Here is a 57340-nt window from a genome sequence, read left to right on the forward strand (position 1 = left end):
GCTGCTGCTGGCCCCCGCGGTCACCGAGATCGTCGGCCCCCGGGTGAACATCCGGCCGGTCTGCGGGCTGCCGCTCATGCACGTCGAGCGCCCCGAGCTGCGCGGTGTCCGGCGGCTGACCAAGGTGGCCGTCGACCGCACCGTGGCGCTGGTGGTGCTGCTGCTGGGCTCCCCGGCCCTGCTCGCCGTCGCCGCGGCGGTCGCGCTCACCAGCCCGGGCCCGGTGTTCTACCGGCAGCAGCGGGTCGGTCAGGACGGCCGCACCTTCTCGATGCTCAAGTTCCGCAGCATGGTCGTGGACGCCGAGGCACGCCTGGACGTGCTGCAGGCCGCCAGCGAGGGCAACGGCGTGCTGTTCAAGATGCGCGGGGACCCGCGCGTCACCCGGGTGGGCCGGGTCCTGCGGCGCTACTCGCTGGACGAGCTGCCCCAGCTGCTCAACGTGCTCGGGGGCCAGATGTCGCTGGTCGGGCCGCGCCCGCCGCTGCCCTCCGAGGTCGAGAAGTACGGCTTCGACATGCACCGACGGTTCCTGGTCAAGCCCGGCATCACCGGGCTCTGGCAGATCAGTGGACGATCGGACCTGTCGTGGGACGACTCGGTGCGCATCGACGTCCGGTACGTGGAGAACTGGTCGCTGATGTTCGACCTGATGATCCTCTGGAAGACCGTGGGCGCCGTCGTCCGCGGCTCCGGGGCCTACTGAACCCCCGCACGACAGACTCACCACACCACCCCCTGCGAGGACGAGGACACATGAAGCTCTCCGTGATCGGTTGCGGTTACCTGGGCGCGGTGCACGCGGCGTCCATGGCCGAGTTGGGCCACGACGTGGTCGGCATCGAGGTCGACGTGCCCAAGGCGCAGCTGTTGGCCGCCGGGAAGGCCCCGTTCCACGAGCCCGGGTTCGAGGAGCTGCTGGGCCGGTCGTTGGCCTCGGGCCGGCTCCGGTTCTCCTCCGACATGGCCGACGCGGCGGGGTCGGCCGTGCACTTCGTGTGCGTGGGGACCCCGCAGAAGCGCGGGGAGTACGCCGCGGACCTGCGGTACGTGGAGGCCGCGACCGAGGCGTTGCTGGCGGTGCTGGAGCCCGGGGACCTGGTGGTGGGCAAGTCCACCGTGCCGGTGGGGACGGCGGCGCGGCTGGCCGAGCTGGTCGAGGGCAAGGTGCCCGGGGCGACGCTGGTGTGGAACCCGGAGTTCCTGCGCGAGGGGTTCGCCGTCCAGGACACCCTGCACCCGGACCGGCTGGTCTACGGCGTGCCGGCCGGTGCCGACGGCGACCGGGCCCGGGCGGTGCTGGACGAGGTGTACGCCACGATCGTGGCCGCCGGGACACCGCAGGTGGTCACCGACTACGCCACCGCGGAGATGGTGAAGACCGCGGCGAACTCGTTCCTGGCCACGAAGATCTCCTTCATCAACGCGATGGCCGAGCTGTGCGAGGCGACGGGCGCGGACGTGAAGCAGCTGGCCGACGCGATCGGCTACGACGACCGGATCGGCCGCAAGTTCCTCAACGCCGGGCTGGGCTTCGGCGGTGGGTGCCTGCCCAAGGACATCCGGGCGTTCATGGCCCGGGCCGGGGAGCTGGGTGCGGACCAGGCGCTGACGTTCCTGCGCGAGGTCGACAACATCAACATGCGCCGCCGGATCCGGATGGTGGACCTGGCGCGGGAGGTGTGCGACGGGTCGCTGGTCGGCAAGCGCATCGCCGTCCTCGGGGCCGCGTTCAAGCCCGACTCCGACGACATCCGGGACTCACCCGCGCTCAACGTGGCCGCCCAGCTGCAGCTGCAGGGGGCCTCGGTGCGGGTGACCGACCCGGCCGCGGGGGACAACATCCGCCGGTCGTGGCCGCAGCTGGACGTGGTGGACACCGCCGAGGAGGCCGCCGAGCGCGCCGACGCGGTGCTGCTGCTGACCGAGTGGAAGCAGTTCCGCGAGCTCGACCCGGTCGCGTTCGGCACGGTGGTGGCGAAGAAGCGGGTGCTGGACGGCCGGCAGGCCCTGGACCGGGACGCCTGGGAGGCCGCGGGCTGGGCGTACCGCGCCCTCGGCCGCCGGGCCGGCTGACCGCCGCCGTGCCCGGGCCGCGGCCGAGCAGCCCGGGCGCCGTGGTGCTCTGGGCCGCCCGGCGGGCGGCCGGGCACGACGCGCCGCCACCGGCCTGGCGGGGGGACGACGGGGCGCTGCGCGCCGCGGTCGCCCACCACCGGGCCTGGCTGCTGCTCGCCGCGCACGGCCCCGACGTGCCCGGTGTGCCGGGGGCGCTGCTTGCCGAGGCCTGGGCCCGCCGGGACCGGGCGCGCCGGGCGCAGCTGCAGACCGACGCCGACCTCACCGTCGCCGGCGCCGCCCTGGACGCGGCCGGCGTCCGGTGGGCCTGCCTCAAGGGCCCGGTGCTGACCGCGGTGCACGCCCGGGCCGGGGCCGACCGGGCCGCCCTGGACCTGGACCTGCTCGTCGCCCCCGACCGGCTCGCCGCGGCACTCGACGCCTTCGAGGGCGCCGGCGGCGCAATGCTGACCCGCAACTTCGCGCTGCTGCGCCGCGAGCTGCCCGGCGAGGTCGCCGTCCGCGGCCGGTTCGGCACCGTGCTGGACCTGCACTGGACGCTGGTCAACCGGGCCGGCCGACGACGCCGCACCACCGTGTCCACCACGGACCTGCTCGACCGGGCCTCGCCGGTGCAGCTCGCCGGCCGTCCGGTGCCCGCGCTGCAGCCCGACGACGCCCTCGTGCACGTCTGCCTGCACGCCGCGCTGGCCGGGGCGACCCGGGTGTCCTGGCTGCTGGACGTGACGCTGTCGGTGCAGGACCGCCCGGTCGACTGGTCCCGGGTGGTCGGCACCGCCCGGGCCTGGGGGGTGCCCGCCCCGGTGGGCCTGGTGCTCGCCCGCGCCGCGACCCTGTTGGCGGCCCCGGTGCCGCGGTCGGTGCTGCGCCGGCTCGCGGCCCCGGACTGGCGGTTGGCGGAGCGGTGGGCCGGGCCGCGCGTCCTGCACAGCACCGCCGACCTGGGCAGCTGGCCGGCCCGGCTGGCCGTCGGCTCGGCCGAGCACGCGACCGTCCCGGGACTGCTCACCGCCCGGGCCGCCCGGCTCGTCGCCGGCCGCCCGGCGGCGTTCGTGCAGGGGGCGTCGGCCCCGGGATCGGCCCTGCACCCGGCCGGGGACCACGCCGACCTCACCGCCTTCCTGCAGACCGTCGCGCAGGAGGCGGCGTGACCCCCCGCTGGCTGCGCCTGCACCTGGCCGGCGAGCGCCTGCTGGAGGGCGCGGTGCACCGGGCCGAGGCGCCTGGGACGGCGTGTGGCTGGGCCTGCTGACCCCCGACCAGCTCGCCCTGCTCGACCGGCACTTCTACGACGGCGAGCCGGTCTACCGCTCCGAGGCGCACAACCGGCAGGGCCTCTTCGACTGGGAGACCCACGTGGTGGACACCCACCTGCCGGCCGGCTGCCGGGTCGTCGTCACCGGCGCCGGCGGGGGCCGCGAGGTGCTGGCGCTGCTGGCCCGCGGGCACGACGTCGCCGGCTTCGAGCCCAACCCCACGCTGGCGGCCGTGGGCGCCACGCTGACCGCGGCCGACGGGCACGGTGCCCGGGTGGCGGTCAGTGCCCGGGACGGGTTCCCGGTGGGTCCGGGCAGCACCGATGCCGTCGTCCTGGGCTGGGGCTCCTACATGCTCGTGCCCACCCGCTCGGCCCGGGTCGCCCTGCTGCGCGCCGCGGCGGCGGCGGCCGGCGGCGGTCCGGTGCTGCTGTCCTACTTCCGGCTGCCGGCCGACCGACGCCAGTTCCGCACCGCGCTGCGGGTCGCCCGCCCGCTGCGGCGCTGGCGCGGGGCCGAGCCACCGCTGCTCGGGGACGCACTGGCCCCCAACGCGGTGCACCACTTCACCGGCGCGCAGATCGCCGAGGAGGCCGCCGCGGCCGAGCTGGTCGTGGTCGAGCGGGGCGACGGGGAGTACGGCTGGGCCGTCGTGCGGGCACCGGCCCGCACCCAGGAGACAGGGGAGGGACCACCATGAGCGAGGGACCGACGATCAGGCTGCGGCCGGGGGCGGTGTCCTGGCGCGAGGCCGACGGCGAGGTGATCGCCCTGGACCTGGGCACCTCGGACTACCTGGGGGTCAACGCCACCGGTGCGGCGCTGTGGACCCGGATCGCCGAGGGCAGCACCGCGGCCGAGCTCGTGGGCGTGCTGCAGGCGCAGTTCGACGTGTCGGCGGACCGGGCCGCCGCCGACGTGGCCGCTTTCGTCGGGGACCTCCGCACCCGGGGACTGCTCGAGACGTGATCCCCCGTCCTGCGCCGTCCCGGTTGCACGACCCGGCCCGGTGGGGGGCCTACCGGCGGGAGCCGCTGACCGGGCGGCTCGCGCCGGCCACCCTGCGCGCGGCCTGGTGGGCCCGGACGGCGGTGCGCCGGGCCCGCCGGGCGCTGGCCGCGGACGGTGTCGACGCCGTGGTGGCCCCACCGCCGGCGCTGCCGGCCGGCGCCCGCCGCGGGGTCGAGGCCGTGCTGCGCCGCACCGCGCCGACCTGCCTGGAACGCAGCCTGGTGCTGCAGGCCTGGCTGGCCGCCCACGACGTGCCCTGCGAGGTCGTCGTCGGCGTCGCGGGCTCGACCGGCGGGGACGGCGGGGTGCGGGCGCACGCCTGGCTCGACGTCGAGGCGCACGACCCGGTCGCCCGTGGCTACCGGGAGATCCACCGGCTGCCGCCGCGGTGACGCCGTCGACCGCCTGGCAGCTCGACCCGCTCGAGCTCGCCGCCGGGTTCCCGCTGGGGCTGGGTCCCGGACCCGCGTTGGCCCGTGCGCTGCCGGGCACCCCGACCGCGCGCGGCGCCTTCGAGGCCGTGCTGCGCCAGGCGCTGCGCCGTCCGCCGTGCGTGGTCAGCTTCTCCGGCGGCCGGGACTCCTCCGCCGTGCTCGCGGTGGCCGCCCTCGTCGCGCGCCGGGAGGGGCTGCCGCCCCCGGTCGCGGTCACCCTGCGGTTCGCCGGGGTGCCCGCCGCGGAGGAGTCGGCGTGGCAGGAGCAGGTGGTCGCCCACCTCGGGGTGGCCGACTGGGAGGTCGTCGAGGTCACCGGCCAGCTGGACCTGGTCGGTCCCGTGGCCGCCCGCGAGACCGGTCGGCACGGGGTCCTGTGGCCGGCGAACACGCTCTTCCACGCCCCCGTGGCGGAGCGGGCGGCCGGTGGCACGCTGGTCACCGGGTTCGGCGGGGACGAGGTGATGAGCCCCGGGTGGGCGTGGGACCGGGTCGGCCGGTTGCGCGACCGCACGAGCCGGCCGGTGCCGGCCGACCTGGTCGAGCTGGCCGGGGCGGTGGCACGTGGACCGGTGCGCCGGTGGGTGCTGGACCGCCGTCCCGAGCCCAGCGCGCCCAGCCCCTGGCTGCACCCGGGCGTGGACGCCGAGGTGCGGGACCGGTGGCGGGCCCTGCGGGCGGCGGAGCCGGTGCGGCACGACCGGGCCCTGCTCGGGCACTGGTGGACCTCGCGCTACCTGCAGGTCACCCGGCAGAGCCTGCGGCTGCTGGCCGCCGGGCACGGCGCCGCCGTGGCCCACCCGTTCACCGAGCCGGCCTTCCTGGCCGCGCTGGCGCGGGAACGGGGGCACTCCGGGCCCCGGCACCGGACCCGGGAGATGGTCCGGCTGTTCGCCGACGTGCTGCCGCAGGCCACGGTGTCCCGGGTGGGCAAGGCGACGTTCAACGGCGCGTTCTGGGGCCCGCACACCCGGGCGTTCGTCGCCGACTGGGACGGGTCGGGGGTCGACCCCGCGCTGGTCGACGTGGCCGCGCTGCGCCGGGAGTGGGCCGCGGCCGACCCGGACGCCCGCACCCACCCGCTGCTGCAGGCCGCCTGGGCTGCCCGGGTCTAGCGCCGGGCGAGCTCGGCGAGCAGCTGCTCGGTGGCCGCCGCCATCAGCGACCAGTCCCGGGGCCGGGTCCACTGCAGCACCGGGACGCCGGCCAGGTCGAAGAACTGCGCCGGGTCCGGTGGGGGACGGCGCAGCGCCGCCGCCTGCACCAGCAACGGCACCCGCGCCGCCGGCGGCACCGGGCGCAGGTCGGGCGGACCCCAGGCCGGCACCAGCCACCCGGCCAGCGGGGTCGGCCCCGCCGGGGGCACCGGCACCCGCCACCGCTCACGGCGACCGACCACGCCCATCGGGGTGCCCAGCCCGAGGTGCTCGGCGGCGCCGCGGCGCAGGTCGACCAGGCCCGGACCGGGCAGCACCTGGCGGTCGACGACCACGGCGACGTCGTCGGTGACCACGGGGTGGCCCAGCACGTGCGCCTGGGCGACCAGCGAGCTCTTCCCGGCGTCCCGGGCGCCCAGCACGCCCCACGCCCGGCCGGCGACGGACACCGCGCCGGCGTGGAAGACGTCGTGGCCCAGCCAGTGGGCGGCGATCGCGGACACCAGGGAGAGGTGCGGGTGCACCAGGTGGTCGTGCGGCAGGGGGTCGACGGTGGTGAAGTGCGCCGTCCGGGTGGCCCGGTCCAGGTGCAGGTCACCCGCACCGTTGACCATCGCGAACGCGGCCCGGTCCCCGTCCAGCAGGTCCGCGGTCAGGGTCGAGGGCCCCCGGGCCTGGCCGACCCGCAGCACCGGGGCGTCGGCCGGCACGGGGCGCAGCAGGTGCCGGGCGTCGGTCAGGTCGGGCAGGGCGAGCCCGTAGCACCCGAGGTGCGGCGTCACCTAGGTGAAGCCGCCCGGTGACCGGCCCGGGGCCGCGCACCTACGTTCAGCGCTCCACCGACTCCAGGGAGCAACCGTGTTCGAGTACGAGTCACCGACCGTCACGACCATCGGGTCGCTGCACGACATGACCCTCCAGTACAAGACGTTCGGCGCCGCCGACGGCGTCATCCTGGTCATCCCCGGCACCCCCAACGGCCCCGGCGGGGACTCCGACGAGTTCGGCAACGTCCTCAGCTGACGCGCTCACCGCGGCACCAGGCCCAGGTCCAGGGCGCGCTGCACGGCCTGGGCGTGGCTGCGCACCCCGAGCTTGACGAAGATCCGCGACCGGTGGCTGTCCACGGTGCGGGCCGAGAGCCCCAGCGCCCGGGCGATGGACTTCACCGGGTCACCGGCCAGCATCGCCACCAGCACCTCCTGCTCCTTGGGCGTCAGCGCCGGCGGGCGGGGGGCGCGGGCCTCCCGCCACTGCTGCAGCACCAGCGCGGCGACGGTGGGGTGCAGGGTCGCGCGCCCGGACACCGTCTCCCGGACGGCGGTCGCCACGTCCTCGGCGGTGCACTCCTCCAGCAGCAGCACGCCCGACGCCCCGGCCAGGAGCAGCTCCGGGACGGCGCCGGCGCTCGCCCGCGGGCACACCACCAGCACCCGGGTGGCCGCCCCCAGCACCGCGGGCAGCAGCGCGGCCAGCGGGACGTCGTCCACCACCACGTCGCTGACCAGCAGCCCGGCCCCCTCCCCGCAGGCCCGGACGACGTCCTCGGCGGTCGTGGGGGTGCGCACCGGGCGCACCCAGGCGTGGGTCAGCACGTCGCGCAGCACGGACCGCACCAGGGGCGAGGACCCGGCGACCACCGCCGCCACCGCGCCGCTCACCGGTCGTCGTCCGGGGCGGTCCGGGGCACCGGGACGCGGGTGAGCGGCACCCCGGCCGAGCGGAGCTCGTGGGCCAGCCGCACCGCCTCGACCTGCGTGGACACCCCGAGCTTGGCCATCGCCCGCTGCCTCGCCGCCTGCACCGCGCGGGGGCTGATGCCCAGGTCGGCGGCGGTCCGTGCGGCCGGTACGCCGGCCGCGACGGCGCTCAGCACGGCGTCCTCGCGGGGGGACAGCGACGGACGGCCGACCCCGGCCGGCGCCGGGGGGACGCAGGCGGCCTGGCGCACCCGCGCGGCCAGCCCGGTCAGGTCGGCCACGTCGAGGTCCTCGACGGCCACGCTGCGGGTCCCGGGGTGCCCCGACGGGCTCAGCCAGACCGTCCTGTCGAGATCGGCCGGTACGACCTCCGGCCAGCCGGCGTACGAGCCCACCAGGCGCAGCCCCGACACCCGCCCCAGCGCTGCGGCGAGGGCGGCGCGGACCAGCGGGCGCGGGTCGACGACGCCCACCGATGCAGGACCGGGCGGACCCGACGAGCCGGACATGCGGGCGAGGCTAGTCGGATGAGACCACTCAGTGCAGCTGGTCGATGGCAGAGAGTGATCAGGCGCCGGCGGAGTCTGCCGGTGGCCACCGCCGTCGCCACGGTCTGGCGGGCCGACCGCCGGGGCACCCTCGTCGCCGGAGGGCTCGCCCTGGGCGGCGCGCTGTGCGGTCTCGGGCTGGTCGCGGCGAGCCACCTCGCGCTCCGCACGGTGCTGGACACCGGTGACGGGTCCGGACTCGTCCTCCCGCTGCTGCTCATCGCCGTCCTCACCGCCGCGTCCGGCTCGATCGGGGTGCTCACCGGGCTGCACCAGCGGGTGCTGGGCGAGCGGGTGGCCCAGGCGGTCTGGCGGTCGCTGCTGGCCTCGTGCGCGTCGGTCGACCTGGTCACCTACGAGTCCACCGGCTTCCTGGACCGGCTGGAACGGGTGCGCGGCAACGCGGTGAGCCGGCCCGCCGGCGTGGTGACCGCGGTGTTCGGGCTGGCCGGCGGACTGCTCGGCGTCCTGGTGCTGGGCGGTGCGCTGCTCACGGTGGCGCCGGTGCTGGTCCCGGTGCTCGCCGTGGGCGCCGTCCCCGCGGTGCTGCTGTCCCGCCGGGCCAGCCGCGCGGAGTTCGCCCTGGCCCGGCGCTCCACCGCGTCGATGCAGCGCCGCGGCTACCTCAAGTCGCTGCTCAGCCATCGGGTGACCGCCGCCGAGCTGCGCGCCTTCGACGCCGCCCCCGGGCTGCTGGCCCGGCACGACGCGGAGGACGCCGCACACCTGGGCCGGCTGCAGGCCCACGTGGGCGGCCGGCGACGCACTGCGCTGGCCGGTCTGGTCACCGCGGCGGTGGCCCTCGGCGCGGCGATGGTCGTGGTGGTCTGGCTGGCCACCAGCGGGCGGATCGGGCTGCCCGGCGCCGGGGCCGCCGCGGTCGCCGCCCGGCTGCTGGGCGGGCAGCTGGCCCGGGTCTTCCGCTCGCTGGGCTCGCTGGTCGAGGCCGGCCCGTTCCTGGCCGACCTGGACGCCTTCCTCGCCGACTTCCCGGCCCGGGACACCAGCGGGGTGCGGCAGACCCTGCACACCGGGCTGGCCGTCCGGTCGGTCTCCTTCACCTACCCCGGGCAGACCCGGCCGGCCCTGGACGACGTCAGTCTCGACGTGCTGCCGGGCCGGGTGGTGGCCCTCGTGGGGGAGAACGGGTCGGGCAAGACGACCCTGGCCAAGGTGCTGGCCGGGCTCTACGCCCCGGCCTCCGGGGCGGTCTGCTGGGACGGGCGGGCGCTGGGTCGCGACGACCTCCGGGCCAGCACCAGCGTGCTGTTCCAGGACTTCCTGCGCTACCAGATGTCGGTCACCGACAACGTCGCCGTCTCGGGCGGGCCCGGGCGGACGACCGACCCCGACCGGGTCGCCGCGGTGCTGGACCGGGTCGGTGTCGGCGACGCGGTGCGCCGGCTGCCGCACGGGCAGGACACCGTGCTGGGCGTGGAGCTCGGCGAGGGCGGCGACCTGTCCGGGGGCCAGTGGCAGCGGGTCGCCCTGGCCCGGGCGCTCTACCGGGACAGCGACCTGGTGGTGCTCGACGAGCCCAGCGCCGCCCTGGACCCCCGGGCCGAGCACGAGCTGTTCCGCGACGTCCGGGCCGTGCTGGACGGCCGGGCCGCCGTGCTCGTCTCGCACCGCTGGTCCAGCGTGCGGCTCGCCGACGTGATCCACGTGCTGCACGAGGGCCGGGTGGTCGAACACGGCAGCCACGAGGAGCTGGTCGCCGCCGGCGGCCGGTACGCCGAGCTGTACGCCCTGCAGGCCGACGCCTTCGGCGGCTGACCCGCGGGCCTCAGCCGGAGAGCCGCCCGCAGTCGGCCGGGCCCAGCGCGACCGGCTGCCCGCCGGCCAGCTCGGCGAGCACGATCGACTGCACCAGGGGGTCGCGGGGCAGCTGGCCGTGCTCGACGGTCGAGTCCGCGCAGACCGACTGCACGGTCAGGTTGAGTGCGCCGTCGAGCTCGGCGGAGTCCGGCGGGGTGACGGTCTGGTCCACCGTCGTCCAGATCGACACCCACGTCGGCCCGGCCGGCGTCTCGTCGTCGGCGTTCAGCTCGCGCAGCAGGTCGCTGTCGGTGGTCAGCTGCCGGCACCCCTCGGGGCACTGGTCGGGGGCGAGCTCGGACCCGAGGTCGGCCAGCGTGGTGCCGTGGTGCGGGGAGCCCAGGGTGAGGATGCGGCGGGCCTGCTCGGCCCCGCCGTCGGCGGCCCACAGCCGGGCGATGACGCCCCCCGCGGAGTAGCCGATCACGTCCACGCTGCTGGCCCCGGTCCGCGCCAGCGCGTCGTCCACCGCGGTGCCGAGCACGGCGGCCGAGGCGTTCATGTCCCCGGTGCCCTCGTCGGGCACGTCGACGACCGTGGCGTCCCGGCCGACGGCGTCGAGCCGGTCGGCGAGCGTCTGCAGGGAGGCCGTCGAGCCGCCGTACCCGGGCACGAGCAGCACCGGGCCCAGCTCGGACTGGGACACCTCGGTCGCGTCGTCGGCGGTGAGCCGGGGGACCAGCAGCGCCGCGGTCAGCGCCAGGGCGGCGACCACGACGGCGGCCAGCAACCCGAGCACGAGCCGGCGACGGGCGGGGGAGAGGCTGGCGAACACCCCACCACTGTCCCCGGTTTCCCCGGTCCTGGTGGACTGTCCCCGTGCCGTCCTTCCTCAGCCGCGACGAGTACTTCGACGCGTGGTCCACCTGGCACGGCGGCACCGACCCGCGCGACAGCGGGATCGTCCGCGGCTGGCTGACCATCGCGTACACCCTGGCGCGGCCGCTGTCCGGGCTCTCCCCGCTGCTGGTCACCGCGCTGGGCCTGGTCGTGGCGCTGGCCTCGATCGGCCCCGCCGCGGCCGGCGGGCTGTGGCTGGTCCCCGCCGGGCTGCTGATCGGGCTGTCCGGGCTGCTGGACTCCCTGGACGGCGCGCTGGCCATCGCGGGCGGGCGGGCCAGCCGGCGGGGGTTCGTGCTGGACTCCGTCGTCGACCGGCTGACCGAGGTCGCCTACGCCCTCGCCTTCTGGGTCGCCGGGGCTCCCGGCTGGCTCGTGGTCGCCTTCGGCGCGCTCTGCTGGCTGCCGGACTACCTGCGCGCCCGGGCCGGGCAGGCCGGGGTCGACGAGACCGGCGCGGTGTCGGTGTGGGAACGGCCGACCCGGGTCGCGATGGCCGGGATGACGCTCGGCGGGGCCGGGGTCTCCTCGCTGGTCGGACTGGCCGAGCCGGTCGTGGTGGCCGGCGCCGCGGTGGGTGTGCTGCTCGGCGTCGTCGGCACCACGCAGCTGGGCCTGCAGCTGCGCAGGGCGCTGGACGGCCCCGGTCCCGTTACGCTCGGGTGAACCCCGGGGGGGCTGCCGAGCAGCCGGCCACCGGGTCCGTGTGAGCCCGCACCCCCCTCTGGAGCCCCACCGTGTCCGTCGCCGTGACCGGTTCGATCGCCACCGACCACCTGATGACCTTCCCGGGCACCTTCACCGAGCAGTTCGTCGAGGGCCAGATGGAGAACGTCTCGCTGTCGTTCCTGGTCGACGACCTGGTGCAGCACCGCGGCGGCGCCGGGGCCAACATGGCCTACGGCATGGGCCTGCTCGGCCTGACCCCGGTGCTCGTCGGCGCGGTCGGCAACGACTTCGACGACTACGAGGCCTGGCTGAACCGGCACGGGGTGGACACCGCCTCGGTGCACTGGTCCGAGCTCAAGCACACGGCCCGGTTCACCTGCACGACCGACTCGGCGAACAACCAGATCGCGTCGTTCTACTCCGGCGCCATGGCCGAGGCCTCGATGATCGAGCTGGCCCCGGTGGAGAAGCGGGTCGGCACCCTGGACCTGGTCATCGTCGGCCCGAACGACCCCACCGCGATGGTGCAGCACACCCAGGAGTGCCGGGACCGCGGCTACGCGTTCATGGCCGACCCCTCCCAGCAGCTGGCCTGGGCCGACGGCGAGATGATCCGCACCCTGGTCGACGGCGCCGAGCTGCTGTTCACCAACGAGTACGAGGCCGCGCTGCTCAAGCAGAAGACCGGCTGGAGCCACGCCGAGGTGCTCGACCGGGTCGGCACCTGGGTGACCACCCGGGCCGCCAACGGCGTGCGGGTCGAGCGGGTGGGGGAGGAGACGATCGAGGTCATCGCCGTCCCCGAGACCCGCCCCGTGGAGCCCACCGGCGGCGGCGACGCGCTGCGCGCCGGCTTCGTCGCCGCCCGCCAGTGGGGCCTGTCGCTGGAGCGGGCCACCCAGGTCGGCTCGGCCGTGGCCACCGCCGCCGTCGAGGTCGTGGGCACCCAGGAGTACTCGCTGCCCCGGGAGTCGTTCCTGCAGCGCTTCGAGGCCGCCTTCGGTGCGGAGGCCGCCGCCGAGGTGGCCCCGCACCTGCCTCACTCCCCGCGCAACGCCTGACCGATCGAGGGGTCCTCGGACCACTGGCTGAAGGGGATCCGCTTGATCTCCTTCAGCTCCCCGATCGTCGCCCACTCGTTGCCGCCCAGGCGGGCCAGCGGGTTCAGCTCCTCGATCCGCGGGCGGCCGTCGCGGACGACGGTCTCCCACGCCGTGGCGTGCACGACCCGACCGAAGACGACGGTGCTGTCGCCCAGCCGGATCGTCGAGTGCAGCACGCACTCCAGGCTCACCGGGGACTCCGCGACCCGCTTGGCCGCCACCACCGAGCTGTCCTCCAGCGTGACACCGGTCTGCTCGGCCTCGTCGTGGTCGGGCGGGAAGTCGGTCCCGGTGGCGTTGACCTGCTCGAACAGCGCCTCCGGCGTCAGGTTGACGGTGAAGTCACCGGTCGCCTCGACGTTGTTCAGGGAGTCCTTGCGGCCCACGGACGTGAACTGCACGATCGGCGGGTCCACGCAGGCCACCGTGTAGAAGCTGTGCGGGGCCAGGTTGTGGCCCCCGTCGGCGTCGCGGCTGCAGACCCAGGCGATCGGGCGGGGGACGACGACGGAGTTCAGCACCCGGTAGAAGGCCCCGGTGCCCATCTCGGCCGGGTCGAAGTGCGTGCGGGCGTGGTCGGGAGAGGTCACGCCGTCCAGTCTCACCGCAGCGTGCGGCCCCGCCACTCCAGGGTGCCGCGCCGGCGGCCCAGCACCGAGCCGACCAGCAGCACGTCGAGCAGTGCGACCCCCAGCGGGTGGGTCAGGCTGTCGGGCCACACCCGGCCGCCGATGCGGGCGGCGGTCACCGCCCGGCCCAGCACGCCGGCGGCGTAGCCGACCAGCCCGGCCCGGGTCCCGCTCAGCGGGGGGACCACGTACACCGCCGTCAGCGCCGCCCCCGCCAGCAGGCTGCCCACCGGTGACCCGCCCAGCGCCGACCACAGCGACTTCTCGTAGCCGGCCCGCAGCGGCGCCCAGCCCTCGTACATCCGGGTCGCGGCCAGCGTCGAGCCCTCGACCACCACGCCCCGCCCGCCCGAGCGCTTCAGCGCCCGCAGCAGCGCGATGTCCTCGAGCACCTCCCCGCGCACCGCACCGTGCCCGCCGGCCCGCTCGTAGGCGTCCCGGCGGACCACCAGGAACTGCCCGTTGGCTGCAGCCAGCGAGGGCCGGGGCGAGCGCTCGGCGAGCCGCAGCGGCAGCGTGGTCGCCCACAGCCACTGCTGCAGCGGCTGCACCAGCCGCTCGGCCGGGGTGACCGCGAGCTGCCGGGGCCAGGGCGAGACCAGGTCCAGGTCGTGCGCGTCGAGCAGCGCCACCGCGGCGGCAACGGCGTGCGGGGCGAGCCGGACGTCGGCGTCGAGGAACACCAGCACGTCGACGTCGCCGGCCCCGGCCGCGCCCTGGGCGCAGGCGGCCGGCTTGCCCAGCCACCCGGCCGCGGGCGGGGTGGCCGTCCGCACCTCGACGCCGTGCGCCCGGGCGATCGCGGCCGTGCCGTCGGTGGACCCGTCGTCGACCACCACCGTGTGCAGGTGGGGCACCCCGGTCTGGGCGGCCACCGACTCCAGGCAGCCCGTCAGGGTGGCCTCCTCGTCCCGGGCCGGGACGACGACCCGCACCCGGTGGCGCACCGGCGGTGGGTCGGCCGCCGGCCGCCGGAGCAGCGCGGTGTTGACCACGGCGTGCACCGCCGTGGCCACGCTGATCCCGGCGAGCAGCGCGACCGGCCTCACCGGCGGGTGCGCTGCCGGGCGAGTGCGACGAGCACCGGTACCGCCAGCACGACGCCCCAGGCGGCCGAGCCGGGCAGGTCGAGGAACGCCGCGTGGGCCAGGGCCCCGCCCAGGGTCATCCAGCCCAGCACCAGCATCGGGGCGCCGTCCCCGAGCCGGGGCGCGGTCCGGGCGGCCAGCGCGTCCAGGGCGGCCATCGTCACCAGCCCGGCCAGCAGCCAGCCGGCCAGGTTCGTCAGCGGCACGGTGTCGATCCCGGGCAGCCCCGGGGAGGGGTGCGCCCAGGTCCAGTAGCCGGCCTGGACGAGCTGGGGGTCCAGCACGACGTCCCAGGCGGCGAAGACGGCAGCAGCGGTGGCGATCCGGCCCAGCCGGTGGGCAGGCACCAGCCGGCGGGCCAGCAGCCAGCTCGGCCAGGCCATCATCAGCCACGCCAGCGGCACCAGGAACGGCACGCCGAGCAGCGTCGGGCCCAGCGCGTCGGAGTACGTGTAGCTGCCGTACGGGAACCCGGTCGCCAGCCCGACCGCCTCGAACAGCACCGAGGCGGCCACCACCACCCCGAGCACGCCGAGCCCGGTCCGTGCGCCCCGCGAGACCCAGGCGTGCGCCACCGACAGGGCCGATCCGAGCAGGACGATCGTCCAGCTCACGACGTCCCGGCCGCCGCCCCCGGCGAGCGGGTAGGCGATCGCGGCCAGCACCAGCGCTCCGGCGAGCACCCACGGCACCCGGGCCGCCGTCGGGTGGGCGGTGCGCTGGTCCAGCGTCGTCACCGGCGGGTGAGCCGCTTCGTCAGCCGGCCCAGCCGGGACCGGTCGCCCAGCACCACCCGGGCCGCCGTCCGCCCGGAGTTGCCCGACACCCCGCCACCGGGGTGCGTGGAGGCCCCGGACAGGTACAGCCCTGGCAGCCCCGGCACCCGGTGCCCGGAGAGCTCCGGGGTGGGCCGGAAGGCGAACATCGAGGCCAGCGACATCTCCACGTGCATGACGTTGCCCCGCACCAGGCCGAGCTCCTGCTCCAGCCGCAGCGGGGTCTGCACGTACATCCGCTGTACCGAGTCGGCGAACCCGGGGGCGTACCGGTCGACGGCCTCGATCAGCCGACGGGCCTCGGTGTCGGCGATGGCGTCCCAGTCGGCGCCGTCGGCCATCGCGTACGGGTACCACTGGCCCCAGATCGTCACCACGTGCTGGCCCTCGGGCGCCAGGGTGTCGTCGCTGGCGGAGAAGCTCATGGCCAGCGGCACCGGCTCGCGCGGCACCTCCCCGGCCAGCCAGTCGCCGTGCGCCCGGGCCAGCTGGGCGCGGTCGGTGCACAGCAGTTGCAGTCCCTGTAACGAGTCCGCCGCCGACACCCCGGGGTACTGGGGCAGGGCATCGGTCTGGCAGCGGACGACCAGGCCGAAGCCGTTGCCCAACGGGGGCGCGGCGTCGGCCAGGGCGGGTGGTGCGTCGTCCCCGGCGATGGCCGCGGTGGCGCTCACGTGGCAGGCGGCGACGACGACGGGGGCCTGGATCCGTCGCCCGGACGCGGTGACGACGCCGGTGACCCGGCCGTCCTCGGTGATCAGCGACGCGGCGCCGTCGCCGAGGGTGACCCGGCCGCCGTGCGACTCGAGCTTGGCGCGCAGCGCGCGGGTCAGGCCACCGGAACCACCGACCGGGTGCCCGGGCGGGGTGGTGTGCAGCAGGGCCGCCCAGCCGACCATGGCCGCGGTGCCGGGCTCGGACATCGGGGGTCCGGACTGGGCGCCGAACCAGGCCAGCGCCGCCTTGAGGCGCTCGGAGGAGAACCACCGGTCCAGCAGGGCGTCGCCGGAGCCGAGGAAGTCCGTCGCCAGTTCACCGCCCGCCGTGCGCGGTCGGCCCTTCGCCGGCGCCCCGAGCGGCCACAGGTGGCGCACCAGCCGGGCCGGGCTGGGCCGGTCACCGAAGGCCTGGACGACCTGGGCGCTGCGGGGGCCCCAGACGCCGACGAAGCGGCGGTAGGCGGCGGCGTCCTCGGGCCCGCAGGCGGCCTCGATGGAGGCGCAGGTGGCGTCGAGGTCGACGGAGAACACGATCGGACGGCCGTCGGGCCCCTCGCTGCCCGGCGCGGTGGCCGGGGCGAAGCCCCACGGGTCGCAGTCGACGTAGCGGAGGCCGTGGGCGGCGAGGTCGAGCTCCTCGACGATCCCGGAGTGCCGGATGATCACGTGCGCACTGGAGCCCCGGTCGACGTGCACGCCGGGCCAGCGTTCCACGGTGGAGACCGCCCCACCGAGCACGGTGTCGCTCTCGACCACCTCGACGTGCAGGCCGGCCTCGGCCAGGTGGCAGGCGGCGACCATGCCGTTGTGCCCGGACCCGATGACGATCGCGTCGGCGGTGTCAGACATCGGCGGGGGTGCCCAGCGGCAGGCGGGCACCGAGGATCGCGAAGGGCCGGGCGTCGCCGGGGAAGTGGTAGCCGCGGGCCAGGTCGACGAAGCCGTCGGCCTGGTAGAGCCCGAAGGCCTTGGTCGGGGAGTCCGGGGTGCTCAGCAGCGCGGCGGGGTGCGGCAGGTCGGCGACCAGGGCGTGCAGCAGCTGGCGACCCAGGCCCTTGCTCTGGTGCTCGGGGTGCACGTGCAGCTCGCAGACCTCGAAGGCGCCGGGCAGCCAGCGCTTGGCGGTGCGCCGGTCGAGGGCGTGCCGCACCTGGTCGTGCCACCACTGGCCGGGCGCGACGAGGTAGCCGTAGCCGAAGCCGACCAGCTGCTCGCCCTGCGGGGTCTGGGTGAACGCGCCGACCGCACGGAAGCCCGAGCGCTCGGTGTGCTGCACGGCGTAGCCGTACCGGCCGGCGACGACGGAGTCCCCGTAGCCCATCGCGGCGCCGTAGATGGCCAGTGCCTCGTGCAGGTGGTCGCGCATCCAGCGGGTGGGCAGCTCGACCACCCGGGTGGCGGGGACGGTGTCGGTCACGGGGTGCGGGCCTCATCGGGTGCGGGGGCGGGTGGGTCGAACGGTGCGGCGACCTCGGCCGGGGTGCCGGCGGTGATCGCCAGCAGCTCGTCGTAGCTGGTCGGGAAGACGGTGTGCGGGTGGCCGGCGGCGGCCCAGACGACGGGGTGGCGGGCGAGCTCGACGTCGACCAGCGTGCCGATCGGGTGCGGGTGCCCGACGGGGGCGACCCCGCCGATCGCCTGGCCGGTGTGCCGCCGGACGAACTCCGGGCTCGCCCGGCGCACCTCGCGGACCCCGAGCAGGCCGGCCACCATCCCGGTGTCCACCCGGTGGGCGCCGCTGGTCATCACCATCACCGGGTTGCCGTCGACGTCGAAGACCAGGCTGTTGGCGATCGCCCCGACCCCGACGCCGAGCTGTGCCGCGGCCGCGGCGGCGGTGGGTGCGCTGTCGGGCAGCTCGCGGACCGCGTCGGCGGCACCGTCGGCGCCGGCGGCCCGCAGCTGCGCGAGGACCTCGGCCACCCGGGGGTGGTCAGCAACGGTCATGACCCGAGTCTCCCACCGGTGTCCCCGGTGCCGCCGGTCGCACCGTGCCCGTGGGGAGACCGCCGGCGCAGCAGCAGGGCCGCCTGGGGCGTGGTCTCCCGGGGGCCGGCGGGACGGTCCCAGCGGGTCACCGGCTCGAAGCCGGCCCCGTCCAGCACGGCGAGCAGCTCCTCGGGGTCCAGTCGCCAGACGTCGAGGTCCACCGCGCGGCCGTAGGCCGACATGCGGCGCAGGTGGGCGGTGCCGACCTGGAAGGCCACCAGCAGGTGCCCGCCGGGCCGGAGCACCCGGGCCAGCTCGGCGGTCACGACGGGCCGGTCGGCCGGGGCGACGTGGATCAGGCAGTACCAGGCCAGGACGGCGGAGAGCTGCCCGTCGGGTTCGTCCAGGGCGGCCAGGTCCCCCGCGGCGAACGCGATCCCGGGGTGGTCGCGGCGCGCGACGGCGACCATCCGGGGGGAGAGGTCGACCCCGCGCACGTCGACCCCGAGGGCGTGCAGGTGACCGGTGGTGCGACCGGTGCCGCAGCCGGCGTCGAGCACCGGACCGTCGACCACGGCGACCAGCGCGTCGAGCACCCGGCGCTCCCACGGCTGGCCGGTCAGGTCGCGGCCCACCAGTCGGGCGTAGGGCTCGGCGACGGTGTCGTAGGCGCGGCGCACGCGTGCTGTCGGGTCGTCCACGAGCCCACTGTGGAGGAGGGGTCCGACAGTCGCGACGGGTGTCCACAGGGCACGCGCGCCGGCTTGACGCCCGCCGGGGCGCCGTGGTCTGCTCGTCGTGTTCGAACAGGTGTTCGAACAGCCGGTGGGGAAGTCGGCTGGGGTGCAGGAGGGCGGAGTCTGTCATGAGCCGTGTGCTGCTCGGCGCGGGAGGCCGCGTCGGTGAAGAGGTGCAGGTCGAGCAGGGTCCGCTGGGGCCCGTGCAGTTCTGGCGGGCGGGCAGCCGGCACGAGGTCGGCGAGCTGCTCGACCACTGGGTCGAGACGTCCCCCTGGTGGCAGCGCGGGGCGGCCACCGGTGGCGGCGGAGGCGCCTCGGCCGACCTGGTGGCCACCCGGCAGGTGTGGCGGCTGGAGGCGGTCCGTGCCGGCCGGTCGCAGACCAGCTTCGCCGGGGTGTTCGACCTGTCGTGGGAGCCGGCCGAGAACTGCTGGCTGCTCGTCCGGGTGCACGACTGATGGGCGCGGTCCGGGTGCTCTCACCCGCCCAGCTCGAGCTCACCCCGCCGTTGCCGCCGGCTGCCTCCCAGCTGCTGGGGCAGGCCCACCGGGGGCTGGCCGAGGCCGCGGTCTGCCCGGACGCGGGGTGGCGCTACGCCACCGCGCACCTGGCCGCACTGCGCGGGGCCGCCGCGGTGCTGGCCGCCCGCACCCGTCCCGAGTCCGGCCGGCGCCGCCCCCGCAGCGCCTGGGTGCTCATCGGCCAGGTCGCCCCCGAGCTCGGTGAGTGGGCCGCGTTCTTCGCCGCCGGTGCGGCCAAGCGCGCCGCCGCCGAGGCCGGGCTCTCCCACGCGGTCACCGAGCGGGAGGCCGACGACCTGGTCCGGGACGCCGGTGCGTTCCTGGCGGTCGTGGAGACCACCCTCGGCCGCCCGGTCTCCGCCGATGCCGCCCGTCCCGCGCCGCCCGCGGGTGCCGGCGCCGTGGTCACCCGGCTGTACCCCGACCCGACCGCCCCGTGAGCGACCCCTTCGTCCACCTGCACGTCGCCTCGGGCTACTCGATGCAGCACGGCGCCAACCACCCGGCCGACCTGGTCGCCCGGGCGGTCGACCACGGCATGGGCGCCCTGGCCCTCACCGACCGGGACGGTCTCTACGGGGCGGTCAAGTTCGGGCTGGCCTGCCGGTCGGCCGGGATCCGGCCGCTGTTCGGGGTGGACCTCGCCGTCGACCCGCTGGCCGGAGGCGAGCCCGCCGACCTGCGGGCACCGTCCGGCCCGCTCCTGCCCGGGGGGCGGCTGCCCCCGGCCGCGGCCCGCCCCGCCCCGGGGCACGGTCGGGCGATCCCCTCGGCGTCGGCGCGCACCGGGCGCCGGTCCCCGGCCCGCGGTGGGGCCAGCGTCGACCCCCGGCACCCCCGGGTGGTGTTCCTGGCCCGCGACGGCGCCGGCTGGCGGTCGTTGTGCCGGTTGACCAGCGCCACCCACCTGGCCGGCACCCGCGGCGAGCCGGTCAGCTCGCTGGCCCTCGCCGCCGAGCACTCGACCGGGTTGCTGGCGGTCCTGGGGCCCGGCTCCTCGGTGGGCCGCGCGCTGCTGGAGGGCCGGGCCGACCTGGCACGGGCCCGCCTCGACGCCTGGCGCGAGGTGTTCGGGCCCGGGCAGCTGGTCCTGGAGGTCGTGCACCACCGCGGCCGCGGTGACCGCGGCCGGGCCCAGGCGATGCTCCGGTTCGCCACCGAGGCCCGCGTGCCGGCGGTGCTCACCAACGCGGTCCGCTACGTCGACGCCTTCGACGCACCCACCGCCGACGTGCTCGACGCCGCCCGCCGGCTGGTGCCGCTGGGGGAGCGGCACGTCGACCGGCGCACCGCCGAGGGCCACCTGAAGTCGGGCAAGGAGATGGCCGAGGTCGCCCTGGACCTCGTCGGGTCCGACCGGGACGCCGGCCGGCTGCTGCTGGACACCACCGCCCGGGTCGCCGAGCAGTGCGTGGTCGACGTCCGCGACGACCTCGGCATCGGCACCGTCCGCTACCCCGAGCTCGACGTGGTCACCAGCCCGGCCGAACGGGGGATGGGCCCCTCCCAGGTCCTGCGGGCGCGGTGCCAGGCCGGCATCGGGCGCCGCGGGATGGTCGACGGTCTCGAGGTCCAGCAGCGACTGGACGAGGAGCTCGAGGTCATCGACCACCTGGGCTACCCGTCCTACTTCCTCACCGTCGCCGACGTGGTCGACCTGATCAAGAGCCTGCGGGTGCGCGCGGCCGCCCGCGGGTCCGGTGCCGGCAGCCTGGTCACCTACCTGCTGGGCATCTCCGACGTCGACCCGATCCGGTACGGGCTGCTCATGGAGCGGTTCCTCTCCCCGCTGCGCCACCAGCTGCCCGACATCGACATCGACGTGGAGTCCGCCCGCCGGATGGAGGTCTACGACGCGGTGATCGACCGCTTCGGGGCCCAGCGGGTCAGCTGCATCTCGATGATGGACACCTACCGGGTGCGGCACGCCATCCGCGACGTCGGCGCGGCCCTCGGGCTGCCGCCGGGGGAGATCGACGCGGTGGCCAAGGCCTTCCCGCACGTGCGGGCCAACCAGGTGCACGCCGCGCTGCGCGACCTGCCCGAGCTGCGCGCGGCCCGGTTGGGCTCGAAGCGCTCCGGCGGCAGCGGCGACCTGGACCTGGTGTTCGACCTGGTCTCCCGGCTCGACGGGCTGCCCCGGCACATCGCCCTGCACCCGTGCGGGGTGCTGCTGTCCGACGCGACCCTGCTCGACCGCACCCCGGTGGAGCAGAGCTACCTGGGCTACCCGATGAGCCAGTTCGACAAGGACGACGTCGAGGACCTCGGGCTGCTCAAGCTGGACCTGCTGGGCATCCGGATGCAGTCGGCGATCGCGCACGCCATGGACGAGGTGGCCCGGGTCGACGGTGTGGAGGTCGCCATCGACGAGGTGCCCCGCGACGACCCCACGACCTTCGAGCTGATCCGCAGCACCCGCACGCTGGGCATGTTCCAGATCGAGTCGCCCGGTCAGCGCGAGCTGGTCGGCAAGTTCGGGCCACGGACGTTCGAGGACGTCATCATCGACATCTCGCTGTTCCGGCCCGGGCCGGTGAAGAGCGACATGATCACCCCGTTCCTGATGGCCCGGAACGGCTGGCGCGACCCGGTGTACCCGCACCCCCGGCTGCAGCCGGCCCTGGAGGAGACCGCCGGCGTGGTGGTCTTCCACGAGCAGGTGCTGCGGATCGTCGCGGAGATGACCGACTGCGACCTGGCCAGCGCCGACGAGGTCCGGCGCGCCCTGGGGGAGAAGGACGCCCATCCCGAGGTCCGTGCCTGGTTCATGCCGCGGGCGCTGGAGGAGGGCTTCGACGAGGACGTGGCCGAGCAGGTCTGGCAGGTGCTGGTGGCCTTCGGGTCCTTCGGCTTCTGCAAGGCCCACGCCGCGGCCTTCGCGCTGCCCACCTACCAGTCGGCGTGGCTGAAGACCCACCACACGGCGGCCTTCCTGTCCGGGGTGCTCACCCACGACCCGGGCATGTACCCCAAGCGGCTGATCCTCGACGACGCCCGCAACTTCGGGATCTCGGTGCTCGGCCTGGACGTCAACGCCTCCACCGACAGCTACCGGGTCGAACGGGTCGACGGGGCCGACGGGGCCGACGTCGGGCGGGTGCTCGACGACGCCTTCGGGGACGGGACGCCCGAGGCTCCCGCCCGGACGCGGCCGGAGTGGATGCCGGCGGCGATGCCCGACCCGGCCCGGTACGGGATCCGGTTGTCCCTGGCCGACGTGAAGGGCATCTCCGACGACGAGCTCGCCCGGGTGGTCGCCGGACAGCCCTACCGCTCGCTGGCCGACTTCTGGAACCGTGCGTCGGTGTCCCGGCCGGTGGTCGAGCGGCTGGTGGTGGCCGGGGGGTTCGACTCCCTCTACGGGTTCGGGTCCCGGGACAGCGAGGGCGCCCGGCCCACCCGTCGGCGGGACGAGGTCACCCGGCGCGACCTGCTGCTGCAGATCGGTGAGCTGGACCGGTGGAGCCGCAGCGGTGCCCGGGCGAGCTCCGGCGGGCAGCTCAGCCTGGACCTGATGGGCGGGGGAGACCCCGCCGAGGAGGAGCCGGCGGGGCTGTTCGACCTGGCGGAGGACGACCAGGACGCCCCCGGGGTGGCGACGGTCGTGCGGTCGACCGGGCCGGCCAGCGGACTGCCGGAGTTCACCGACGCCGAGCGGGTGCGCGCCGAGCTCGAGGTCCTCGGGCTGGACGCCAGCCGGCACGTGGTGGAGGACTACCGGCCGTTCCTGGCCGCGCTCGGCGCGGTGCCGGCCGGGGAGCTGCTGGGCTGCCGGTCGGGGTCGGAGGTGCTGGTCGGCGGGGTCAAGGTGGCCACCCAGACGCCACCGATCCGGTCCGGTCGGCGGGTGGTCTTCGTGACCCTGGACGACGGCACCGGCTGCACCGACTCCACCTTCTTCGAGGACGTGCAGGGGCCCTACGCCGCGACGGTGTTCCACTCCTGGCTGCTGGTGGTGCGTGGGGTGCTGCGCCGGACCGGTCCGCGGGGCATCTCCATGCGGGCCACCGGGGCGTGGGAGCTGCCGGCGCTGTACGAGGCGTGGGAGGCCGGCGGGCTGGACGCGGTCGCCGAGCTGATGGCCACCCCCGCCGGGTTCACCGAGCAGGGCATCGCCGGGGCGGCGGCCTCGCGCAGTCCCCGCCCGGTGGTGGTCCGGCCGGTCCTGGTGCACCCCACCGGGTTCCGCATGTCGCCCTACGCCGACATCAAGCCCGCCGGGGAGGACTCGAAGGTGGCCCCACGCAAGCTCTGGCACTCCAGCTCGGGCAGTTCCGGGCACTGATGGCACAGACCCGGTCACCCCGCCCGCCCGCGGCTAGGCTGCGTCGGGTGCCGCCGTCTGAGTCCCCGCCCGCCACCACCCCGACCGGGGTCGCCGAGCCGCCGGTCCGCACCGCGGCCGTCTGGGCGGCGCTGGACCCGGTGGTCCGGGCCGGGTCGCTGCAGGTGCTCGACGTGGGCGGCGGGGCCGGGGTGTTCGCGGTCCCGCTGGCCCAGCTGGGGCACCACGTCACCGTGGTCGACACCTCCGCCGACGCACTCGCCACCCTCCGCCGGCGGGCCGACCTGGCCGGCGTCGGCGACCGGGTCCGCGGGCTGCAGGGCGACGCCGACCAGCTCGACGCCGTCCTCGACCAGGCCCCCGACGGTGGCTACGAGCTGGTGCTGGTGCACTCGGTCCTCGAGGTCGTCGACGACCCAGCGGCCACCCTCACCGGCATCGCCGCGGTCCTGCGCCCCGGGGGCACGCTGAGCGTCACCGCCGCCAACCGTGCCGGAGCCGTCCTCGCCCGCGCCCTGGGCGGCCACCCGGTCGAGGCCCGCGCCCTGCTCGGTGACCGCGACCCCGCCCCGGCACGCTCGCGCAGCCGGCAGGCCCGTCGCCGCTTCAGCCCCCGGGAGCTCGTCGACCTGGTCGGGCAGGCCGGACTGCGCCCCGGTGACTGGCGGGGGGTCTCGGTGGTCGCCGACCTCCTCGAGTCCACCTCCGGCGCCGACCCGGCCGCACTGCGCACCCTGGAGCTCGCCCTGGCCGGCACCTCGCCCTACCGGGACGTCGCCACCGGTCTGCACGTCCTGGCCACCCGTGAGGCCGGTGGGCAGCCCCCCGTCGACGACAGCGCCCACGGCCGGCACCGCTCCGCCGACCCCCGGCCGGCATGACCCTCCCGCCCGACCTGCACGTCCCCGCGTACGGCACCGCCACGCTGGCCGACGTCCTGCCCGGGGTGCTCACCGCACTGGGCGTGCCGCCCGCCCGCCCCCAGCCCGGCGCGGCCGACCTGCCCGCCGACCCGCTCGACCTGGAGACCGCCCTGCGTGGCGCCCGGCGGGTCGCGGTGCTGCTGGTCGACGGGCTGGGTGCCGACCTGGTCCGCGCGCACCCCGACCAGGCGCCGGTGCTGAACGCGCTGCTGAGCCCGGTCGGTGACCTGCAGGCACCGTGCCCGAGCACCACCCCGGTCAGCCTCACCACGCTGGGCACCGGGCTGCCGCCGGGCAGCCACGGCGTCCTCGGGTTCGTCACCGACGTCCCCGGCGAGGACCGCGCGCTCACCCACACGCACTGGACCGACGACCCCGACCCGGACACCTGGCAGGCCCGGCCCACCGCCTTCCAGCAGCTCGCCGCCGCCGGGGTGGACAGCACCGTGGTCGGCCCCTACGCCTTCGCCGGCTCCGGGCTGACGAAGGCCGCCTACCGGGGGGCCCGCTACACCTCGGCGGTCAGCCCCGGCGACCTCGCCGCCATGACCGGGCACGCCCTGGCCGCCGCCGACCGGACGCTGGTCTACGGCTACCACGCCGAGCTCGACCTGACCGGTCACGTCCGCGGGGTCGACTCCGACAGCTGGCGCAACCAGCTCGCCGTCGTCGACGCGATGGTCGGCCAGGTCGTCGACGGGCTGCCCGCCGACGCGGCCCTGCTGGTCACCGCCGACCACGGGATGCTCGACGTCCCGCACGACACCCGGCTGGACATCGACGAGGAGGTCGAGCTCCAGGAGGACGTCCGGCTGCTCGCCGGGGAGCCCCGGGCCCGCTACGTGCACGCCCGGGAGGGCTCGGCCGCCGACGTGCTGGCCACCTGGCAGGGCGTGCTGGCCCACCGCGCGTGGGTGGTGAGCCGAGAGGAGGCCGTCGACAGCGGGGTGTTCGGCCCGGTCGACGCCGCGTTGGCCGCCCGGATCGGCGACGTGGTCGCCCTGGCCCGGGGCAGCTGGGCGTTCACCGCCACCCGCCGGGAGAAGGTGCCCTCGATGCTGGCCGCCTGCCACGGCTCGTTGACCGCGACCGAGCTCGCGATCCCGCTGCTGCTGGCCCGCGGACGGGCGCTGGACGCGTGAGCCGGCGCGCCAAGGGCCCCCAGGAGCCCACCCTCACCGTCTGCCGCGGCTGCTGCTGCGGACGCACCGAGAAGCACCCCGAGGTCGACCACCGGGCCCAGCTGTCCGCGCTGCAGGCCACCGGCGTCCGGGTGCGGGTGGTCGACTGCCTGGACGCCTGCGAACGGTCCAACGTCGTGGTGGTCAGCCCGTCCCCGGCCGGTCGCAACGCCGGTGCCCGCCCGGTCTGGCTGGGCGGCGTGCTCGACGTCGAGACCACCACCGAGGTCGCCGAGTGGGTGCGCGCAGGGGGTCCGGGCGTCGCCGATCCGCCCGGGTTCCTCGACCTGCAGGTCTTCAGCCCGTCGCGGCGCACCCGCGCCGAGGCCGAGCTCTAGCGGGGGGCCGCAGCGACCGAGAGCGGGTGCCAGGTCCGCCACCGGCCCGGCCGCACCGCGGCGCAGGTCAGCAGCCGGGAGTCCGCGGACAGCCGGCTGTCGATCGTGACCAGCACGTCGCCGTCCGGCCCGCCCAGGGTGACCGCCCAGCGCTCCACCCCCGCCTCGTCGACCTGCAGCGGGCGGACCCCGCGCACCGGCAGGTCGTGCACGCCGAGCAGGCCCAGCTCGGACCGGGCGTGCTGCTGGGCGGCCTGCGCGGCGGGGGTCAGACCGGCGCGACCGCGCAGGTGGTCCAGCACGACCTCGCCGCGGCCGTGCGCCTGCACCAGCGCTGCGCCGTCGCCGGGCACCTGCCCGTAGACGTGCCCGGTGGGCAGCACCAGCACGTTGGCGGCGAACCGGTCGCCGCCCAGGTGGCTGGTCTCCCACACGTCGGCCGGGCCCGCGGCGGGCAGGGCCCGGGCCAGCGGACGGCCCCGCACCGCGCAGCAGGCGTCGTGCCCACCGTGCGTGCAGACCAGGTAGGTCGGGTCGTCGTGGTCCACGCCGACCGACCCGTCGAGGGGCGCGTCGAGCAGCTCGGCGTCGGTCTCCCGGGAGGACCAGCGCAGCCAGGACGCGGCGACGTCGGCCACGGCCCAGCGGCGCCCGGAGTCCGCCAGCCGGTCGCCGGGACGGCGCACCATCTGGATCCGCAGGCCCAGCTCGCGGGCCCGGGCGGCCAGCAGCGGGGCGACCGCGGGGTCGAACCGGGACTGCAGCAGGGCGTCCCGGCCCCACGGGCCGGGCTGCTCGACGAGCAGCCAGCGGCGGGCCGGGGGAGCGGTGGCGACGGGGGAGTCCGCGGCGAGCAGTGCCTGGACCGAGCACCGGGAGGCGTCGAGCCGGCCGACCGGGGTGGACCGGGCGGACGGCTCGACGAGGGGGAGGTCCTCCTCCGGGGTCTGGCAGAAGTCGTCCACCGGACCCGAGGGGGACTGCTCAGACACCTGCTGCGTGCTCATCTCCTCCATGGTGCACAGGTCCTCCGGCCGATGCGTCGGGCACGACGGCCACGGACTCCACCACGAGGCGGCGGGCCAGCACCAGCTGCTCGTCGGCGGCCAGGCCGGGCAGGTCGCCGACCTTGAGCTCCCCGGCCGCGAGCAGCTCGGCCAGGGCCGGGCGGGTCTCCGCCGGCAGGTCGTGGTGCCTGCGCCCGGCGACCAACGTCACCCGCTCGCCGACCACGTCGCGCAGCTGCACCCGCAGCCGGGGTCGCAGCCGCAGCACGGTGTCGGCCGACAGCGCGGCGGCCGCGGTCGACTGGGCCAGCGGTGAGACGGGCTCGGGTCGCACCTGGGCCCAGGTGCGCGAGCGCAGCCGGTCGGCGACCTCGGCCGGGTCGACCCGGTCCAGGGCGGCGTGCAGCCCGGCGAGCACCGCGGCGACGTCGTCGGCGGTGGTGTCCGGGCCGGTGAGGTCGACGCCGAGGGGCAGCGACCGGCGCAGCGTCGGGTCGTCCACGGCCAGGGTGCGCACGAGGTCCAGCGCGGACTCCACGGCACCCCAGCGGGTCACCGGGTGCACCCCGATGGTCAGGTGCGCGCTGATCTCGCCCAGCGCGGTGGCCGAGTGCAGGTAGCCGCGCGGCAGGTAGAGCGCGTCACCGGGGCGCAGCACGGTGTCGATCACCGGCTCACGCTCGGCGGCGGCAGCGACCTCCTCGGCGCGCTCGCCCCAGGGCTGGCTGCGCAGCGGGTCGGTGAGCACCGGCTCGTGGATCGTCCAGTGCTTCTCCCCGGCGACCTGCAGCACGAAGACGTCGTGCACGTCGTAGTGCGGGGAGAACCCGCGCGAGGACGGCGGGGTGACGTAGGCGTTGACCTGGGTGGGGTGGCCGAGGTCGGCGGCGAGCTGGTCGGCGAACTCGACCAGGGGCGGCCACAGCCGGTGCAGGCCCTGCAGCACGACGGTGCTGCCCTCGCTGAACAGCCGCAGCACGGAGTCCGAGGAGACCTGGTCGGCGACCTCGGCCCCGGCGCCGCCGGAGGTGGTGAAGCGCTTGGTGTCGACGACGGCGCCGTCCTTGGCGATCCGCAGGAACGGGGTGCGCAGGCCGCGGGTGGAGAGTAACTCGTCGACGTCGGCCAGGGTCATCAGGTCGGAGAAGTCAGCGCCCAGCTCCGCAGCGCTGGACAGCAGGGGCCGGCGCGACCAGTGCTGCTCGGCGAAGACCTGCGGGTCCACGCGCACGCAGCGCCGCAGGGCCGGGCGGAGAGACTCCTCCGCCCGGCCCTGCGAGGTCGTGGTGCGGCTCAGGCCGAACCGTCCGCGCCGCCGTCCTGCTGGCCCGGGGTCCCGCCGCCGGCGCCACTGTCCGCGGGGCCCTCGGCGCCGCCGTCAGCCCCACCGTCGGCACCGCCGTCGGCGCCGCCGTCCTGCTGGCCCGGGGTGCCCTCGCCGGCACCGCTGTCCGCGGGGCCCTCGGCGGAGCCGTCCGCGCCACCGTCGTGCTGGCCCGGGGTGCCCTCGCCGGCACCGCTGTCCGCGGGGCCCTCCACGCTGGTCATGTCGTCGTCGTCGAACGCCACGGTTCCTCCATCACAGTCGTGCTGCGGCCGTCGGACGACGGCCTCGGGGGAGGTCTACCGCAGTGATCGACTCCGTACACATGCGGGTCCGTTGGTTGGGACCCCCGGGCCCCGGGGCACGGTCGGACCGTGGCCACCCCCCTCGACGTCCGGGACCGGTGGGCCGACGAGGTCCACCGTGCCGCGACCGCGTTCACCGACCTCCTCGCCGCCGGCTGGGGGCCACCGCTGCCCGGCGCCGGAGCGACCGCCGACCGCTGGGCCGCGCTGCACGCGCTGGGGCGCACGGACCTCCCGCTGGCCCGCCTCGCCGAGGGCCACGCCGACGCGGTCGCCGTCCTCGCCGAGCTCGACGGACCGCTGGTGGAGCGCGGTGAGCGCCTCGGGGTCTGGGCCGCCGAGCCCCCCAGCGGTCGGGTGAGCGCGCGGCGGACGGCCGGCGGCTGGCGGTTGGCCGGCACCAAGCAGTGGTGCTCGGGCGCCCGGGCGTGCACCGCGGCCCTGGTCACCGCACACGCCGAGGACGGCCGCCGGCTCTTCCTGGTCGACCTGTCCGCCGCCGGGGTCACGCCCCGGCCGGGTCGGTGGGTGTCGGCCGGGATGGCCGGCAGCGACACCGCCGACGTCGAGCTGGACGACGTGCCCGCCCTCGCGGTCGGCGGCCCGCGGGCCTACCTGGACCGCCCGGGCTTCTGGCACGGCGGCATCGGGGTGGCGGCGGTGTGGGCCGGCGGGGCGACCGGCGTGGCCGACGCGCTGGCCGACGTCGTCCGCACCGCCGCCCCCGACCCGCACCGGGACGCGGCCTGGGGCGCCGTGGACGTCGCGCTGACCGGGGTGGACGGCGCGCTCGCGGTCGCCGCGGCCGAGGTGGACGCCGACCCCGACGACCGTGCCGGCACCGCCGCGCGGCGGGCCGGCCGGGTGCGGGGACTGGCTGCCCGCACCGGCACCGAGGTGCTGGACGCCGTGGGCCGCGCGCTGGGTGCTGGGCCCACCGGGCACGACGCCGGGTACGCCGCCCGCAGCGCCGACCTGACCGTCTACCTCCGCCAGCACCACGGCGAGCGTGACCTCGCCGGTCTGGCCGACGCCCTGCGCGGCACCCGGTGAGCGCCCCCGCCGCCGGGCACACGCCGGACGCCACCGCCGAGGACGCCTGGGCGGGCTGGCTGCCGCAGCAGGACTGGCCCACCTGGGTGCCCGACCCGACCTGGCGACGGGTGGTGGTCTGCGCCGCACACCCCGACGACGAGGTGCTGGGCGTCGGCGGCACGATCGCGCTGCTCGCCGGCGCCGGGGTCGAGGTGCACCTGGTGGCGGTCACCGACGGGGAGGCCAGCCACCCCGGCAGCACCGTGCTCACCCCCGCGCAGCTCGCCCCGGCCCGGGTCGCCGAGTCCGGCCACGCGCTGACCGCCCTCGGCGCCCCGCAGACCACGAGCACCCGGCTGGGGCTGCCCGACTCCGCCGTCGCCGCCCACGAGGACGAGCTCGCCGTCGCGCTGGCCGCCGCGGTCGCCGGGGCCGACGCCGTGCTCACCACCTGGACCGGGGACGGGCACCCCGACCACGAGGCGGTCGGGCGGGCCGCGGTCGCCGCCGGGGCCCGGCTGGGCGTCCCCGTGTGGCAGTACCCGGTCTGGACCTGGCACTGGGCGGCCCCGGCCGATCCCCGGGTGCCCTGGGACCGGGCGCACCGGGTGCCGCTGCCGGCATCGGTGCAGGCGGCCAAGCAGGCCGCGATCGGCTGCTTCACCACCCAGGTCCGGCCGCTGGGACCCGACCCGGCCGACGCCGTGGTGCTCCCGCCGGAGTTCCTCGCGCACTTCGGCCGCGACCAGGAGGTGGTGTGGCAGTGACCCTGCCCCCGTCGTTCTTCGACGAGATGTACGCCGCGGCCGAGGACCCGTGGTCGATGCGCAGCCGCTGGTACGAGCGGCGCAAGTACGCCCTGACCACGGCGGTGCTGCCCCGCGAGCGGTACGGCGACGGGCTCGAGGTCGGCTGCTCGGTGGGCGAGCTGACCGCGGCGCTGGCCCCGCGCTGCGACCGGCTCGTCGGCTGGGACGCCAGCGCCGCGGCCGTGGAGCGGGCCCGGGCCCGCACCGCCGACCTGCCCGGGGTGACCGTCGAGCAGCACGCCGTCCCGGCCACCCCGCTGCCGGCGGTCGACCTGCTGGTGCTGTCCGAGGTCCTGTACTACCTGTCCCCGGCCGACCTGGCGGTGTTCTGCGACCAGGTCCGGACGGCGGTCCGCCCCGGCGGGACGCTGCTGGCCGTGCACTGGCGGCACGCGGTGCCCGAGTACCCGCAGACCGGGGACGCCGTGCACCGGGCGCTGCGGACGGCGCTGGACTGGCCGCGGGTGGCCACCCACGACGAGACCGACCTGCTGCTGGACTGCTGGGTGCGGGCCCCGGCCGGCGACGAGCGGGCCGCCTCGGTCGCGGCCGCGGAGGACCTCTGGTGAGCGGGGTGGACCTGCTCGGCGTCGTCGTCCCGGCCCGGGACGAGGCCCAGCTGCTGCCGGCCTGCCTGGCCGCGCTGGCGACCGCCGCGGCGCACCCGGAGCTGGCCGGCACCCGGGTGCTGGTGGTCGTGGTCGCCGACCGCTGCACCGACGACACCGCCGCGCTGGCCACGGCCGCCGGGGCGACCGTGCTGGTCCCCGACGGGTCCACGCTGGGCGACGTCCGGCACGCCGGGGTGCTGGCGGTGCTCGCCGAGGCCGCCCGCACCGGGGTGCCCTCCCGCCGCGTCTGGGTGGCCAACACCGACGCCGACAGCCGGGTGCCCGCCGACTGGTTGGCCCTGCAGCGGGCCGCGGCCGCGTCCGGGGTGGACGCCGTCCTGGGCCTGGTCGAGGTGACGGACTGGGCCGGGCACCCGCCGCACGTCGCCGCGGCCTTCGCCCGGGACTACGACGCCTGGCGGGAGGACGGCGCCGGCGCGGTGCACCCGCACGTGCACGGGGCGAACCTGGGCGTGCGGGGGGACGCCTACACCCGCGGTCGGCGGGTTCGGTCCGCTGGTGGTGTCCGAGGACGCCGCCCTGGTCGGGGCCCTGCTGATGGCCGGGCGGACCGTGCTGCGCACCCCGGCGTCCCCGGTGCTCACCTCGGCCCGGCGCACCCCGCGGGCCGACCTGGGCTTCGGCCACGACCTCGACCGGCTGGCCGCCGACCCGGGGGAGGACCCGCCCCGGTAGGCTGGTCGAACAGGTGTTCGAACAGGGCGGGGTGGTCGTGGAGCGGGCAGCGGGGTGCACGGTGCTGCACGTCGACATGGACGCCTTCTTCGCCAGCGTCGAGGTCCGCCGCGACCCCTCGCTGGCCGGGCGGCCGGTGATCGTCGGCGGGGCGGGCAACCGCGGGGTGGTCACCTCGGCCACCTACGAGGCCCGCGCCTACGGGGTGCACAGCGCGATGCCCACCGCCCGGGCGCTGCGGCTGTGCCCCACCGCCGTCGTCGTCCCGGGCGACATGGCGCTCTACGCCGAGGTGTCCCGCGGGGTGATGGCGGTCTTCCGCACGATCACCCCGCTGGTCGAGCCGTTGAGCCTGGACGAGGCGTTCCTGGACGTGTCCGGGGCCGGCCGGCGGCTGGGCGACGCCGTGGACGTCGCCGAGCTGGTGCGCGCCCGGGTGTTCGACGAGCAGGGCATCACCTGCTCGGTGGGGGTGGCCGGCAGCAAGTTCGTGGCCAAGCTGGCCTCCACCCGCAGCAAGCCCGACGGGCTGATGGTGGTCCGCCCGCCCGAGGTCATGGACTTCCTGCACCCGCTGCCGGTCGGTGCGCTGTGGGGCGTGGGCGCCAAGACCGAGGAGCTGCTGGTCCGGCTCGGGCTGCGCACCGTGGGCGACCTGGCGCACGTGCCGGCCCGCACCCTGCAGCGCGCGCTGGGCCACGCCGCGGGCAGCCACCTGCACGAGCTGGCCTGGGGCCGCGACCCCCGCCGGGTGGTGCCCGACGAGCCGGAGAAGTCGACCGGGGCGGAGGAGACCTTCGGCACCGACGTCGACGACCCGGTGGTGATCCACCGCGAGCTGCTGCACCTGTCCGAGCGCACCGCGGGAAGGCTGCGCTCCACCGGGTACGTCGCCCGGACGATCACCCTCAAGGTCCGGTTCTCCGACTTCCACACCATCACCCGGTCCCGCACGCTGAAGACCCCCACCGACGTCGCCCAGGACCTCTACGACACCGCCCGCGACCTGTTCGACGGCCTCGGGCTCGACCGGGCCCGGATCCGGCTGGTCGGGGTGCGCGCCGAGGGCCTGGCCGACGTCGACACCACCCCCACCCAGCTGGTCCTCGGCGCCCGGGAGCACGGCCGGCGCGACGCCGAGCTGGCCGCCGACCGGGCCGCCCGCCGGTTCGGGGCCGGCGCGGTGCGACCGGCCACCCTGCTGCGCCGCGACGGGGTCGTCGGCCGCTCCCAGGCGGTGCCTCGACCCGACCGTCCCGACGTCCGCCGGATCGGCGGGTGACCGGGCAGACAGGGGCCCCGGGAACGTCCCGGTGGCCCGGTTCGTCCTCTGCGCAGACGTCGTCCGACGTCCCTCGACCACCCCGGGCGGGTGATCGGGGCACACCGGACCCGTGTCGGGGACCACTCGCCTTTCGCTGCCTGCGCAAGGCTCGTATCCTCGGACTCACCGCCGGCGGACCGCCACCGGCGGCCCCGGGCTTGGACCTCAGGAGGTCGTCGTGCCGCTCTCCGAGCACGAGCAGAAACTGCTGGAGCAGATCGAGCGTGCGCTCGTCGACGACGACCCGAAGTTCGCCTCGCAGGTGCGCACCGGTGACCGCCGACAGAAGGCCCGCCGCAAGCTCCAGCTCGGCGCCCTGCTCGTCGTGGCCGGCCTCGCCGTCCTCGTCGGCGGCGCCGTCGTCCCGTCCGTGCCGCTGGGGGTCGTCGGCTTCCTGGTGATGCTCGGCGGAGCCACCCTCGGTGTCCTCAACTACGCCGCGGCCACCGGCGCCGTCGAGAGCGGGCCCGCCCCCGCCACCGGCGGCTCCAGCGCGGCCACCGGCCGCGGCAAGGCCGCCAAGGCCCGCCGCCAGCCCCTCAAGGACCGTCTCGAGGAGCGCTTCCGCCGCCGCTACGACCAGTAGCCGCACCAGCCGCCCAGCAGCCGTCGCCCCCACGGGGGGCGGCGGCTGCTGTCGTCCCGGGGGGCGAGGCTCAGGCAGGGCGGGTGCTGCGCCGGCGCGGGGTGTGCGCGGCGACCCAGCGGACGGCGTCCTCCACCGTGGAGGCCGGCCACACCCGCGAGCGCCAGCGGTCCCGGCGGCGCACGGTGGCCCGCAGCGCGCGGTCCACCACGGCCGAGGACACCGCCAGGTCGGCCCCCGTGCCGGCGGCCGCGGGCCGGCCGTACACCGAGGCCTCCAGCGCCAGGGCGAGGTCCCGCACGGCGGTGACGGCGGGCCGGTCGACGGGGGCCACCATCTCGGCGAGCCCGCGGGCCACCTGGCGGGGGGTCCCGCTCGCGGCCACCGGCACCCCGAGGTCGGTGGTGGTCGCCAGCAGCTCGTCCCAGGCGTCACCGGCCGAGCCCGAGGACAGCCGTCGCCGGCGGCGGGCCCGCCGGAGGAGCCCCGGGGTGGCCAGCAGCGCGGCCAGCAGCAGCGTCCCGCCGGTGCCGGCCGCCACGACGCCCCACGGCGTACCGGCCTGCTGGGTCGAGGGCAGGTCGAGGGGGGTGAACTGGTCGTCGCGGTCGAGCTCGGCGGTGGGCAGCCCACCGGCGGCGGTGGGCACCGCCTCCGGTGCCTGGTCGGTGGGCCCGCTCTCGCCGTCGGCCCGCGGTGCCCAGGGCAGGTCGACCCGGCGGGCCACGTCGATCGGGGTCGGGTCGTAGGGCACCCAGCCGAGCCCGTCGAACCAGACCTCGACCCAGGCGTGCGCGTCGGCGGTGGTGATCAGCCGGGTGCCGTCGGGCTGCCGGTCACCGGGGGTGTAGCCCAGCACCACCCGGGAGGGCACGCCGGCGGCGCGGGTCAGCACGGCCATCGCCCCGGCGTACTGCTCGCAGTAGCCGCGGCGCAGCTCGAGGAAGTCGGCCAGGTCGTCGCCGGTGGTGCCGGGTTCGGTGGTCAGGCTGTAGACGAAGCCGTTGGCCCGGTCGGTGAGGAAGCCGTAGACCGCCTGCACCCGCTCGGCGGGGGACTGGCCGTCGTCGGTCAGCTGGTCGACGAGGGCCGTGACCCGGGGGTCGAGCTCGGGCAGCGCGGTGTAGGCGGCCTGCAGCGGGTCGTCGGCGGGCAGCGGCCGGCTCTGGGCCAGCTGCCCGGCGGTGGGCCGGGCCTCCTGGGCGACGACCTCCCAGGAGCGCCCCGAGGTGCGGGCGCCGTCCCGGCCGAAGACGGTGCTGCTGTCGGCGTCCAGTCGCCAGGGGCCGTCGTCGCTGCCCTCCCCGTCGTCCTCGGTGACCTCGACCGACAGCGGGGAGGCGAACACCGGCAGGAAGCGGTCGGCGTGCTCGACGGCGGTGATCCGGGCGGTGACCCGGCGGCTGTCGACGCCGCCGGGCAGCGGGGCCAGCTCGTCGGAGTCGGCGACCGAGGTGGTGCCGTCGAGGTTCCCGATGCCCCAGCCCTCGTCGGTGTACTCGTCCAGTGCGACGGCACGCAGGTACTCGGGGTCCACGACCGTGGTGTCCAGGGTCAGCAGGTCGATCGGGGTGGGCTGGGTGAGCTGGCCCTGCAGAGCGGCCTGGGGGTCCAGCGCGGTGCCGGTGCTCGACCCGCCACCGGGGCCGTCCCCGGTGCCCAGGCCGGTGGCGAAGGAGCCCTCGGCCAGCATCGGCACGAAGGCCGGCAGCAGGATCCCGGCGACCAGCGCCAGCACCCCGGTGCGCAGGGCGGGCAGGGTGCCGGTGCCCAGGGCGGCGCCCGGCCCCGAGCGCGCCCGGTCGGCCAGCCTGCTGCGCTGGTCGGCCCACAGGAGGACGCCGAAACCCACGGCCGGGCCCAGGAACGCCACCAGCGACACGTCGCCGGTCACGGTGGCCACCGGGATGCAGGCCAGCACCAGCAGCGCCAGGCCCCCCAGGGTGGGCTGCCGGCCGGCCACCGCCACCAGGTCGACGGCCAGCGCCAGCGTGGTGAGGAACAGCGTGGTGAGCGCGACCAGCCCGGTCAGCGGCAGGGCCGGGGTGGCCTGCTCCTGGATCTCCGACGCGCCCTCGGCGAACAACGCGCCCAGCTCGGCCAGGCTCCCGGGGGTGGGCAGCACGCCGCCCCAGGCCCGCCCGGGGGTGAAGACGACGGTGAGCGCCGTGGCCGCGGCGAGCACCTGCACCAGCGGGGGCAGCAGCCCGGCCAGCACGCCGTCGGCCCGGTCGGTGCGGGCCAGCAGCGCGCGGACGGCGAGCCCGGTCGCGGCCACGACGACGACGAGGAAGGCCCCCGGCGGGAACCACGACCCGGCGGCGAACACCGGGCCCAGGGCGAGGGAGCCCAGCAGCACCGCGACGGCCGCGGCCACCGAGCTGCCGACCCAGCCGGTCCGGCTCACGCCGGCACCGCCGTGGTGTCCGCGCCGGCGAGCCGGGCCCACACGGCCTCGACGGTGTCCTGGGGCCCTGCGGTGACCACCCGCCAGCCGGCGGCGCGCAGCAGCGCGGCGGCGTCCTCGCGCTGCCGGGCGAGCTCGGCCCGCGCCGAGCCGGTGAGCCCGCCGCGCCGCGAGCGGGTCGCGCCGGCGTCGTGCCAGGCGACCACGTCGACCAGCACGGCGACGTCGGTGCCCGGCCCGGAGCGGGCCCGCACCAGCTCGGCCACCTCGTCGGGTCCGACGGCGCCCAGCAGGCAGACCACCGGTCCCTCGACGGCGGCCCGGCGCAGCGCCTGCAGGCCGGTGTCCAGGTCGGTCAGTCGGGAGGGGCTCAGCCCGGCCAGCCGCTCGGAGAGCTCCACCCGGCTCAACCCGCCCCGCCCGGCGGCCGGGGTCAGCACGCCCACGTCGGTCACCACCGACAGGTCGGCGCCGCGGGCGAGCAGGTGGTCCCCGATGCTCGCCGCGGCCTCGACCACCCACTCCAGGGTGTCCGGCGGGGGAGCGTCGTCCCCGGCCGGGCCCTGGGCGGGGGCGCCGCCGAGCAGGTGGGCGCGCTGCCGGGTGTCCACGAGCAGGGACGCCGAGGAGCGCCAGGGCTTCTCCTCCAGGCGCACCATCAGCTCACCGGTGCGCGCGGTGGCCCGCCAGTGCACCTTGCGCAGGTCGTCACCACGGCGGTACTCCCGGGTGCTGACGTCGTCCTCACCGTGCACGGCGAAGGACCGGCGGGCGCCCTCGGCGCCCCCGCCGGTGCCCCCGGACAGCGACAGCGGGCCCAGCGGGCGCACCCGGGGGACGACGAGCAGGGTCGCGGTGTCCACCCCGGCGGTCGTGCGCAGCACCAGGCCGAAGGGGTCGACCAGGCGCAGCCGCAGCGGGCCCAGCACGTGCCGGCCGCGCCGGGCGCCGTGCACCCCGTAGCGCAGTGCCGCGGTGGCGCCGCTGGGCAGCCGCTCGACCAGGAACCGGGGTCGGCCGCCGAGGTCGGGCGAGAGCTGCTCGGACAGCATCCACATGCCCCCGGGTCGGCGGTCGGTGTTGGTGACCTCCAGGCGCACCTCGGCGTCCTGGCCGCGCGGCACCCGGGCGGGGGTCACCGTGCGCCGGGTGGCCAGGCGGAACCGGGCCCGGACGACGCCGACCGCCGAGAGCACCGGCAGCGCCAGCACGAAGACCGCCAGCTGCACCAGGGAGCGCTCGCCGAGCAGGGCGCCCAGGGCGACCAGGGTGGCCCCGGCCGCGACCAGGCAGCCCCCGCGCAGCGTCAGCGAGGAGGTGAGCTCGGCCAGCCGGCCACGACGGGACACGACGGGGGAGTCAGCGCTCGCGGGGGACCGGGACGGCGGTCAGCAGGTCGGCCACCACCCGGTCGGTGCCGCGGCGGGCGAGGGCGGCGTCGGGGGTGAGCAGCAGCCGGTGGGCCAGCACCGGGCCGGCCATCGCCTGCACGTCGTCGGGGAGCACGTGGTCCCGGCCGGCGAGCGCGGCGGCGGCGCGGGCGGCGCGCAGAAGCTGCAGTCCGGCCCGGGGGGAGGCGCCCAGCCGGAGGTCCGGGCTGCGCCGGGTGGCCTCGACGAGGGAGACCACGTAGCGGCGCAGTGCGTCCGAGACGTGCAGCAGGGCCACCCCGTCGACCAGCCGGCGGACCAGGGCGGCGTCGGCGACCGGGGTGAGCGCGGCCAGCGGGTCGCGGGTCTCCCGCTCGTCGAGCATGGCCAGCTCGGCCTCGCGGTCGGGGTAGCCCATCGACACCCGGGCGGTGAAGCGGTCGCGCTGGGCCTCGGGGAGGGGGTAGGTGCCCTCCATCTCCAGCGGGTTCTGGGTGGCCAGCACCATGAACGGCCTGGCCAGCTCGTAGGTGGTGCCGTCCACGGTGACCTGCCGTTCCTCCATGCACTCCAGCAGCGCCGACTGGGTCTTGGGGGAGGCCCGGTTGATCTCGTCGGCCACGACCAGGTTGGCGAACACCGCACCCGGGCGGAACTCGAAGCTGCGGGTCTCCTGGTCGAAGACCGCCACCCCGGTGACGTCGCTGGGCAGCAGGTCCGGGGTGAACTGGATCCGCCGGACGGTGGAGTCGATGGAGCGGGCCAGCGACTTGGCCAGCGTGGTCTTGCCGACGCCGGGCACGTCCTCGATGAGCAGGTGACCCTCGGCCAGCAGCACCACCAGCACCAGCCGGACGACGTCGGGCTTGCCCTCCACGACGGTGCTCATGGCCGCGGCGATGCGCGCGCCCTCGGCGGCGACGTCGACCGGGTCGTCGTGGTCGCCGGCCCCCCGGTGGTGCTGACCGGTCGAGGGGGTCGCTGTCGCCTCCGTCACGCCGCTCACCGTACGTGCCGGTGAACCGGACCCGGCGGGTCTCGTCCCGCCGTCCTCGGGCCTGACCTGCGGGGCAGGGCCGGATCGGGGCCTCGCGGGACCGGCCGGGGGAGCGGGGTGGAGCGCGGGGGGACACGGGGCGAGTTGTGGTGCCTGGTGGGGCCGGGTGGGTTACTGTGGCGCCCGATGGGGAGGCAGGGCCCACAGGGGGACCTGGCGGGCCCCCGGGAAGAGCAGGTGGGGGTGGTGGACCGGTGTTCCTCGGCAGCCACGCCCTCCGCCTGGACGAGAAGGGCCGACTGGCCCTCCCGGTCCGCTTCCGCGACCTGGTCTCGGACGGCGTCGTGCTGACCAAGGGCCAGGAGAACTGCGTCTACGCCCTGACCCACGCCCGCGTCGCCGAGATCCAGGCGGCCCGCGCGGCCACCATGGCCCGCGACGACGCCGGACGCCGCGCGATGGCCCGACTGGGCTTCGGCTCGATGGTCGAGCTCGAGCCGGACAAGACCGGGCGGATCACCCTCCCCGCCGGACTCCGCGAGTACGCCGGCCTGGACCGCGACGTCGTCGTGGTCGGTGTCGACACCCGCTTCGAGATCTGGGACGCCACCCGCTGGGACGACTACGTCGCCGAGCAGGAGGCCGCCTACGCGTCCAGCGAGAGCGAGGGGGTGCCGACGCTGTCCTGACGGCGACCGCCGCAGGTCCCCACCGCGCCCCACCCACCCCACTCCGCCCCACCACCGAGCCGACTTCCCCGCGGCTCGGGACCACGGACCAGCCGACTTCCCCGCGGCTGGACCACCGGGTGCGGACACGAGAGCACCACCCAGCACGAACCGCAGCACCTGCTCCCTGACCCCGAGCAGCAGCCACACCCCGTTGCGGGGCCCCTCCTGGCGCACTTCCCCGGTGCCAGGCGGGCCCCGCCGGGGAGGCCGTGCCACCCCGCACCACCTCGCAGGACCCCCGGGGCGATCCCGGACACCCACCCCGCTCCACCGGCCCGGGGACCACCCGGACCTCGCGAACCCCACCAGCACCACGAGACACCAGCAGTCACAGCCACACCCCGTCGGCCCACGGCTGGGCCGACGACCTCACTGCAGGACGCACCGAGAGGACCCGCCATGAGCGCCGACGAGCCGCGCGAGCCCGCGCTGCACGTCCCCGTGCTGCTCGACCGGGTCGTCGAGCTCCTCGGTCCCGCCCTCGCCACCGAGGGCGCCGTCCTCGTCGACTGCACCCTGGGCCTGGCCGGGCACTCCCTCGCCCTGCTGGACGCGCACCCCGGTCTGCGGCTGATCGGCCTGGACCGCGACCCCGACGCCCGGGCCGAGGCCGCCCGCCGGATCGCCGCGGCCGGCCACACCGACCGGGTCACCCTGGTCCCCGCGGTCTTCGACGAGCTGGCCGACGTGCTCGCCGAGCTCGGCATCGACGAGGTGCAGGGCGTGCTCTTCGACCTCGGTGTCTCCTCGCTGCAGCTGGACCGGCCCAGCCGGGGCTTCAGCTACTCCACCGACGCCCCGCTGGACATGCGGATGGACCCCAGCACCCCGCTCACCGCCGCCGAGGTGGTGAACACGTACTCCCACGGGCAGCTCGCCCGGGTGCTCTCCACCTTCGGTGAGGAGCGCTTCGCCGGCCGGATCGCCTCCGCGGTGCTGCGGGAACGGGAGAAGGAGCCCTTCACCGGCACCGCCCGCCTCGCCGAGCTGGTCCGCGACTCGATCCCCGCCGCCACCCGGCGCACCGGCGGGCACCCGGCCAAGCGGACCTTCCAGGCCCTGCGGATCGAGGTCAACGACGAGCTCGGCGTGCTCACCCGGGTGCTGCCCGACGCCGTCGAGGCCCTCGCCGTCGGCGGCCGGCTCGTCGTCATCACCTTCCACTCCCTGGAGGACCGGATCGTGAAGCAGGCCCTCGCCGTCGGCGCGACCGACGGCACGCCGCCGGAGATGCCGTTCCCGATGCCCGAGCTCGCGCCCACGCTGCGCCTGCTCACCCGGGGCGGCGAGGCCCCGAGCGACGCCGAGACCACCGACAACCCCCGAGCCGCCTCGGCCCGGGTCCGCGCAGCCGTTCGCCTCCGGAGGGCAGCCCGATGAGCGCCACCGCACGGGTCCACACCGGGTCGCTCCGCGCCCGGGCGACCGCACCCGCCAGCCCCCGCACGAGTCCCCGCACGAGCCCCCGCGCGAACCCGCGGCCGACCCGGCGGACCGGCCCGGTGCACGTCCGGCCGGCGCTGCGGCTGGTCTCGGCCCCGGTCGGCACGCCGGCCCGTCCGCGCCGGGTGGCCGCCCCCAAGCGCCGTCGGGCGCCCTTCGTCGTCCTCGTGGTGTCGTTGCTGGCCGGCACCGCACTCGCCCTGCTGCTGCTCAACACCGCCATCGCGGTGAACTCCCTGGACGCCACCCAGCAGCGGGCCGCCAACGCCGAGCTCGCCCAGCAGGTCGAGCGGCTGGAGCAGCAGGTCACCACCGCCCGCACCCCGGCCGAGCTCGCCGCCGCGGCCGCGGCCGCCGGGCTGGTCCCCGCCGGGGCGGCCGGCCACCTCGTCATCGCCCCCGACGGCACCTCCGTCGTCCGGGGCACCCCCGCACCGGCCACCGTGCCCGGCGCAGACCCGGCCGGAGGCTGACACCCGTGGCGACCCGACCCTCCGACCCGTCCCGCCGCGCCCCCCGCCCCGCCGGGTCCGGCACCCGTCCCGCGGGCAGCCGCGACGCCCTGCGTCCGCGCCGCGAGCCGGGCACCCGCCGCGCCCGCGGCATGTCGCCGCAGATGCGCACCCGCCGCAACCGGCTCGGGCTGGGCTTCATGGTCGTACTGCTGGTCGCGGTCGTCGGCAAGCTCGTCGTGCTGCAGGGCATCGACGGCGGCGCCTACGCGCAGGCCGCGGAGAACGACCGCATGCAGACCTTCGACATCGCGGCCATCCGCGGCGAGATCGTCGACCGGGACGGCAACCGGCTCGCCTACTCGGTGCAGGCCAGCCGGGTGGTCGCCGACCCCTCGATCGTCACCGACCCCTCGCGCACCGCGCTGGCGCTGACCACCCTGCTCGACGTCCCGGTCTCCACGCTGACCGAGCAGCTGTCGGCCGACGGTCGCTACCAGGTCCTCGCCGAGCAGGTCGACACCGCCACCACCGACGCGATCACCGAGCTCGGGCTCGCCGGGATCTTCTTCGAGGACGACCCGGTGCGGCTCTACCCCGCGGGCACCGTCGGCGGGCAGATCGTCGGCTTCGTCGGCCGGGACGGCGACGGGCTGGCCGGCATCGAGCAGACCTACCAGGACGTGCTGGCCGGCAGCGACGGCGAGCGCCGCGTGGAGACCGGCGCCGGTGGCGTGCCCATCCCGGCCGGGATCGACGACTCCACCCCCGCGGTGGACGGCGGCACCGTCACGCTGACCATCGACGAGGACCTGCAGTTCATGCTGCAGCAGCGGCTGGACACCGAGTGCGCCAACGGGCTCACCACCCGCGGCTCCGGGGTCGTCCAGGACGTGCAGACCGGGGAGATCGTGGCCATGGCCACCTGCCCGGGCTACGACCCGGCACAGGCGCGCTCCACCGACCCCTCGCTGCTGGGCAACGCCGCGGTCTCCGACGTCTTCGAGCCCGGCTCGGTGATGAAGGCGGTGACCCTGGCCGCCGCCGTCGAGGAGGGCGTCGCCACCCCGGACACCGTGCTGTCGGTGCCCGGCCACATCCAGGCCGGCGACCGGGTGGTCACCGACGCCCACGACCACGCCCCGATCGACTGGACCGTCACCGGCATCCTGGCCAAGTCCAGCAACGTCGGGACGATCATGCTGGCCCGCGAGGTCGGCGACGAGCGCCTCGAGGAGTACATGCGGGCCTTCGGCCTGGGCTCCACCACCGGCGTCGAGCTGCCCGGGGAGAGCGCCGGCATCCTGCAGGACTCCGCGGACTGGACCGCCAGCCGGGCGGCCAACATCCCGATCGGGCAGGGCGTCTCGGTGACCGCGCTGCAGATGGCGTCGGTCTACCAGACCATCGCCAACGGCGGCGTCCGGATCGAGCCCCGGCTGGTCTCCTCGGTGACCGCCGCCGACGGCACCGTCACCCCGACCCAGCAGCCCGCGGGCACGCGGGTGGTCAGCGAGTCCACCGCCGACCAGCTGGCCTACATGCTCGAGGCCGTGGTCGGCCCCGGCGGCACCGCGCCCCTGGGCGAGGTCGACGGCTTCCGGGTCGCCGGCAAGACCGGGACGGCGCAGCGGGCCAACCCCGACTGCTCCTGCTACGAGGGCGGCGGCTACTTCACCACCTTCGTCGGCTTCGCCCCGGCCGACGCCCCCCGCTACGTGGTGGCCGTCGACCTCGAGCGCCCGACCAGCTCCGCCGAGGGCGGCCAGGTCGCCGCCCCGGTGTTCGCCGACGTCATGCAGTACGCCCTCACCGCGGCCGGCGTGACGCCCTCGGGCACCACCCGTCCGGACTTCCAGCTGACCGGCACGGCCCCCACCGAGTGAGGCACCGGCGACCCGGCCACCCCGGGTCGCTGGTCGGGTGGAGGTCGGCACGCCGGTAGATTGGAGTCCCGTGAGCACTGCTGTGGGCACCCCCCTGTCGCAGCTGGCCGACCTCCTCGGCCGGCCCGTCCAGGGCGATCCCGGCACCACGCTGACCGGGGTGACCCTGGCCTCGGGCCGGGTCGGTCCCGGTGACCTGTACGCCGCCCTGCCCGGGGCCCGGGTGCACGGTGCCTCCTTCGCCGCCGAGGCCGTGGAGCGCGGAGCCGTCGCGCTGCTGACCGACCCCGCCGGGGAGCAGGCCTGCACGGCGACCGGCGTCCCGGTGTGCGTCGTCCCCGACCCGCGGGCGGTGCTCGGTGACGTCGCCTCCCGGGTGCACGGGCGGCCCAGCGAGGCGCTGACGGTGCTGGGCATCACCGGCACCAACGGCAAGACGACGACGGCCTACCTGGTTGAGGCCGGGCTCGCCGCGGCCGGCTGGAGCAGTGGCTTGATCGGCACCGTGCAGACCCGCACCCGCGGCACCGGCCCGGACGGCGCCCCCGTGGTCACCGAACTGCCCAGCGTGCGCACCACCCCCGAGGCCCCCGACCTGCACGCTCTGCTCGCCGGCATGCGCCGCGACGGGGTGCGCGCGGTGGTCATGGAGGTCTCCAGCCACGCCCTGGTGCTGGGCCGGGTCGGCGGCGTCGCGTTCGCCGCGGCCGGGTTCACCAACCTCTCCCGCGACCACCTGGACTTCCACGGCGACGTGGAGAGCTACTTCCAGGCCAAGGCCCGGCTCTTCGACGGCCGCGCCGCCCGCGAGGTGGTCGACGTCGACGACGAGCACGGCCGCCGGCTGGTGGGGGAGCGCACCACCACGGTCTCCGGCCGGGGTGCGGCCGCCGACTGGCGCGCCACCGAGGTGACGACGACGCTCGACGGCGGCTCGGCCTTCACCCTGCACGGCCCCGGCGAGCGCTCCTGGCCGGCCCGGCTGCGGCTGCCCGGGGCGTTCAACGTGGCCAACGCGGTGCTCGCCGTCGCCCTGCTGGACGCCGTCGGGGTCGCGGTGGACGACGCGCTGACCGGCATCGCCGCGACCGTCGTCCCGGGCCGGATGGAGCCGGTGGACGCCGGGCAGCCCTTCGTCGCCGTCGTGGACTACGCGCACACCCCCGACGCGGTCGCCACCGCGCTCACGGCGCTGCGGGCCACCACGACCGGCCGGGTGCTCACCGTGCTCGGCTGCGGCGGGGACCGCGACCCCGGCAAGCGGGCCGGGATGGGCGCGGCGGCCGCCGCGGGCAGCGACCTCCTGGTGGTGACCGACGACAACCCGCGCTCGGAGGACCCGGCCGCGATCCGCGCCGAGATGCTGGCCGGTGTCCCCGTCGACGCCGGCGCCGAGGTGCTGGAGGTCGGCGACCGGCGCGCCGCGATCGAGGCGGCGGTCGCGGCCGCAGGTCCGGGTGACACCCTGCTGGTCGCCGGCAAGGGCCACGAGACCGGCCAGGACGTCGCCGGTGTGATCAGCCCCTTCGACGACCGGGTCGAACTGCGACGAGCACTGGAGGCGCGAGCGTGATCCCGTTCAGCCTCACCGAGGTGGCCACCGCCGTGGGCGGCGAGCTCACCGGCACCGACGCGACCGTCACCGGGTCGGTGATCGTGGACTCCCGCACCGCCGGCCCCGGCGACCTGTACGTCGCGTTGCCCGGCGAGCGGGTCGACGGCCACGACTTCCTCGCCGCGGCCGCTGCCGCCGGCGCGGTCGGTGCGCTGTCCACCCGGCCCGACGACGCCGGCACCCCGGTGGTCGTGGTCGCCGACCCGGTGGTCGCCCTGGGCCGGCTCGCGCACGCGGTGCACGAGCGGCTCACCGGCCTGACCACGGTCGGCATCACCGGCTCGTCGGGCAAGACCTCCACCAAGGACCTCCTCGGCCAGGTGCTGGGCACCGTCGGCGCCACGGTCAGCCCACCCGGCTCGTTCAACAACGACATCGGCCTGCCGCTGACCGTGCTGGCCGCCGACGCCGACACCCGCTTCCTCGTCCTGGAGATGGGCGCCCGCGGCGTCGGGCACGTCGCCCGGCTCTGCGCCGTCGCCCGCCCGGACGTCGGCGTGGTGCTCAACGTGGGCTCGGCACACCTGGGCGAGTTCGGCAGCGCCGACGTGATCGCCACCGCCAAGGGCGAGCTGGCCGAGGCCGCCGCGTCGGTCGCGGTGCTCAACGCCGACGACCCGCGGGTGCGCGCCATGGCCGACCGGGCCACCGCCCGGGTGCTGCTCACCGGCACCGCGGACGACGCCGACGTCCGGGCCACCGACGTCGAGCTCGACGGCGCCGCTCGGGCCTCGTTCACCCTGCACGCCGCGGGGGAGACCCACCCGGTCCGGCTCCGGGTCGTCGGCGCCCACCAGGTCGCCAACGCGCTGTCGGCCGCCGGCGCCGCGCTCGCCGCCGGGCTCACCCCCGCCCAGGTCGCGACCGGGCTGTCCGGTGCCACCGCGCAGAGCCGCTGGCGGATGGAGGTCACCGAGCGCCCCGACGGCGTGACGGTGGTCAACGACGCCTACAACGCCAACCCCGAGTCGATGCGGGCCGCCCTGGCCGCCCTGACCGGGATGACCGGCACCCGCCGGGTCGCCGTGCTGGGTGCCATGGGCGAACTCGGCCCGGGTGCCGACGCCGCCCACGCCCGGCTCGGCGCGGACGCCGCCGCCGTGGTCGACCTCCTCGTCGCGGTCGGCCCGGACGCCGCGGGGATCACTGCCGGGGCACGCGCCCTGCGAGAGGAGTCGGTGCACGTGCCGGACCGGGCCGCCGCCCGCCAGCTGCTCGCGGGGGTGCTCCGCCCGGGCGACGTCGTCCTGGTGAAGGCCTCCCGCTCCTACGGCCTCGAGCAGCTGGCCGCCGATCTCCTCACCGACGGAGCCCCCTCGTGAAGTCCGTCCTCGTCGCGGCCGGTTTCGGCCTGGTCATCTCCATCCTGCTGACCCCGGTGGCCATCAAGGCCTTCCGCAGCCGGGGATTCGGCCAGGAGATCCGGGACGACGGCCCGGAGAGCCACCTGTCCAAGAAGGGCACGCCCACCATGGGCGGGACGGTGATCGTGTTCGCCACGGTCGCCGGCTACTTCATCTCCCACCTGTTCCTGCTCGGCCAGGAGGGTCGCGGGGTCACCACCACCGGCCTGCTGCTGCTCTTCCTGCTGGTCGGGCTGGGCACGGTCGGCTTCCTCGACGACTACCTGAAGATCGCGCACCGGCGCAGCCTGGGGCTGAACAAGACCGCCAAGCTGGTCGGCCAGCTCGTCGTGGGCCTGGTCTTCGCCGGCCTGGCGCTGATCGAGGGCGACGGTCCCGGGGGTCAGGCGGTCGCCTCCACCACGGTCTCCTTCGTCCGGGAGATCGCCCCGCTGGCGATGCCCGCGGTGCTGTTCATGGTGCTGGCCTACCTCTTCATCGCCGGCTTCTCCAACGCGGTGAACCTCACCGACGGCCTGGACGGGCTGGCCGCGGGCTGCTCGGCGATGGTGTTCGGCGCCTACGTGGTCATGTCGTTCTGGCAGTTCGGGCACGACTGCTCCGCCGGGGTGGTCGCCGGTTGCTACACCGTGCGCGACCCGCTGGACGTGACCCTGGTGGCCGCGGCCGCGATGGGCGCCTGCCTGGGCTTCCTGTGGTGGAACACCTCCCCGGCCCGGATCTTCATGGGCGACACCGGCTCGCTGGCCCTCGGTGGGCTGATGGCCGGCATCGCGATCGTCACCCGCACCGAGCTGCTGCTGGTCGTCATCGGCGGGCTCTTCGTGGCCATCACGCTCTCGGTGGTCATCCAGGTCGCGTTCTTCAAGGCCACCCGGCGCCGGGTCTTCCGGATGGCGCCCCTGCACCACCACTTCGAACTGGCCGGGTGGGCCGAGAACACCGTGATCGTCCGGTTCTGGCTGGTCACCGCCATGTCGGTGGCCCTGGGCATCGGGCTGTTCTACGCCGACTGGCTCGACCTCACGGGGCTGTAGGTGGACGCCCCCCTCGGTCGGGTCCTCGTCTGCGGCCTGGGGGTGTCCGGGGCCGCGGCCGCCCGGGTGCTGCTGGCCCGCGGGGACACCGTGCTGCTCGCCGACGGCGGCGCACCCGCCGCCCGGGCCGAGCTGGAGGCCGCGGGTGCGGTCTGGCTCGGCGCGGTCACCGAGGTGCCCGACGACGTCGACCTCGTGGTCACCTCCCCGGGCTGGCGCCCGGACTCCCCGTTGCTGCTGTCGGCGGCTCGGGCCGGGATCGAGGTGGTCGGCGAGCCCGAGCTGGCCTGGCGGCTGCGGCTGCCGCTGCCCTCGGGGGAGCCGGCGCCCTGGTACGCCGTCACCGGCACCAACGGCAAGACGACGACGGTGACCATGCTGGAGTCGGTGCTGCTGGCCGGCGGACTCCGCGCGGTCGCCGCCGGCAACGTGGGCCGCCCGCTGGTCGAGGTGGTCACCGCGGTCGAGCCCGACGGCACGCCGACCTTCGACGCGGTCGCGGTCGAGCTGTCGAGCTTCCAACTGCACTGGTCGTCGTCGCTGGCCCCGGCCGCCGCGGCCGTGCTGAACGTGGCCGACGACCACGTCGACTGGCACGGCAGCCCGGAGGCCTACCGGGACGCCAAGGCACGCGTCCTGGCGCTCACCCCGGTGGCCGTCGCCGACGCCGGCGACCCGGTCGCCGCCTCCCTGGTCCGCGAGCACCGGCACCCGGTGACCGTCACCCTCGAGGAACCCCAGCCCGGTCAGCTCGGCGTCCGCTCCGGCGCGCTGGTCGACCGTGCCTTCGCGGCCTCCCCGGCCGGGGAGGTGCTGGTCGAGCAGTCCGCGCTGCAGGTGAGCGGACCGCACAACGCGGTCAACGCCCTCGTCGCCGCGGCGCTGGCCCGGGTCGCCGGGGTGTCCGCGGCCGACATCGGCCGGGGGCTGGCCGGCTTCCGCGGCGGTGCGCACCGCAACGTGCTGGTCGGCACGGTGGACGGGGTGGACTTCGTCGACGACAGCAAGGCCACCAACCCGCACGCTGCCGGTGCCTCGCTGGCCGCCTACCCCCGGGTGGTCTGGATCGCCGGCGGGCTGCTCAAGGGCGCCGACGTCGACCCGCTGGTGGCCGCGGTGGCCGCCCGGCTGGCCGGGGTGGTGCTCCTGGGCCGCGACCGGGAGCTGCTGGCCCGGTCGTTGGCCCGACACGCCCCCGCGGTCCCACGGATCGTCGTCCCCAGCGGTGATGATGCAGCCGTGACGGGTGTGACTGGAGAGACGGCTGAGGTCGTGATGGAGCGGGTGGTGCGGGCAGCCGTACAGCTCGCCCGTCCCGGCGACACCGTGCTGCTCGCCCCCGCCGCCGCGTCGATGGACGTGTTCACCGACTACGGGCACCGGGGCCGCGCCTTCGCCGACGCGGTCCGCGCCCTGCGCTGACGGGGGCCCGCATGGCCAGCACGACCACCACCCGCCCGACCACCCGCTCCGCCACGGGGTCCGCCGCCGCACGCAAGCGGGGGGAGGCGGCGGTCCGCGGACCGCTGTTCCGGGCGCCGGCCTGGCTCGAGGGGCCGATGACCAGCTCCCAGCTGGTGCTCGGCTCGGCCGGGCTGCTGCTGTCCATCGGCCTGGTGATGGTCTTCTCGGCCTCCAGCATGGAGTCCGCGCTCAACGACGGGTCGCCCTGGGCGCCGGGTCTCAAGCAGGTCGCGGTCGCCTTCGTCGGGCTGATCGGCATGTTCGTGGCGCTGCGGCTGCCGGTCGGGCACCTGCGCCGCTGGTCGGGCATCGCGCTGCTGCTGTCCTTCGTGCTGCTGATGGCCGTGCTGGTGCCCGGCATCGGCAAGGAGCTCAACGGCGCCCGGCAGTGGATCAACCTGGGCGTGACGGACTTCCAGCCCTCGGAGTTCACCAAGCTGGTCTTCGCGCTGTGGGGCGCGCACGTCATCGCCGTCCGCGAGCGCTGGCTGACCACGTCGTCCCTGCTGGTCCCGGTGCTGCCGGTGTTCGCGATGCTCAGCGGGCTGCTCATCCTCGAGCCCGACATGGGCGCGGTGGTCAGCCTGGGCCTGGTGCTCGCCGGCCTGCTCTGGGCCGGTGGCATCTCCGGGCGGCTGATCGCCTGCGGGGTGGGGCTGGCGGCGGGGGCGGTCGCGCTCATGGTCGCCCTGGCGCCCTACCGGCTGGCCCGGGTCACCTCGTTCCTGGACCCCTTCGCCGACCCGCTCGGTGACGGGTTCCAGGCCGTCCGCGGCCTCTACGCGCTGGCCACCGGCGGCTTCTGGGGCGTGGGGCTGGGCAACAGCCGGATGAAGTGGAACCTGCTGCCGCACGCCGAGAGCGACTACATCTTCGCGATCATCGGCGAGGAGCTCGGCTTCCTCGGCTGCCTGGTCGTGATCACCCTCTACGGCGTGCTGGCCTACGCCGGCTTCCGCATCGCCCGCCGCTCGGCCGACCGGTTCATCCAGCTCGCCAGCATCGCGATCACCGTCTGGCTGATCGGCCAGGCCACGATGAACATGGGCTACGTCGTCGGGCTGCTCCCGGTCACCGGCGTGCAGCTGCCGCTGGTCTCCGCCGGTGGCACGTCGATGGTCATCACGCTGTTCATCGTGGGTCTGCTGGCCCGGTTCGCCCGCTCCGAGCCCGAGGCCATCGCCCACCTGCGGGCCCACCGCCAGGCCGTGCCCGTCGGGCGGCTCGGCCGGCTGGGTCGCTGGCTGCTGCCGGTGCCCCCGAACGCCGTCGACCCGCTGCCCACCGTGGGACGCCGTCGTCCCACCGCCGACGCACCGCGTCGGCCGGCCGGGCGCACCGTGGCCCGGGTCCGCGACGGGCGGGCACCGGCGCCCGCGGCACCGGCCGCACCCCCCGCCCGGCAGACTGGCCGGGACCGCCCGACCGGGCGCAGCGCGCCGGCCCGCACCCCGTCCCGCACCCCGTCCCGAGGCCAGGGTGCCCCCCGTCCCCGGACGGACCGGCCCGCACGTCCCCGGTGAGCCCCCCGACCCCTGTGAGACTGCACCCGTGACTGCGCCACCCCCCACCCGCTCCCGCCCCGTCAGCGTCGTCCTCGCCGGCGGCGGCACCGGCGGCCACATCGAGCCGATGCTCGCCCTGGCCGACGCCCTCGTCCGGCGCACCGACACCCCCGGCGGCACCCCCCGGGTGACCTGCCTGGGCACCGCACGCGGCATGGAGACCCGACTGGTCCCGGCCCGCGGGCACGAGCTGCGGCTCATCCCGCCGGTCCCGCTGCCCCGCAAGCCCACCCCGGACCTGCTGCGCGTGCCGGGCCGGGTCCGCCGGTCGGTCGCCGACACCCGGGCGCTGCTGCGCGAGCTGGATGCCGACGTCGTCGTCGGGTTCGGCGGCTACGTCGCGCTGCCGGCCTACCTGGCGGCCCGCCTGGAGAAGGTGCCCGTCGTGGTGCACGAGCAGAACCCGCTGCCCGGCCTGGCCAACCGGGTCGGTGCCCGGATCGCCGCCCGGGTCGCCGTCACCACCCCCGGCACCCCGCTGCGCGGCGCCGTGCACGTGGGCATGCCGCTGCGCCCGGCCATCACCGGCCTGGACCGGGCGGCGCTGCGCGCCGAGGCCCGCGCGCACTTCGGGCTGGACGCCGACCGGCCCACCCTGCTGGTCTTCGGCGGCTCCCAGGGCGCCCGCTCGCTGAACACCGCGGCCACCGGCGCGGCCGACGCGCTCACCGCCGCCGGGGTCCAGGTGCTGCACGCCCGGGGCCCGAAGAACACCGAGGTGTCCGTGCCCGCCCGCCCGGCCGGTTCGGCGCCCTACGTGGTCGTGGACTACCTGGAGCGGATGGACCTGGCCTACGCCGCGGCCGACCTCGCCCTGTGCCGCTCGGGCGCGGTGAGCGTGGCCGAGCTGTCCGCCGTCGGGCTGCCCGGGGCGTTCGTGCCGCTGCCGATCGGCAACGGCGAGCAGCGTCGCAACGCCCTGCCCGTCGTCGAGGCCGGGGGAGGGCTGCTGGTCGACGACGCCGACCTCTCCCCGGCCTGGATCACCGGCACCCTGCTGCCGCTGCTCACCGACCCCGCCCGGCTGGCCGAGCTGTCCCGGCACGCCGCCGCGGCCGGGGTGCCCGACGCCGACGAGAAGCTCGCCGACCTGACCCTGGAGGTGGCCCGATGAGTGCTGCCGACGTCGCCGCCTGGCGCGACCCGATCCCGACCCTGGAGTCCCTGGGCGCGGTGCACTTCATCGGCATCGGCGGGGCCGGGATGAGCGGCATCGCCCGCATCCTGCTGGCCCGCGGGGTCGCCGTCTCCGGCAGCGACCGGCGCGACACCCCCACCCTGCTGGCGCTGGGTGCCCTCGGTGCCCGGATCGAGGTCGGGCACGACGCGGCCCACCTCGGCGACGCCGGCACCGTCGTCGTCTCCACCGCCATCCGCCCGGACAACCCGGAGCTGGTCGCCGCCCGCGAACGGGGCCTGCGGGTGCTGCCGCGCGCGGTCGCGCTGGCCGCGGTGATGGCCGGGCGGCGCAGCGTCGCCGTCGCCGGCACGCACGGCAAGACCTCGACCACCTCGATGCTCACCGTCGCGGTGCAGGCCTGCGGTGCCGACCCCTCCTTCGCCATCGGCGGCGACCTCAACGAGTCCGGCTCCAACGCCCACGCCGGCAGCGGCGACGTGTTCGTCGCCGAGGCCGACGAGAGCGACCGCTCGTTCCTGCTGCTGGCCCCCTTCGCTGGCATCGTCACCAACGTCGAGGCCGACCACCTCGACAACTACGGCGACCTGGCCGCCGTCGAGGCCGCGTTCGACACCTTCCTGGGCACGATCCACCCCGCCGGGCTCCTGGTGCTCTGCCGGGACGACCCGGGCGCCGCGCGGCTGGCCGACGTGCCGACCACCGCGGCCCGGGTGCGCACCTACGGGCGGGGCGCGGACGCCGACCTGCAGGTCCGCGACCTCGTCGTCGGCCCCGAGGGCACCAGCTGGACCGCGGTGCTCGACGGCACCGAGATCGGCCGGGTCTCCATCCGGCTGCCCGGGGAGCACATGGCCCTCAACAGCGCCGCGGCGCTGCTGACCGGCCTGGAGCTGGGCTTCCCGGCGGCCGACCTGATGGCCGGCCTGGCCCGCTTCGGCGGCGTGCACCGCCGGTTCGAGCTCAAGGGGACCGCCGCCGGCGTGCGGGTCTACGACGACTACGCCCACCACCCCACCGAGGTCACCGCCCAGCTGAGGGCCGCGCGCGCCGTGGTCGGCGACGGTCGCCTGGTGGTGCTCTTCCAGCCGCACCTCTACAGCCGCACCGCCGAGTTCGCCGACGGCTTCGGCACCGCCCTCGGGCTGGCCGACGAGGTCGTGGTGATGGAGGTCTACGGCGCCCGCGAGGACCCGGTGCCCGGGGTGACCGGCGCGCTGGTCGCCGACCGGGTGCCTCTCCCGGCCGACCGGGTGCACTTCGAGCCGTCGTGGTCCGCGGCCGCCGCCGCGGTCGCCGGCCGGGCGCGGCCCGGTGACCTGGTGCTCACGATGGGCGCCGGGGACGTCGTCATGGTCGGCCCGGAGATCCTCACCGCCCTGACCGACCGGCCCGGGGACGACCAGCGGTGAGCCGCCAGGGGAGCACCACCCGGGACCGCACCCGCGGCGCCCGGCGCGGTGCGACCCCCGCGGGCGGCTCGACCGTCACCCGCATCCGGCCCAAGCTGGACCGGCGGCGCAAGCGGCTGGTCGTGCTCGGGTCGGCGGTCCTGCTGGTCGCCGTGGCGGCCTGGGTGGTGCTGGCCAGCCCCCTGCTGGCCGTGCGTGCCGTCCAGGTCGACGGAACCCGGACCCTCAGCGTCGAGGAGGTGCGCCAGGTGGCCGGGGTGGCCGAGGGCACCCCGCTGGTCCGGGTCGACACCGCCGCCGCCGCCGCGCGGGTGTCCGCGCTGCCGCAGGTCGCCTCCGCCGAGGTCACCCGGGGCTGGCCCGACCGGGTGGTCGTCACCCTCGTCGAGCGCACGCCGGTCGCGGTCGTCGAGTCCGCGGGCACGCGCTCGCTGGTCGACGCCACCGGCACCGTGTTCGACACGATCACCGGTGATGCGCCGGCCGGCGTCGTCCCGCTGCAGGTCACCGACCCCGGCCCGGACGACGCCGCCACCCGCGCGGCGCTGGCCGCGGTGGTGTCCCTGCCCGACGCCGTCCGCAGCCAGGTCACGTCGGTGACGGCCACCGGCGGGGACGACGTCACCCTCACCCTGGTCGACGGCACCACCGTGCTGTGGGGGAGCGCCGAGCAGGCCGACCGCAAGGCCGAGGTGCTCGCCGCGGTGCTCGACCAGCTGGCCGCCGGCACCGTCGACCCGGCCGCCCAGATCGACGTCAGCTCCCCGGAGGCCGTGGTCCTGAGGTGACCCTCCTCCGGTGAGGCACGGCAGGGTGTCCCCATGAGCTCACCGACGGGTCCCCAGCCGATCAGCCGTTTCCCGGTGCCCGAGCGCGCCGACCTCCCCGAGGACCTGCGGGAGAGGTTCGACACGGTCGAGGAGAAGTCCGGGTTCCTCCCCAACGTGTTCGCCGCGCTGGCCTGGCGTCCCGACGAGGCGCGGGCGTTCTTCGCCATGCACGACGCGCTGATGGACAAGGAGACCCCCGGGCTGTCCAAGGCCGACCGGGAGGTCGTCGTGGTGGCCACCAGTGCGGCCAACGACTGCCTCTACTGCGTGGTCGCGCACGGCGCCATCGCCCGGGTGCGCTCCCGCGACCCGCACCTGGCCGACCAGGTCGCGGTCGACTGGCGCAAGGCCCCGGTGGACGCCCGGATGAAGGCGGTGCTCGAGGTCGCCGTCACCCTGGCCCTGCGCCCCGCGGAGGTCACCGCGGCGGACCTGGCCTCCCTGCGGGGCCACGGCCTGACCCAGGACGACGTGTGGGACCTGGGCATGATCGTGGGCTTCTTCGCCCTGTCCAACCGGCTGGCGCACGTCGCTGCGATCCCGCCGAACGAGGAGTTCTACCTGATGGGCCGGCTCCCGCGCTGAGGCTCGTGCGGGGGTCCGCGACACGCCCGGGGCGGGCCGGGTCTCGAACGAGACGGGGCCGAGCCGCCCGTCCGGGCTCGACCCGGGGATGAGACGCTCACGGGGCGGGTCGTCACCAGCCGTGAGGCGCGAGTGACGGACGGGTCGAGGGCGCCCGCTGAGGCACCTCGTCGCCGACACGCCGGGCCACCGGAGCGTGCTGGCGTGCGGCACCCGGCGCACCTAGCTTCGTCACCAACGACGAGTTGACATAACCATAATGCTCAATCTGAGGATGAGGGTCCAGCACCATGACACCTCCGCACAACTACCTCGCGGTCATCAAGGTCGTCGGCATCGGCGGCGGCGGGGTGAACGCGGTCAACCGCATGATCGAGGTCGGCCTCAAGGGCGTCGAGTTCATCGCGATCAACACCGATGCCCAGGCGCTGCTGATGAGCGACGCCGACGTCAAGCTCGACGTCGGCCGTGAGCTCACCCGCGGCCTGGGCGCCGGCGCGCAGCCCGACGTCGGCCGCCAGGCCGCCGAGGACCACCGCGAGGAGATCGAAGAGGTGCTCAAGGGCGCCGACATGGTCTTCGTGACCGCCGGCGAGGGTGGTGGCACCGGCACCGGTGGCGCGCCCGTCGTGGCGTCCATCGCCCGCAAGCTCGGCGCGCTCACCATCGGCGTGGTCACCCGCCCGTTCTCCTTCGAGGGCAAGCGGCGGGCCGTGCAGGCCGAGTCCGGCATCGACGAGCTGCGCAACGAGTGCGACACGCTGATCGTCATCCCCAACGACCGGCTGCTGCAGCTGGGCGACCGGAACGTGTCCGTGATGGACGCCTTCCGCACCGCGGACCAGGTGCTGCTGTCCGGTGTCCAGGGCATCACCGACCTGATCACCACCCCCGGCCTGATCAACCTGGACTTCGCCGACGTCAAGTCGGTCATGTCCGGTGCGGGCTCGGCCCTCATGGGCATCGGCAGCGCCCGCGGGGACAACCGCGCGCTGCTGGCCGCCGAGCAGGCCATCGCCTCGCCGCTGCTGGAGGCCTCGATGGAGGGCGCCCACGGCGTGCTGCTGTCGATCTCCGGTGGCTCGGACCTGGGCCTGTTCGAGATCAACGAGGCCGCCTCGCTGGTCTCCGACGCCGCGCACGCCGACGCCAACATCATCTTCGGTGCCGTCATCGACGACGCCCTGGGTGACGAGGTGCGGGTGACCGTCATCGCCGCCGGGTTCGACGGCGGCAAGCCCAGCGGGACCAACCGCAAGGACGCCCAGCCCGCCGCCCAGGCGCCGGCCACCCAGTCCCTGCCGGTCACCCCGCAGCGCCCGCAGACCCCTGCGCCCACCCAGACCGGCGAGCGGCTGGTCGCCCAGCCCCGCCAGCAGGCCTCCCACACCTCCGGCGGGCAGACCTCCACCCCCCGGCACGGTCAGCCGGCCCAAGGAGGTGGCATCACGGTCCCGCCGCTGCCGCCCATCCCGGGCCCGGTCTCCGGTCAGCGTCGCCCGCTGGCGTCCGAGGACTTCGAGGAGGAGCTCGACATCCCCGAGTTCCTCCGCTCGACCTGAGCGACGAGCGCATGAGCACGACCGATCCGGCCGCCCCGCCGACCCGGTCCCTCCGTCCCCGACGGGTGGTGACCGACCGGCGGGGCGGCCGTTCGTCGTCCCCGTACCACCACTTCAACCTGGGCGGGCACGTCGGCGACGACCCGGCCGCCGTCACGGCCAACCGGGAGCGGCTGGCCCGCGAGCTGGGGGTCGAGACCGCCGACCTGGTCTGGATGTCCCAGGTGCACGGCACGGCCGTCGAGGTGGTCACCGGCCGTCAGACCGGTCCGCCGCCCGAGGCCGACGCCCTGGTCACCGCCACCCCCGGCCTGGTGCTCTGCGTGCTGGTCGCCGACTGCGTGCCCGTGCTGCTGGCCGACCCGGTCGCCGGGGTGGTCGCCGCGGTGCACGCCGGCCGGGAGGGCGTCCGCCAGGGCGTCGTCCCCGCCGCACTGCGCGCGATGGCCGACCTGGGCTCCCGGCCCGGGGACGTGCAGGCCCTGCTGGGTCCCGCCGTCTGTGGACTGGACTACGAGGTGCCACGGGCGATGGCCGACGAGGTGGCGCGGGTGGCCCCCGACGCCGCCGTCCGCTCCCGCCGGGGCACCCCCGCCCTGGACCTGCGGGCCGGACTGACCCAGACGCTGCACCGCGCGGGGGTCGGCCAGGTGGTGCAGGACCCCCGCTGCACGGTGGAGGACCGGGTGCTGTTCAGCCACCGCCGGGACGGCGTCACCGGGCGCCAGGCCGGCGTCGTCTGGCTGGAGCCCCGCTGAGCCCCGACCGGATGACCGAGGCGCTGACCGCCGTGCGCACCCGGGTCGACGACGCCGCCCGGGCCGCCGGTCGGGACCCCGCCGACGTCGCGCTGCTGGCGGTCAGCAAGACCTGGCCGGCCGCCGACGTCGCGGCGCTGGCAGCGCTGGGGCAGCGGGACTTCGCGGAGAACAAGGTGCAGGAGCTGACCGGCAAGGCCGCCGAGCTCGCCGACCTCGACCTCCGCTGGCACCTGGTCGGCCAGTTGCAGCGCAACAAGGCCACCGCGGTGGTCGGCCTGGGTGCCGTCGTGCAGTCGGTGGACCGGGCCTCGCTCGTCGAGCGGCTGGCCGGGGTCTCCGAGCGGGCCGAGGTGGTCACCGACGTCTTCGTCCAGGTCGACCTCGGCGGGCCCGAGGGCCGGACGGCGGCCCGCGGGGAGCCGACCCCAGCGACGTCCCCGGGCTGGCCGACCTGGTCGCGGGATCGGCGTCGTTGCGGCTGCGCGGCCTGATGGCCGTCGCCCCCCGCGAGGCACCGCCCGGCCCGGCGTTCGCCCAGCTCGGCGCCCTGTGGGAGCGGGTCCGCGGGGACCACCCGGAGGCCACCGAGCTGTCCGCCGGGATGAGCGCGGACCTCGAGGAGGCGGTCGCCGTGGGCGCCACGCTGGTGCGTGTCGGTACCGCGCTGTTCGGACGGCGGCCCCTAGCCTCCGGAGCAGGACCAGCGTGACACGTGGGTCCCGTGGGACTCGCGAGACGCACTGCGCACCGCACACGACGCACTGCCACGACACACCGCACACGACACACACGAGAGGGGGCCCTCCGATGGCCGGAGCCATGCGCAAGATGGGGATCTACCTCGGGCTCGTCGAGGACGACGACGCCCGCGCCGCCTACGGGCGGTACGACGCGCGACAGTCCGAGTACGACGACCGGGACGACCGCCACGCCGGTGGTCGCGCCGACCGCCGCGACCGGTACGGCTACCGGGACGAGCCGGTGGACGGCTACGCCGACACCGACTACCCCTCGCAGGAGTTCGTCTCCGAGGAGGTCCCGGTCGCCGAGCTGGCCCCCGAGCCGGTGCTGCCCCGCCGCAGCGGGTCACCCCGCCGGCTGGACCTGGCCCCCGCGCCGTCCCCGTCGGTCGGCCTGGGCCGCCCCACGGGTGCCACGGCCGCCACGGCCGCCTCCGGCCCGCTGGCCGCCGGGCTCGCCGTGCGCGAGCCGGTGGCCGCGCCTCTGCCCCCGGTCGTCACCGCCCCGCCGGTGAAGGCCTACAAGATCACCACCCT

Annotated in this window: 53 protein-coding genes and 3 pseudogenes (2 of these 56 only partly in view); 39 read left to right on the top strand and 17 right to left on the bottom strand. The window is 76.4% G+C overall.

The genetic code is table 11. The features are described 5' to 3' along the window. The 7 genes from F1C76_18390 to F1C76_18420 form a co-directional block, all read left to right on the top strand. Positions 1–706: the 3' end of a sugar transferase gene (locus tag F1C76_18390; GenBank protein ID QNG38275.1), read on the top strand. Its footprint begins 809 nt before the window's first position; 706 of the gene's 1515 nt are visible here — the last part of the coding sequence; the start codon falls outside the window, past its left edge; its stop codon occupies positions 704–706. A gap of 50 nt (positions 707–756) precedes the next feature. Next, the gene (locus F1C76_18395; GenBank protein ID QNG38276.1) at positions 757–2076 is read left to right on the top strand and encodes a UDP-glucose/GDP-mannose dehydrogenase family protein; all 1320 of its coding nucleotides are present in this window, start codon (positions 757–759) and stop codon (positions 2074–2076) included. Continuing rightward, entirely contained in the window at positions 1929–3230 is a 1302-nt protein-coding gene (locus tag F1C76_18400; protein ID QNG38277.1) for a nucleotidyltransferase family protein, read from the top strand. The genes F1C76_18395 and F1C76_18400 overlap by 148 nt, the downstream gene beginning before the upstream one ends. Positions 3231–3312: 82 nt before the next feature. Further along, entirely contained in the window at positions 3313–4035 is a 723-nt protein-coding gene (locus tag F1C76_18405) for a hypothetical protein (GenBank protein QNG38278.1), read from the top strand. Continuing rightward, on the top strand, positions 4032–4304 hold the full coding sequence (locus F1C76_18410; protein ID QNG38279.1) for a PqqD family protein: 273 nt from the start codon (positions 4032–4034) through the stop codon (positions 4302–4304). Before F1C76_18405 ends, F1C76_18410 begins: the two co-directional genes overlap by 4 nt. After that, positions 4301–4738 (top strand): lasso peptide biosynthesis B2 protein, encoded by a 438-nt coding sequence (locus F1C76_18415; protein ID QNG38280.1) that lies wholly within the window; start codon positions 4301–4303, stop codon positions 4736–4738. Before F1C76_18410 ends, F1C76_18415 begins: the two co-directional genes overlap by 4 nt. Next, positions 4411–5895 carry a hypothetical protein gene (locus F1C76_18420; protein QNG38281.1) on the top strand — a complete coding sequence of 495 codons (1485 nt, stop codon included), beginning with the start codon at positions 4411–4413 and terminating at the stop codon, positions 5893–5895. The genes F1C76_18415 and F1C76_18420 overlap by 328 nt, the downstream gene beginning before the upstream one ends. Here F1C76_18420 and F1C76_18425 read toward each other — a convergent pair. The 3 genes from F1C76_18425 to F1C76_18435 form a co-directional block, all read right to left on the bottom strand. Further along, positions 5892–6719: a hypothetical protein gene (locus F1C76_18425; protein QNG38282.1), complete on the bottom strand. Its 828-nt coding sequence runs from the start codon at positions 6717–6719 to the stop codon at positions 5892–5894. The two genes, F1C76_18420 and F1C76_18425, sit on opposite strands and share 4 nt — an antisense overlap. Positions 6720–6965: 246 nt before the next feature. Beyond that, positions 6966–7598: a response regulator transcription factor gene (locus tag F1C76_18430; GenBank protein QNG38283.1), complete on the bottom strand. Its 633-nt coding sequence runs from the start codon at positions 7596–7598 to the stop codon at positions 6966–6968. After that, a complete protein-coding gene (locus F1C76_18435; protein QNG38284.1) occupies positions 7595–8146 on the bottom strand; it encodes a hypothetical protein in 552 nt (183 codons plus the stop codon). The genes F1C76_18430 and F1C76_18435 overlap by 4 nt, the downstream gene beginning before the upstream one ends. A gap of 18 nt (positions 8147–8164) precedes the next feature. Between F1C76_18435 and F1C76_18440 the strand changes: the two genes are divergently transcribed. After that, positions 8165–9961 carry an ABC transporter ATP-binding protein gene (locus F1C76_18440; GenBank protein ID QNG38285.1) on the top strand — a complete coding sequence of 599 codons (1797 nt, stop codon included), beginning with the start codon at positions 8165–8167 and terminating at the stop codon, positions 9959–9961. 10 nt (positions 9962–9971) lie between these two features. Here F1C76_18440 and F1C76_18445 read toward each other — a convergent pair whose 3' ends face one another. Beyond that, the gene (locus tag F1C76_18445) at positions 9972–10778 is read right to left on the bottom strand and encodes a lipase (GenBank protein QNG38286.1); all 807 of its coding nucleotides are present in this window, start codon (positions 10776–10778) and stop codon (positions 9972–9974) included. Between the two features lie 44 nt (positions 10779–10822). Here F1C76_18445 and F1C76_18450 point away from each other — a divergent pair, with 44 nt between their 5' ends. Next, positions 10823–11509 (top strand): CDP-alcohol phosphatidyltransferase, encoded by a 687-nt coding sequence (locus tag F1C76_18450; protein QNG38287.1) that lies wholly within the window; start codon positions 10823–10825, stop codon positions 11507–11509. A 71-nt stretch (positions 11510–11580) separates the two neighbouring features. Next, entirely contained in the window at positions 11581–12573 is a 993-nt protein-coding gene (locus F1C76_18455) for a carbohydrate kinase family protein (protein ID QNG38288.1), read from the top strand. Here the strand turns inward: F1C76_18455 and F1C76_18460 are convergent. From F1C76_18460 to F1C76_18490, 7 genes are read right to left on the bottom strand one after another with little or no spacing between them, the layout of a single operon-like run. Next, positions 12552–13160: a flavin reductase family protein gene (locus F1C76_18460; GenBank protein QNG39360.1), complete on the bottom strand. Its 609-nt coding sequence runs from the start codon at positions 13158–13160 to the stop codon at positions 12552–12554. The genes F1C76_18455 and F1C76_18460 overlap by 22 nt on opposite strands. A 56-nt stretch (positions 13161–13216) precedes the next feature. Further along, positions 13217–14293 (bottom strand): glycosyltransferase, encoded by a 1077-nt coding sequence (locus F1C76_18465; GenBank protein ID QNG38289.1) that lies wholly within the window; start codon positions 14291–14293, stop codon positions 13217–13219. Continuing rightward, positions 14290–15060 carry a carotenoid biosynthesis protein gene (locus F1C76_18470; GenBank protein ID QNG39361.1) on the bottom strand — a complete coding sequence of 257 codons (771 nt, stop codon included), beginning with the start codon at positions 15058–15060 and terminating at the stop codon, positions 14290–14292. Before F1C76_18470 ends, F1C76_18465 begins: the two co-directional genes overlap by 4 nt. A gap of 5 nt (positions 15061–15065) precedes the next feature. After that, positions 15066–16676, bottom strand: coding sequence for an NAD(P)/FAD-dependent oxidoreductase (locus F1C76_18475; GenBank protein QNG38290.1), 1611 nt, complete (start codon positions 16674–16676; stop codon positions 15066–15068). Next, positions 16669–17244: a GNAT family N-acetyltransferase gene (locus F1C76_18480; protein ID QNG38291.1), complete on the bottom strand. Its 576-nt coding sequence runs from the start codon at positions 17242–17244 to the stop codon at positions 16669–16671. The genes F1C76_18475 and F1C76_18480 overlap by 8 nt, the downstream gene beginning before the upstream one ends. After that, a complete protein-coding gene (locus F1C76_18485) occupies positions 17241–17774 on the bottom strand; it encodes a YbaK/EbsC family protein (protein QNG38292.1) in 534 nt (177 codons plus the stop codon). Before F1C76_18485 ends, F1C76_18480 begins: the two co-directional genes overlap by 4 nt. Then, on the bottom strand, positions 17771–18457 hold the full coding sequence (locus F1C76_18490; protein QNG38293.1) for a class I SAM-dependent methyltransferase: 687 nt from the start codon (positions 18455–18457) through the stop codon (positions 17771–17773). Before F1C76_18490 ends, F1C76_18485 begins: the two co-directional genes overlap by 4 nt. Before the next feature lie 164 nt (positions 18458–18621). Here F1C76_18490 and F1C76_18495 point away from each other — a divergent pair, with 164 nt between their 5' ends. The 6 genes and pseudogenes from F1C76_18495 (at position 18622) to F1C76_18520 (ending at position 25747) form a co-directional block, all read left to right on the top strand. Beyond that, positions 18622–18954, top strand: coding sequence for a hypothetical protein (locus F1C76_18495; GenBank protein QNG38294.1), 333 nt, complete (start codon positions 18622–18624; stop codon positions 18952–18954). Beyond that, positions 18954–19364 (top strand): annotated as a pseudogene (locus tag F1C76_18500) (hypothetical protein). Before F1C76_18495 ends, F1C76_18500 begins: the two are co-directional and overlap by 1 nt. Before the next feature lie 89 nt (positions 19365–19453). Then, the gene (locus F1C76_18505; GenBank protein ID QNG38295.1) at positions 19454–23305 is read left to right on the top strand and encodes a DNA polymerase III subunit alpha; all 3852 of its coding nucleotides are present in this window, start codon (positions 19454–19456) and stop codon (positions 23303–23305) included. Beyond that, positions 23305–24186 carry a methyltransferase domain-containing protein gene (locus tag F1C76_18510; GenBank protein ID QNG38296.1) on the top strand — a complete coding sequence of 294 codons (882 nt, stop codon included), beginning with the start codon at positions 23305–23307 and terminating at the stop codon, positions 24184–24186. Before F1C76_18505 ends, F1C76_18510 begins: the two co-directional genes overlap by 1 nt. After that, positions 24183–25370, top strand: coding sequence for an alkaline phosphatase family protein (locus tag F1C76_18515; GenBank protein QNG38297.1), 1188 nt, complete (start codon positions 24183–24185; stop codon positions 25368–25370). Before F1C76_18510 ends, F1C76_18515 begins: the two co-directional genes overlap by 4 nt. Beyond that, on the top strand, positions 25367–25747 hold the full coding sequence (locus F1C76_18520; GenBank protein QNG38298.1) for a hypothetical protein: 381 nt from the start codon (positions 25367–25369) through the stop codon (positions 25745–25747). Before F1C76_18515 ends, F1C76_18520 begins: the two co-directional genes overlap by 4 nt. On the opposite strand, the gene F1C76_18525 is transcribed toward F1C76_18520, so the two are convergent. From F1C76_18525 to F1C76_18535, 3 genes are read right to left on the bottom strand one after another with little or no spacing between them, the layout of a single operon-like run. Then, positions 25744–26754, bottom strand: a complete 1011-nt coding sequence (locus tag F1C76_18525) for a sucrase ferredoxin (GenBank protein QNG38299.1) — start codon at positions 26752–26754, stop codon at positions 25744–25746. The genes F1C76_18520 and F1C76_18525 overlap by 4 nt on opposite strands. Then, the gene (locus tag F1C76_18530; GenBank protein ID QNG38300.1) at positions 26732–28051 is read right to left on the bottom strand and encodes a cupin; all 1320 of its coding nucleotides are present in this window, start codon (positions 28049–28051) and stop codon (positions 26732–26734) included. Before F1C76_18530 ends, F1C76_18525 begins: the two co-directional genes overlap by 23 nt. After that, positions 28048–28323 carry a hypothetical protein gene (locus F1C76_18535; protein QNG38301.1) on the bottom strand — a complete coding sequence of 92 codons (276 nt, stop codon included), beginning with the start codon at positions 28321–28323 and terminating at the stop codon, positions 28048–28050. The genes F1C76_18530 and F1C76_18535 overlap by 4 nt, the downstream gene beginning before the upstream one ends. A 129-nt stretch (positions 28324–28452) precedes the next feature. On the opposite strand from F1C76_18535, the gene F1C76_18540 reads away from it, so the two are divergent. From F1C76_18540 to F1C76_18565, 6 genes and pseudogenes are all read left to right on the top strand, one after another. After that, positions 28453–29436, top strand: coding sequence for an acyl-CoA dehydrogenase (locus F1C76_18540; GenBank protein ID QNG38302.1), 984 nt, complete (start codon positions 28453–28455; stop codon positions 29434–29436). Continuing rightward, the gene (locus F1C76_18545; protein QNG38303.1) at positions 29433–30185 is read left to right on the top strand and encodes a PIG-L family deacetylase; all 753 of its coding nucleotides are present in this window, start codon (positions 29433–29435) and stop codon (positions 30183–30185) included. The genes F1C76_18540 and F1C76_18545 overlap by 4 nt, the downstream gene beginning before the upstream one ends. Then, a complete protein-coding gene (locus F1C76_18550; protein ID QNG38304.1) occupies positions 30182–30796 on the top strand; it encodes a methyltransferase domain-containing protein in 615 nt (204 codons plus the stop codon). Before F1C76_18545 ends, F1C76_18550 begins: the two co-directional genes overlap by 4 nt. A gap of 11 nt (positions 30797–30807) precedes the next feature. Further along, a pseudogene (locus F1C76_18555) lies at positions 30808–31534 on the top strand (glycosyltransferase). Between the two features lie 76 nt (positions 31535–31610). Continuing rightward, positions 31611–32816 (top strand): DNA polymerase IV, encoded by a 1206-nt coding sequence (gene dinB / locus F1C76_18560; GenBank protein ID QNG39362.1) that lies wholly within the window; start codon positions 31611–31613, stop codon positions 32814–32816. A 220-nt stretch (positions 32817–33036) separates the two neighbouring features. Next, on the top strand, positions 33037–33444 hold the full coding sequence (locus F1C76_18565; GenBank protein QNG38305.1) for a DUF3040 domain-containing protein: 408 nt from the start codon (positions 33037–33039) through the stop codon (positions 33442–33444). A 70-nt stretch (positions 33445–33514) separates the two neighbouring features. On the opposite strand, the gene F1C76_18570 is transcribed toward F1C76_18565, so the two are convergent. The 3 genes from F1C76_18570 to F1C76_18580 are packed head-to-tail and all read right to left on the bottom strand — an operon-like array spanning position 33515 to position 38110. Further along, a complete protein-coding gene (locus F1C76_18570; GenBank protein QNG38306.1) occupies positions 33515–35851 on the bottom strand; it encodes a transglutaminase domain-containing protein in 2337 nt (778 codons plus the stop codon). Further along, positions 35848–37200 carry a DUF58 domain-containing protein gene (locus F1C76_18575; protein QNG38307.1) on the bottom strand — a complete coding sequence of 451 codons (1353 nt, stop codon included), beginning with the start codon at positions 37198–37200 and terminating at the stop codon, positions 35848–35850. Before F1C76_18575 ends, F1C76_18570 begins: the two co-directional genes overlap by 4 nt. Before the next feature lie 10 nt (positions 37201–37210). Next, positions 37211–38110, bottom strand: coding sequence for an AAA domain-containing protein (locus tag F1C76_18580; GenBank protein QNG39363.1), 900 nt, complete (start codon positions 38108–38110; stop codon positions 37211–37213). A 362-nt stretch (positions 38111–38472) separates the two neighbouring features. Between F1C76_18580 and mraZ the strand changes: the two genes are divergently transcribed. From mraZ to F1C76_18665, 17 genes and pseudogenes are all read left to right on the top strand, one after another. Next, positions 38473–38907 (top strand): division/cell wall cluster transcriptional repressor MraZ, encoded by a 435-nt coding sequence (gene mraZ, locus F1C76_18585; protein QNG38308.1) that lies wholly within the window; start codon positions 38473–38475, stop codon positions 38905–38907. A gap of 441 nt (positions 38908–39348) precedes the next feature. After that, on the top strand, positions 39349–40329 hold the full coding sequence (gene rsmH / locus F1C76_18590; GenBank protein QNG38309.1) for a 16S rRNA (cytosine(1402)-N(4))-methyltransferase RsmH: 981 nt from the start codon (positions 39349–39351) through the stop codon (positions 40327–40329). After that, complete coding sequence (locus F1C76_18595) at positions 40326–40865, top strand: hypothetical protein (GenBank protein ID QNG38310.1); 540 nt, start codon at positions 40326–40328, stop codon at positions 40863–40865. Before rsmH ends, F1C76_18595 begins: the two co-directional genes overlap by 4 nt. Positions 40866–40996: 131 nt before the next feature. Further along, positions 40997–42730 carry a penicillin-binding protein 2 gene (locus F1C76_18600; GenBank protein ID QNG39364.1) on the top strand — a complete coding sequence of 578 codons (1734 nt, stop codon included), beginning with the start codon at positions 40997–40999 and terminating at the stop codon, positions 42728–42730. 70 nt (positions 42731–42800) lie between these two features. Continuing rightward, positions 42801–44303, top strand: coding sequence for a UDP-N-acetylmuramoyl-L-alanyl-D-glutamate--2,6-diaminopimelate ligase (locus F1C76_18605; protein QNG38311.1), 1503 nt, complete (start codon positions 42801–42803; stop codon positions 44301–44303). Beyond that, positions 44300–45667 carry a UDP-N-acetylmuramoyl-tripeptide--D-alanyl-D-alanine ligase gene (locus F1C76_18610; GenBank protein QNG38312.1) on the top strand — a complete coding sequence of 456 codons (1368 nt, stop codon included), beginning with the start codon at positions 44300–44302 and terminating at the stop codon, positions 45665–45667. Before F1C76_18605 ends, F1C76_18610 begins: the two co-directional genes overlap by 4 nt. After that, on the top strand, positions 45664–46746 hold the full coding sequence (locus tag F1C76_18615) for a phospho-N-acetylmuramoyl-pentapeptide-transferase (protein QNG38313.1): 1083 nt from the start codon (positions 45664–45666) through the stop codon (positions 46744–46746). Before F1C76_18610 ends, F1C76_18615 begins: the two co-directional genes overlap by 4 nt. Further along, positions 46747–48168, top strand: a complete 1422-nt coding sequence (murD, locus tag F1C76_18620; GenBank protein ID QNG38314.1) for a UDP-N-acetylmuramoyl-L-alanine--D-glutamate ligase — start codon at positions 46747–46749, stop codon at positions 48166–48168. Between the two features lie 137 nt (positions 48169–48305). Next, complete coding sequence (gene ftsW / locus F1C76_18625; GenBank protein ID QNG39365.1) at positions 48306–49733, top strand: putative lipid II flippase FtsW; 1428 nt, start codon at positions 48306–48308, stop codon at positions 49731–49733. 28 nt (positions 49734–49761) lie between these two features. Then, positions 49762–50889, top strand: a complete 1128-nt coding sequence (murG, locus tag F1C76_18630) for an undecaprenyldiphospho-muramoylpentapeptide beta-N-acetylglucosaminyltransferase (protein QNG38315.1) — start codon at positions 49762–49764, stop codon at positions 50887–50889. After that, positions 50886–52325 carry a UDP-N-acetylmuramate--L-alanine ligase gene (locus F1C76_18635; GenBank protein ID QNG38316.1) on the top strand — a complete coding sequence of 480 codons (1440 nt, stop codon included), beginning with the start codon at positions 50886–50888 and terminating at the stop codon, positions 52323–52325. Before murG ends, F1C76_18635 begins: the two co-directional genes overlap by 4 nt. Further along, positions 52322–53113: an FtsQ-type POTRA domain-containing protein gene (locus tag F1C76_18640; GenBank protein QNG38317.1), complete on the top strand. Its 792-nt coding sequence runs from the start codon at positions 52322–52324 to the stop codon at positions 53111–53113. The genes F1C76_18635 and F1C76_18640 overlap by 4 nt, the downstream gene beginning before the upstream one ends. A gap of 33 nt (positions 53114–53146) precedes the next feature. Next, positions 53147–53740, top strand: a complete 594-nt coding sequence (locus tag F1C76_18645) for a peroxidase-related enzyme (GenBank protein ID QNG38318.1) — start codon at positions 53147–53149, stop codon at positions 53738–53740. 290 nt (positions 53741–54030) lie between these two features. Continuing rightward, a complete protein-coding gene (gene ftsZ / locus F1C76_18650; protein QNG38319.1) occupies positions 54031–55302 on the top strand; it encodes a cell division protein FtsZ in 1272 nt (423 codons plus the stop codon). An 11-nt stretch (positions 55303–55313) separates the two neighbouring features. Then, a complete protein-coding gene (pgeF, locus tag F1C76_18655; protein QNG38320.1) occupies positions 55314–56060 on the top strand; it encodes a peptidoglycan editing factor PgeF in 747 nt (248 codons plus the stop codon). 11 nt (positions 56061–56071) lie between these two features. Beyond that, positions 56072–56772: pseudogene (locus F1C76_18660) on the top strand (YggS family pyridoxal phosphate-dependent enzyme). Between the two features lie 98 nt (positions 56773–56870). Then, on the top strand, positions 56871–57340 hold the 5' portion of the coding sequence (locus tag F1C76_18665) for a cell division protein SepF (GenBank protein QNG38321.1). The gene runs 259 nt beyond the window's last position; the window shows 470 of its 729 coding nt (coding positions 1–470); its start codon is at positions 56871–56873; the stop codon falls past the right edge of the window.

The organism is Geodermatophilaceae bacterium NBWT11, assembly GCA_014218215.1.
Lineage (GTDB): Bacteria > Actinomycetota > Actinomycetes > Mycobacteriales > Geodermatophilaceae > Klenkia.

Bases quoted from the DNA above. Each gene is read 5' to 3' on its own strand.
- F1C76_18395 (QNG38276.1), top strand. From the start codon at position 757: ATGAAGCTCTCCGTGATCGGTTGCGGTTACCTGGGCGCGGTGCACGCG.
- F1C76_18410 (QNG38279.1), top strand. From the start codon at position 4,032: ATGAGCGAGGGACCGACGATCAGGCTGCGGCCGGGGGCGGTGTCCTGG.
- F1C76_18435 (QNG38284.1), bottom strand. From the start codon at position 8,146: ATGTCCGGCTCGTCGGGTCCGCCCGGTCCTGCATCGGTGGGCGTCGTC.
- F1C76_18440 (QNG38285.1), top strand. From the start codon at position 8,165: ATGAGACCACTCAGTGCAGCTGGTCGATGGCAGAGAGTGATCAGGCGC.
- F1C76_18460 (QNG39360.1), bottom strand. From the start codon at position 13,160: ATGGGCACCGGGGCCTTCTACCGGGTGCTGAACTCCGTCGTCGTCCCC.
- F1C76_18475 (QNG38290.1), bottom strand. From the start codon at position 16,676: ATGTCTGACACCGCCGACGCGATCGTCATCGGGTCCGGGCACAACGGC.
- F1C76_18485 (QNG38292.1), bottom strand. From the start codon at position 17,774: ATGACCGTTGCTGACCACCCCCGGGTGGCCGAGGTCCTCGCGCAGCTG.
- F1C76_18495 (QNG38294.1), top strand. From the start codon at position 18,622: ATGAGCCGTGTGCTGCTCGGCGCGGGAGGCCGCGTCGGTGAAGAGGTG.
- F1C76_18510 (QNG38296.1), top strand. From the start codon at position 23,305: ATGGCACAGACCCGGTCACCCCGCCCGCCCGCGGCTAGGCTGCGTCGG.
- F1C76_18515 (QNG38297.1), top strand. From the start codon at position 24,183: ATGACCCTCCCGCCCGACCTGCACGTCCCCGCGTACGGCACCGCCACG.
- F1C76_18525 (QNG38299.1), bottom strand. From the start codon at position 26,754: ATGAGCACGCAGCAGGTGTCTGAGCAGTCCCCCTCGGGTCCGGTGGAC.
- dinB (QNG39362.1), top strand. From the start codon at position 31,611: ATGGACGCCTTCTTCGCCAGCGTCGAGGTCCGCCGCGACCCCTCGCTG.
- F1C76_18580 (QNG39363.1), bottom strand. From the start codon at position 38,110: ATGAGCACCGTCGTGGAGGGCAAGCCCGACGTCGTCCGGCTGGTGCTG.
- rsmH (QNG38309.1), top strand. From the start codon at position 39,349: ATGAGCGCCGACGAGCCGCGCGAGCCCGCGCTGCACGTCCCCGTGCTG.
- F1C76_18595 (QNG38310.1), top strand. From the start codon at position 40,326: ATGAGCGCCACCGCACGGGTCCACACCGGGTCGCTCCGCGCCCGGGCG.
- F1C76_18600 (QNG39364.1), top strand. From the start codon at position 40,997: ATGTCGCCGCAGATGCGCACCCGCCGCAACCGGCTCGGGCTGGGCTTC.
- ftsW (QNG39365.1), top strand. From the start codon at position 48,306: ATGACCAGCTCCCAGCTGGTGCTCGGCTCGGCCGGGCTGCTGCTGTCC.
- F1C76_18635 (QNG38316.1), top strand. From the start codon at position 50,886: ATGAGTGCTGCCGACGTCGCCGCCTGGCGCGACCCGATCCCGACCCTG.
- F1C76_18645 (QNG38318.1), top strand. From the start codon at position 53,147: ATGAGCTCACCGACGGGTCCCCAGCCGATCAGCCGTTTCCCGGTGCCC.
- ftsZ (QNG38319.1), top strand. From the start codon at position 54,031: ATGACACCTCCGCACAACTACCTCGCGGTCATCAAGGTCGTCGGCATC.
- pgeF (QNG38320.1), top strand. From the start codon at position 55,314: ATGAGCACGACCGATCCGGCCGCCCCGCCGACCCGGTCCCTCCGTCCC.